Raw genomic sequence first — 57,671 nt, 5'->3', positions numbered from 1 at the left:
TTAAGTAAAATTAAGGACAAAACAAAATTACTTTCAGTTAAGTATTCTGTACCGGAAGATATTATAAAATTATGGCTTGACAGTTATGGTGAAAAGGTAACTACCCATATGCTAAATTCAGTAGATGGCAGACCTCCACTATATGCAAGGGTAAATACACTTCTGACTGATGAAGATACTTTAATTGAAAATTTAAGAGAAGAAAATATTATTGCAGAAAAGTCTATTTTAGAAAATGTAATTACTCTGAAAAATACAGGTTCTGTAGAAAATATAAAAGCCTTTCAGTATGGAGAATTTTACATACAAGACCTTTCTTCGAATATTGCTTTAACAACATTGTCACCTAAAGAAAATAATGTTGTGTATGATGTTTGTTCAGCACCTGGAGGTAAGTCCTTTACCGGTGCAATTCTTATGAACAATAAAGGTAAGATAAATTCTTATGACCTTTATAAACATAAAATCAAGCTGATTTATTCCACTTCTAAAAGATTAGAAATAAGTATTATAAATACTAAAATTAATGATGCAACTTCATTTGATGAAGATAATGTTGCCGATATAGTTATTTGTGATGTTCCATGTTCAGGACTTGGATTACTTCGCAGAAAACCGGAAATCAGATATAAAGATAATATAGTTAATAATGACTTAACAGAAATACAGTACAAGATTTTATGTTCATCTGCTAATCTAGTAAGAAACGGTGGAAAATTAATGTATTCCACCTGTACTCTAAACCCTAGAGAAAATAATCTTTTAGTTGATAAATTCCTAAGTGAACATAAAGATTTTGTAGGTGAGAAGTTAATTCTTCCAAAGAATATTAAAAGAACCATTAAGGAAAATGAATATGAATGTTCATTGTTCCCACAAACCAATAACTCAGATGGTTTCTACTTTGCAATACTGAGAAAGGGTGATTAAATGACTGATTTAAAATCAATGAATTTACAAGAAATTGAAGAGCTTATTTCATCATTAAATTGCCCAAAGTTTAGAGCAAAACAAATTTTCCAATGGATAAACAAAGGTGTAACTTCCTTTGATGAAATGAAGAATGTACCCAAGGACTTAAGAGAAAAGTTAAGTGAATATTGTTACATTTCTGTTGCATATATTGAAAAAAAGCAAATTTCACGGTATGATGGTACAGTTAAGTATTTGTTTAAATTTAATGACGAACAGTGTGTTGAGTCTGTTGTGATGAGTTATCACCACGGACACACAATCTGTATATCAACTCAAGTAGGTTGCAAGATGGGTTGCAAGTTCTGTGCAACAGGTAAGCAAGGCTTTACAAGAAACCTTACTGCCGGTGAAATGATTGCCCAGATAGAATCAGCCCAAAAGGACCTTAACATAAGAATTTCCAATATTGTTCTTATGGGTATGGGTGAACCACTTGATAACTATGACAATGTAATGAAGTTCCTTGATTTGGTTTCATCAGATGATGGACTGAATATAGGGAAAAGGCATATCACCTTGTCAACCTGTGGTATTGTTCCACGAATTTATGATTTGGCTGATAGAAAGTTACAGATTACACTTTCTGTTTCTCTTCATGCACCAACTGATAAAATGAGAAGTGCAACAATGCCGATTAACGATGCGTATAACATTGATGAGCTTATGAAAGCCATCAAGTATTATATAGATAAAACCAATCGTAGAGTAAGTTTTGAATATGCTATGATTGATGGTGTAAATGATAGTGACGAAGCAGCTAATATACTTGGAAATTTAATAAAAGGTATGCTGTGTCATGTTAACCTTATTCCTGTAAATGATGTTACAGGTAATGATTATCGTAAGAGTAACAAAGAAAGGTTAATATCATTTACCAATGTACTTGCTAAGTATGGTATTACTGCTACTGTAAGAAGAACTTTAGGCAGTGACATTGATGCAAGTTGTGGACAACTAAAAGGTAAACACAAGAAAGGAGGAAAGTAATCTTGAATATACATAGTAAAACAGATAAAGGTCTTGTCAGAAACGATAATCAGGATTATTGTCTTTCTGGAAAAATGTGTGACGGTGCAGTATGGGCTGTAGTTTGTGATGGTATGGGTGGTGCTAATGGTGGCCACACAGCCTCAACAACTGCTTGTGAATATATAGCCAGAGAAATGAAAAATCTATATACCAGTGATTTCACAAACGAAGAACTATATGCACTTCTTACGAACATAGTTTCCGGTGCAAACCTTGAAGTTTATAATTTAGCTCAAAAAAATATTGAACTTATCGGAATGGGCACTACTTGTGAGTGTGTATTCCTAAGGGACAATATTCTTCATATTGTACATATAGGTGACTCAAGAACATATCTTGTTCGTAATCATAAGGCTTATCAGCTAACTAAGGACCATTCTTTAGTTCAAGAAATGGTAAGTCGTGGTGAGATTACAGAAGATAAGGCCTTAGTTCACCCAAACAAAAACTTTATTACTAGAGCAATCGGTGTAAAGAATACTATCAAAGTGGATTATACTCAGTACGAATATAAACCGGGAGATATTGTTATTATTTGTACCGATGGTTTAACTAATTGTGTCAGCAAAGAGGAAATTGCAGAGGTTGTAAATAACAACCCTAAGAACCAAATTACCGACAAGTTAGTTGAAGAAGCTAAATTCGGTGGTGGCACAGACAACATTACCGTTATTACAATATATTAAGGAGGAAGAGTTATGATAGATAAGTACACAGGCAAAAAGCTTGACGGTAGATATGAAATCCAAGAACTTATCGGTGTTGGTGGTATGGCCAATGTTTATAGATGTTACGATACTGTTGACGATAGAGAAGTTGCAATCAAAATTCTAAAGGACGAATTCCTTGATAATGCAGACTTTATTAGAAGATTTAAAAACGAAAGTAAATCTATTGCTGTTCTTTCACATCCAAACATTGTAAGGGTTTATGATGTTTCTTTTGGTGATATGATTCAGTATATTGTTATGGAATATATTGACGGTATTACTCTTAAGGAGTATATCGCTCAGCAAGGTGTAATTCAGTGGAAAGAAGCATTGCACCTAACAACTCAGATTTTAAGAGCATTACAACACGCTCATGAAAAGGGTATTGTTCACCGTGACATTAAGCCACAGAACATTATGCTACTTCAAGACGGTACTATTAAAGTAACTGACTTTGGTATTGCCCGTAACTTTAATTCTGCTACAAGAACAATGACAGAACAAGCAATCGGTTCTGTTCACTACATAGCACCTGAACAAGCCAAGGGTGGCAACACTGACGGTAAAACAGATATTTATTCTGTTGGTGTTATGATGTATGAAATGCTAACAGGTAAGCTTCCTTTTGTAGCTGATAATGCAGTTTCTGTTGCTATTATGCAACTTCAGTCTACTCCAAAGCTACCAAGAGAGATTAATCCCGACATTCCACAAGGTCTAGAAGAAATCACTCTTCATGCTATGCAGAAAGACCCTAAGGATAGATATGAGTCAGCTCAAGCAATGCTTAATGATATTGACCGTTTCAGATTAAATCCAAGCATTGTATTTGGTTACAGTCTTCCAAAGCCAATAGAACCAAAACCTGCTGAAAAGAAAAGAGAAGCTAAGAAAAAGGATGAAACAAAGAGAATCTTTGAAGAAAAGAAAATTGATGATAACAAAGATTCCAAAAAGTTTGTTCCGGAAGATTTTGATAGTGAAGAACCTGAAAAGAAAGTCAGATCAAAGAAAAAGTCTGCAATTCTTGGTATTGTAGCATCATTTGTAGTTTGTCTAATCGGTTTTGGCATTTACTTTGTAACTTCTTCATTCTCAAACACTAACGCAGATACAGATGTTCCAAACTATGTTGGCAAAACAATCCTTGATGTTAAGCAAGGAGATAATAAAGAGAACTTTGTTTTCCAGCTGGACTTTGAATATGACTCAACTAAAAAGGAAGGTGTTATCCTTTCTCAGCAACCAGAAGCAGATTCAAAGAAAGTTAAGAAAGGTTCAACTATTCAGCTAACTGTAAACGGTAAAAATTCTGATGTAACAGTTCCTCATCTTCTAAATACAACAGAGGAAGATGCTATTAAAGAACTAGAGTCAAGAAACCTTGTACCTGAGATTGTTTATGTACAGAGTGATGATGTTAATGTTGACTATGTATCATCAGAATTCCCAAATCCGGGACAGAAAACAACTATCGGTTCATCAGTATATCTTTATGTTTCAAAAGGACCTGCTGAAAAGAAAGTTAAAATTCCTGATGTAACAGGTAAAGATATTTCTGAAGCTAAGGAAATTCTTGAAAATAAAGGTCTGTATGTAGAATACGAATATGACGAAAACAGTTATGAAGAAAAAGATACAGTTATTAGACAAAATCCTTTACAGGGTGGTACTGTAAAGAAAGGTTATACAGTAAAACTTGTTCTATCAGGCGGTAAAAAGGATGCTCAGTCTATTCAGATTGATGTTCAGTTGCCAAAGGATGAAACAAACAGTGTTTCACTACAGGTTGTATTTGATGGCAATGTATTTACAACAACAAATGTTATTCCATCAGAACTAAAGACATATAGCTTTACTTTAACAGGTACAGAAACCGACTCAAAGGTTAAGGTATATCTAAACGGTCAGCTATATCAGGAATATACAATTGACTTCCAAAATAAGAAGGCAACTCCAACATATCACGACTATGTAGTAGCAACAACTACAACTACTGCACCTCCTACTACTCAGGAAGATACAACTGTTGCACCTACTCAGGATATAACAACAGTTCCACAAGATACAACAAACTATTACACAGAGCCAACTCAAGAACCACAACCTACTACTGCTCCGGCATATTAAAGGTGTTTTTTAATGAATAGTGTAGAGGGTAGAATTATAAAAGCAATCAGTGGTTTCTATTATGTAGAAACCACTGACAATACATATGAATGTAAGGCAAGAGGTTCTTTTCGTAAGACAAGCAAAACTCCTGTAGTTGGAGATTTAGTTACAATCTCTATACCTGAAAGTGGTTATCCTACAGTTGAAGAAATACATAAGCGAAAGAACTCTATTGTACGACCACCAATGGCAAATATTGATACATTGGTTATAGTTTGCAGTACAGTTTCTCCTGCACCAAACTATACAGTTATTGACAAGATGACTGCAACTGCTGTATATAACAATATTGAACCGGTTATTGTAATCTCAAAGTCTGACATAAAAAGTGGTGAAGAAATATATAATATCTATAACAGTACAGGCATCAAGACTATACTTTATTCTTCCGTTACAGGGGAAGGTGTAGATGAAATATATTCACTTTTACCTAACAAAATCACTGCCTTTATTGGCAACAGTGGTGTTGGTAAGTCAACTTTACTTAATAAGCTTTTTCCTGATTTTCAGCTGAAGACCGGAGAAGTTAGTGATAAACTTGGCAGAGGTCGTCATACAACAAGAACTGTTGAATTACTGAAATTCAATGGTGGTTATGTTTGTGACACACCCGGGTTTTCAACTATGCAACTTGAAAAGTTTAATATTCAAGACAAAACCCAACTTCAATATATGTTTCCTGAATTTGAAGATTATATCGGTCAGTGTAAGTTTACTTCATGTAGCCATACTTGTGAAAAGGGTTGTGCTATTCTACAAATGGTAGAAGAAGGCAAAATTCAAAAGTCACGACACAATAGCTATGTTGATATGTATAATGAAATAAAAGACATTAAAGAATGGGAGAGAAGAAAATGAGATGTGTAATTATTTCCGGTTCACCGGATACAAATGTAGAAGAAATCAAAAGCCTATGTACAAACGATGACTTTATTGTTTGTGCTGACTCAGGTTATTCTTTTGCAAAGAAAGCAGGTCTGACTCCAAACCTAATTATCGGTGACTTTGATTCACTAAAGGAAGAACTACCACAGAACACAGAAGTTGTTAAGCTAAATACCCATAAGGATGATACTGATACAGAACATTGTGTTATGGAATGTATCCGTAGAGGCTATAAGGACTTCTTACTATTAGGTTCAATCGGTGGTAGAACTGACCATACATTTGCAAATATTGCAACTCTGGCATTTCTCTCAGAATATAACTATAACGGTATTGCAAGAAACAACGGTGAGGAAATTCGTATCCTAAAGGAAGGTTCATACGAAATGAACAACAAGAAAGGCCTTATTTTCTCAGTGTTCCCTTATGGTTGTGAAAGTGTAAATGTTACATATAAAGGTGCAGAATATATGTTAAACAACAAGACTTTAACATATAATGTATCTCGTGGCATTAGCAATGTTTTTGTTGATGATGAAGCTGAAATCACAATCAACAGAGGCAGAGCAATCCTATTAACTTATTATAAATAAGAGGTTTTTATGCTATATAATATGTGTGGTTTAAATGTTTATTATGAACCAAAATATAAACAGACAATTACTCGTTCTGAAAAATATTTAGCAAAAAATCAAAATTTAAAACCAGACATAACTCTTAATGTTACAGAAGAAAGGATAGATAACTATATCCTTTCTTTTCCTCATATATCAAGGTCACTTGCTGAGTATGTAATTTATGGAATGTTATTTTATGAAGCAATCTTAGATTATGACGGAATACTTCTTCATTCATCAGCAATATCTGTTGATAATGAAGCCTATCTTTTTACTGCAAATAGTGGTACAGGAAAGTCTACCCATTGTGCTTTGTGGATGAAATATTTTGGTGACAGAGCCGTTATGATAAATGACGACAAACCGGTTATCAGAATAATTGATAATAAGATATATGCTTGTGGTACACCTTTTTCAGGTAAACACGATATAAATAAAAATATTTTAGTGCCACTAAAGGGTATTTGTTGTATTAACCAAGGCAAAGAAAATGTTATCAATAAAATAACTACCAAGAAAGCTATAGGAAAGTTCCTGCCACAAACACTTTGCATTAATGATAAACAGAAAATGTCAAGTTTATTAACTGTTCTTGATAAAGTTCTCAGCAATGTAAATGTGTATGAGCTGTTTTGTGATATTTCTGAAGACGCAGTAAAAACATCTTATAATATGATGAGCAAAAATTAGTGGTGATATTATGGCAAAGAAACAAGAAAAAACTAATGTAATGAGAATTCTTGACCAAAAGAAAATTGAGTATTCTCACTATGCTTATGATAATACAAAACTTAACGCAGAAGAAGTAGCAAATGCTCTTAATCAAGAAGTAGGCAAGGTTTTTAAAACACTTGTAACTGTTGGTAAAAGTAAAGAACATTATGTATTTGTTGTACCGGCAAATAAAGAACTTGATTTAAAGAAAGCTGCCAAAGTTGCAAAAGAAAAGTCAATAGAGATGATTCACCAAAAAGAACTTTTACCACTAACAGGATATATCCATGGTGGTTGTTCACCAATCGGTATGAAAAAGCAGTTTAAAACTTTTATCCATAAAACTGCCAATGACTATGATACTATCTACTTTTCAGCAGGTAGGGTAGGTAACCAGGTTGAGTTGCCACTATCTTCATTACAAAAGGTAATTCCTGTTGAAGTAGCAGATATTATAAAAGATAATTCTTGATTTTTTCATTACCTTGTGATAGAATTATCTTATCGAATGGGGATGTAGCTCAGCTGGGAGAGTACCACAATGGCATTGTGGGAGTCGAGGGTTCGAGCCCCTTCATCTCCACCAAAGAAAAGCCCATAGGTAAGCCACTTTTAGCTAACCTATGGGTGTTTTTTTATTTCTTTAAAAGAAAACGGCGAAAAAACGGCGTAAAAAGTAAAATAAAATTATATACTATTGAAAATAATAATAAATAAGAGTATAATATTATTAAAGTAAAATTATGGGAGCTTGTGTTACAGGCTGAGAGGAAGATATAATCTTCGACCAATACCTGATTTGGATAATGCCAACGTAGGGATATATTGATTAATGTATTTTGAGAAGTTACCCAAACATAGGGTAGCTTCTTTTTTTACTTGTAGGAGGTGTAAAAGTGGTAACAATTAACGGTAAAGAAGTTGATATGTCAGGAAAAACTGTTTCACAGTATCTTGAAATTGCAAATTATAACCCAAAGACTATTGCAGTTGAATGTAATGAAGTGATTATCTCAAAGGCTGATTATGATGAAACTGTACTAAAAGACGGTGATGTAGTAGAAGTTGTTAGCTTTATGGGTGGAGGTTAATTTTTTTAAGAAAAATAAAACAAACTTGATATACATTGAAAGAAGGAAATTATAATGGAAAATGATAAACTTATCATTGGTGGTCATGAATTTAACTCAAGATTTATTTTAGGTTCAGGTAAGTATTCTATGAAACTTATTGACTCAGCTATTAAGGATGCCGGTGCTGAAATTATTACACTTGCAGTTCGTAGAGCAAATACTAAGGAACAAGAAAATATACTTGATTATATTCCAAAGGGTGTTACATTACTACCTAATACAAGTGGTGCAAGAAATGCTGATGAAGCAGTAAGAATTGCAAGACTAGCCAGAGAACTTGGTTGTGGTAACTTTGTAAAGATTGAAATTATGAGAGATAGTAAGTACCTACTTCCTGATAACCAAGAAACTATTAAGGCTACAGAAATTCTGGCAAAAGAGGGTTTTGTTGTAATGCCTTATATGTATCCTGACCTAAATGTTGCTCGTGATTTAGTTAATGCCGGTGCAGCATCAATTATGCCTTTAGCTTCACCAATCGGTTCAAATAAAGGCTTAGCTACTAAAGACTTTATTCAAATTCTAATTGATGAAATTGATTTACCTATTATTGTAGATGCCGGTATCGGTAAACCTTCTCAGGCTTGTGAAGCAATGGAAATGGGTGCATCTGCAATTATGGCAAATACAGCTTTAGCTACTGCCGGTGATTTACCATTAATGGCATCAGCATTTAAGAATGCTATTGAAGCCGGTAGAAAGGCATATCTATCAGGATTAGGCAGAGTTCTGACTCGTGGTGCATCTTCTTCAGACCCATTAACAGGTTTCTTGCGTAACTAAGAGGTGACTACTAATGGAAAATGAATTTTTAATTGACTCAGAGTTTTTGTCACCAAAAGCACTTGAGAAGAAACATAGACTGGAGAATGACCCATCATACCGTAAAAATCATATGGAATATATGCCGGGTATGGAAGTTATTGAGTCTGATGTTTGTAAGAATGTAATGGACCATATGAATTCATATGACTATTCAAAATATACTGCAAAAGATGTACGAAAAGCACTTGAACATGAAACTTGTTCTATAGAGGACTTTAAGGCACTTTTATCACCGGCAGCAGAACCATTCCTAGAACAAATGGCTCAAAGAGCAAGAGTAGAAACAAGTAAGCATTTTGGCAATACTGTATATATGTTTACACCGTTATACATAGCAAATTATTGCGAAAACTATTGTGTCTATTGTGGCTTTAACTGTTACAACCATATTAACCGTATGAAACTTTCAATGGAACAAATTGAAAAAGAAATGAAAGTTATTGCCGATAGTGGTATGGAAGAAATTTTAATTCTTACCGGTGAAAGCAGAGGTCAAAGCAATGTAGAGTATATTGGTGAGGCTTGTAAATTAGCACGAAAGTATTTCCGTATGGTAGGACTTGAGATTTACCCTGTAAATACTGATGAATATGAGTATCTTCACAAATGTGGTGCTGACTATGTAACAGTATTCCAAGAAACTTATGATACCGATAAATACGAAACACTTCACCTACTAGGTCATAAGAGAGTATGGCCATACCGTTTTGATGCTCAAGAAAGAGCATTAAGAGGTGGTATGAGAGGTGTTGCTTTTTCAGCACTTTTAGGCTTATCAGATTTTAGAAAAGATGCTTTAGCAAGTGCACTTCATGTGTATTATTTACAGAGAAAGTACCCTCATGCAGAAATGTCCTTGTCTTGTCCAAGACTAAGACCGATTATCAATAATGAAAAGATTAATCCACTTGATGTACACGAAACTCAACTTTGCCAAATTCTATGTGCATATCGTATTTTCTTACCATATGTAGGTATTACAGTTTCTTCAAGAGAAAGTGCAGAATTTAGAAACGGTATTGTAAAGATTGCAGCAACAAAAGTTTCTGCCGGTGTATCTACCGGTATCGGTGATCACGAAAGTAAGTATAGTGGTAAAGAAACAGAAGAAGAACAAGGTGATGAACAGTTTGAAATTAATGATAACCGTAGCCTAAAGAAAATGTATGATGAAATTACAGTTGAAGGCTTGCAACCTGTTCTAAATGATTACCTATATGTCTGATATTATTGTTATTACCAACAGTTCAATCTGTGAAGAAGATTACTTATTACGCATAGAAAAATTAGCAAAAGCAAAACCTAAGGCAATTGTACTTAGAGAAAAACATTTGCCGGAAAGTGACTATGAAGATTTAGCTAAAAAGGTAATTGAAATTTGCAATAAATATAATACTCAATGTATCTTGCATAATTTTCCTAAAGTTGCAGAAAAGCTAAATCATGATGCTTTGCATTTACCTTTGCATATTCTTGCAACACTTACTGATAAAGAAAAATCACAGTACAAAATTTTAGGTGCATCTTGTCATTCGGTAGAAGATGCAGTAAAAGCCCGGAAACTTGGTTGTACCTATATTACAGCAGGTCATATTTTTGATACTGATTGCAAGAAAGGTTTGCCGGGTAGAGGACTTGATTTTCTAAAAGAAGTTTGCAGAAGTGTTTCAATCCCTGTATATGCAATAGGTGGTATCTCACCGGAAAACTTTTCAAAGATTAGAAATGCCGGTGCAAGTGGTGGTTGTATAATGAGCAGTGCAATGAATTGTACTAATCCACAAGAATATCTAAATTCTTTTACAGAATAATAAATTATATAATAAATCCATTAGTAGGAAAGATACAACCTATTAGTGGATTTTATTTTTATTATTAAAAGTTCTATAAATAAGCTATATGTATATAATAATAAATAATACAAAATTTGACAGAGAAAAGAAAAAATCACCTATTAGTTAACAAAACTGTAACATCAAAAGGTAATAAATTTTCTTGAATATGTACCTTTACTATGATATAATGTTTTAAGCATTAAACTAAGATAATAGTGTAAAAATAACTAAAAGGAGTGAGAAGTATGGCACTATGTATGGGCTGTATGAAAGAAATAGGCGATGAACAAATCTGTCCTGATTGCGGCTTTAATAATACAGAAACTCAGCCAGAACCTTTCCTAGGTTTTCATACTGTTTTAAAAGATAGATATATTGTTGGTAGAGGTATCGACACAAATGGTGAAAGTACCCGTTACCTAGGTTATGATAAAGAAGAAAAGAAGAAAGTTATTATCAGAGAATTCCTACCAATCGGTATTTTTGACCGTTCAAAAGGTGAGAAAGACCTTGTTGTAGGATATAACGATGAAACTGTTTTCAAGAACTTGCGTTCTAACTTTATTTCATATTACAAGATTGTACAAGAACTTAATAATATGTCAGTAATGATTAAAATTCTTGATATATTTGAAGAGAACAATACTGCATATGAAATTGAAGAATATCTTGAACTGAACCACTTTGAAGATTATCTAAAGAGAAATAACGGACAACTTGAATGGGAAGTTGCAAGACCACTGTTTATGCCACTTATCTCTGCTTTAGAGTCACTTCATAAGAGAGGTATCGGTCACTACGCAGTTTCACCATCAAACCTATACATAACTAAAGACGGCAAACTTAAACTTTCAGGTTTCTGTACTGCTATGGAAAGAAAGAGAGGTACTCCACTAAAGAGTCAGCTTTATAGTGGTTGTGCTGCTCCTGAACAATACGAAAAGAACTTTACTCTTGATATTGTTACCGAAATTTATGGCTTTACAGCAACACTTTTCCATACATTAACAGGTCATGTTCCTGCTAATGCAAGAGAAAGACTAAAGGATAGTAGTCTGCTTATGAGTACTAATACTGTTAAGAGATTACCTCCTCATGTTGTTACTGCTTTAGCAAACGGTTTACAGGTTGACAGAAAAGAAAGAATTGCAGATTTTGATGAACTTAGAAGTCAGCTTTCTGTTGCTCCGACTGCTCAGGCAATTCAAGAAGAAATCAGCAAAACTGCAAGTCTATCCGACCCAAGTAAACAACAAAAAGAAGAAAAGAAAAATAACGAAAACAAGAAAGTTACTTTAATTGCAGCACTTATTTCTCTTGTAGTATTTGTTGGTATTGGTGCAGTACTTGTTGCTACTAACTGTTTTGGTTTAGTAAATGGCAACCATGGTGGTGTTCAAGATACAACTGCTACAAAGGCATGGAGTGGTCCGGTAGTAGATAACTTTGTTGGTAAGAAATATTCATCAGTAAAAAGTCAGCTAAAGGGTTCTGATAAATATATTATCAATATTAACTCAGAAGAAAAGTTTAGCGATAATATAGAAGAAGGTTATATTTGTGAACAAACACCGGCTGCCGGTACACCAATTACTTCCGAAGATGAAGCAGTAAATATCAGCCTAACAATCAGTAAAGGTGCTAAGATGAGAACTTTACCTGATATTGCCGGTAAGGATATTAAGACAGTTGCAACAATGCTTGCAGATACAGGTGTACTTGTAATGCAAGAAACCGAGTATAACTCAAAGTATCCTAACAATACTGTAATCGACTATAAGAACCTAAAGTCAGGTGACCAAATCGAATACGGTAAAACTGTTACAATTAAGGTTTCTTTAGGTGCTGAACCAACTTCAACTGAACCAAATACAGGTTCTGCCGATAACTAATTTAAACTAAAAAAGGTGGGATAAATTCCCACCTTTTATAATATTATTTTTTGATTATTCTTTCTGTGTTGTGAACAAGGTTAAATACAGAACTGGCTATATCATCATATTTTTTATTGATAATATCGTAGGAGAGATAAACTTTGTTTTCATTTCTTCTACTTTTGCTAAATTCATTTATTTTGTCTGTTAGCCTACCTTTTCTGTGCTGATAAGTAGCCTCGGAATAACAGTTGCAACTTTCTTTAGTAAGTGTAAAGAATTCCTCATTATTAAGATTGTTGTTTCTGTAAAGTAGTCTTATTACATTGTAAATACTACACATTAACATTTCTGTGGTGCATCTTGTAATATCTCTGTGGTTCATTTCCGAGAGAATTCTGTAGGTAAAATCAATACTGTCCATTATGATTTTTTCACTTGGATTTTCAGCAGTTATTGTTTTTTTAGTGCCATCACTAATAGCAATAACATCTCTTTCACTTGTTCTGCCAAGAAGATAATCACAACTAACATTATAGTAATCAGCCACTTTTACAACAAAGTCAAGACCACATTCTCTGATACCTTTTTCATAGTGGGAGAGAAGTGCTTGACTGATTCCTAAGTCACTTGAGGCTTGCTTTTGGCTGATTCCTTTTTCTTTTCTAAGATAACTGATAATACTACCAAATGTATTATTCATATAATCACATCCTTATACTATGAGTATAATACAAAATAAACTATTTGTAAAGATTGGAGTAATTATGAAATCATACTATATACACTTTATCTGTCACGGAAATATTGATGAAACTCATAAAGGTAAATATATAGGTACAACCAATGTTCCACTTTCCGATAAAGGCAAAATGGAGCTTAAGAAACTTGACCACAATATGAAGTACCCAGGTGCAACTGCACTGTTTACCAGTCCATTAAAAAGATGTAAAGAAACTTGTGAGATTCTTTATCCTAATATGAAACCTATTGTTATTGACCAACTTTCTGAATGTAACTTTGGTGAATGGGAAGGCAAAACTGCTGATGAGTTAAAGGATGATGAACTGTTTAAACAGTGGATTGGTGGCAGTAGCGAAGTGAAACCACCACATGGCGAAAGCTCAGCAGACTTTACAAGAAGAATTTGTCATATGTTTGAGGATATTGTTACAGGTCTTATGAAAACCGGTACAACTGATGCAATTATTGTAACTCATGGTGGTGTAATTATGACACTACTTGCTATTTACGGTTTGCCACAGGCTAAGCCATTTGATTGGGTAATGGATGGTGGTTACGGTTATTCTATCCGTATTACTCCAATGTTGTGGCAGAGAGATAAAGTATCGGAAGTGTTCCAAAAAATCCCTCTACCTAAGGAAGATGATGAGGAATAATATTTACATATGTATTTTTTTGTGATATTATATTAACAGAGTTTTTTAATAAAGAAGGAGATTAAAAATGAATAAGTACAATATTTGTCTATTAAAGGGCGATGGTATCGGTCCTGAAATTGTTAATGAAGCAGTTAAGGTACTTGATTGTGTTGCTGATAAATATGGTTTTCAGGTAAATTATGATGAGGCTCTACTAGGTGGCTCAGCAATTGATGCTAAGGGTACTCCACTACCTCAGGAAACTATTGATAAATGTAAAGCATCAGACTCTGTACTTCTTGGTGCAGTTGGTGGTCCTAAGTGGGATAAGCTACCAGGTAAAGAAAGACCTGAAGCAGGTCTGTTAGGTATTCGTGGTGCATTAGGTCTATTTGCTAACCTACGCCCTGCTGTTATCTTTGAACCACTAAAGAGTGCTTCACCTTTAAAGGATGAAATTATCGGTGATAAGCTTGATGTTATGGTTGTTCGTGAACTAACAGGTGGTATCTACTTTGGCGAAAGAGGTAGAAGAGAAGCTGACGGTGAAGTTGAAGCATACGATACAGAACAGTACAAAGTTTCCGAGATCAAGAGAATTGCTAAGGTAGCTTTTGAAATGGCTATGAAGAGGAACAAAAAGCTTACTTCTGTTGATAAGGCTAATGTTCTTGAAGCATCTCGTTTATGGAGAGAAACAGTAATCGAAATGTCAAAGGATTATCCTGAAGTTGAACTAAACCACCTATATGTTGACAACACAGCTATGCAGCTTGTTATTAACCCAGGTCAGTTTGATGTTATCCTAACAAACAATATCTTTGGTGATATTCTTTCTGATGAAGCATCAATGATTTCTGGTTCTATCGGTATGTTAGCATCAGCATCTTTATCAGATTCTAGCCTAGGTCTATATGAACCTATCCATGGTTCAGCACCTGACATTGCAGGTCAGAATATTGCTAACCCTCTAGCTACAATTCTTTCTGTTGCAATGATGCTAAAGTATTCTCTAAATGAACCAAAGGCTGCTGAAGCTATTGAAAATGCAGTTAATAAGGTTCTTGCAGAAAACAGAACTCCTGATATTTACGAAGAAGGTAAGAACAAGGTTACTTGCTCAGAAATGGGCGACCTAGTTTGTAAGGCTCTTGCATAAGAATTTTTGAGGTATTTTATGAATTTATATGATGTTCATTCACACATTTTGCCACAGATTGATGATGGTGCAGAGAATGTGGATGTTAGTGTCAATATTATAAATACTTTATATAACCAAGGAGTAAGGCATATTTGCCTTACTCCTCATTACTATACCCATCAAGAGAGTATGGAGTCCTTTCTATCTCGTAGGGAAAGTTCCTTTAATTTATTGAAACCAAGTTTACCAAGTGATATAGAATTTTGTCTTGGTGCTGAGGTTTATGTAACGGATATTATAATGAATAACAAGTCGCTAAAGCCTGTTTGTTACGGCAATAGTGATTATATTTTGTTGGAATTTCCTTATTCAACTACCTTTACGGGAAGTTCATATGAATTCTTGTTTAGAATTATAAATCAATATGGTGTAATGCCAATACTAGCTCATATTGAAAGATATGAAAGTTTAATTAAAAATCCTAAATTATTACAGAAACTTTCAAGTGAAGGTGTAATGTTCCAAACAAATGCAGTTTCTTATAAGAATAAAGCACTATTAAGAAAATTTAAAAAACTACTTAATAAGGATTTAATTCACTTTATAGGAAGTGATGCCCATAATATGATTAGAAATTCACCAACAACTTATGGTGAAACATTTGAATTAATAAATAAAAAAGTCGGAGATTTTGCAGTAGATAAAATAAATCAAAATGCAAAAAGACTTTTTGAAATAGCAAAGTAAAAGGCACAACCGTTTATCAGTTGTGCCTTAATTTTATAGTTTGAAATTTTAATATTATAGTCTAACAGAAATATTATTTTCTCTTAAATATTCCTTAAGTTTAGGAATAGGTATTTCACCAAAGTGAAATAGTGATGCTGCAAGAACTGCATCTGCTTTGCCTTTTTCAAAAGCATCAAGGAAGTGTTCATATGCACCTGCACCACCGGAAGCAATAACAGGAATATTTACCTTTTCAGAAATTGCTCTTGTAAGTCCTAGGTCATATCCTTGCTTTTGACCATCTTCATCCATACTGGTTACAAGTAATTCACCTGCACCTCTTTTTTCTGCCTCAATAGCCCATTCTACTGCATCAATACCTGTAGGTGTTCTGCCACCGGCAGTATAAACTTCCCATGAGTCACCTTTTCTCTTAGCATCAATAGCAACAACAACACATTGAGCACCGAATTTATAAGATGCCTCGTTAATAAGTTCAGGTCTGTATACAGCAGCAGAGTTAACAGAAACCTTATCAGCACCTGCTCTTAGCATTGTAGTAAAGTCATCAACTGTACGAATACCACCACCAACTGTAAAAGGAATGAAAATAGAATTTGCAACCTTTTCGACAATATCAACCATAGTATCTCTGCCGTCACTTGTAGCAGTAATATCTAGTAGTACAAGTTCATCAGCACCTTCTTTGTCGTACTGAATAGCAGCTTCAACAGGATTACCGGCATCAACAAGGTTTACAAAACTCATACCTTTAACTACTCTACCGTTTTTTACATCAAGACAAGGAATAATTCTCTTAGCATACATTACTTAACCATCTCCACAAAGTTCTTTAACATTTTTAGTCCAACTTCACCACTTTTTTCAGGGTGGAATTGTGTGGCAATAATATTGCCTTTTTGTACAGCAGCATCAATCTCAACACCATATTGTGTTGTAGCAGCAACAATGTCCTTGTCCTGTGCTTTTAAGTAGAATGAATGTACAAAATATACATAAGGTTCACCTTCAATATCCTTGAAGATACCGTCCTTTTGCTTAATAGAAATATTGTTCCAACCCATATGTGGAATTTTTAAAGTTCTGTTTTGATTAGGAATTCTTGTAATAGTACCCTTGAAAATATCAAGACCCTTTACACCGGGAGTTTCTTCACTTTCAGGGAAAAGAAGTTGAAGTCCAAGACAAATACCTAGGAATGGTTTGCCACTTTTTGTGTATTCAATGATAGTGTCTTTAATACCTCTCTTAGTCATTGTGTCCATTGCATCACCGAATGAACCAACACCGGGAAGAATAGCACCATCAGCATTTAAAATTTCATCTTTATTGTCGGTAACTTTACAGTCAGCACCAATAAATTTCAGTGCTTTGTAAACACTTTGAATGTTACCTGCACCATAGTCAATTATTGCAATCATTATAAATCTTCCTTTCATTAGGATGTGATTATTTTAACATACTAAAGTGTTTTTTGCAAGATTTTGCAATTTATAATTTATATTGTTTCAAAGGCTCATAAACCTACAAAATATTACCATTTATTTTGGTGTAATTTAGATTGAAAAAATTATTTCTTTGTGTTAAAATAAAATTAATTGTGTAAAGATATAAAGAGGTATATAGAATAATGGTTAAACATCTATTAACAAGAATAGAAATGAAAATGGATTCTTTCTCTAAAGGACAAAAAAGAATCGCAATGTATATAGAAGAAAGCTACGATAAAGCAGCTTATATGACTGCTTTAAAGCTAGGTGAAACAGTTGGTGTCTCAGAAAGTACAGTAGTTAGATTTGCTTCTGAACTTGGTTATGAGGGCTATCCTGAATTGCAGAAAGCTATGCAAGAAATGATTAAGGAGAAGTTAACTTCTGTACAGAGAATTGAAGTTACCGAAACAAGAATAGGCGACAATGATGTTCTTACTTCTGTTCTGAATTCCGATATTGACAAAATCAGAAGAACAATTGAAGAAATTTCTCATGATGACTTTAACAATGCAGTAAAAGCACTTTCTAAAGCAAAAGAAATTTATGTTTTTGCAGTTCGTTCAACTTCATCACTTGCAACATTCCTAGGTTATTACCTACAACTGATTTACGGTAATGTACATATTATCAATACAACATCCAAAAGTTCAACATATGAAAATCTATTTAGAATTTCAAAGGATGATGTAATGATTGGTATTAGTTTCCCTAGATATTCCACTACAGCTGTAGAGGCTATGGAATTTGCCAGAGAAAGAGAAGCTGAGGTTATTGCCATTACCGATAGTATGGCTTCACCTTTAGTAGAGTGTGCCAACAATGTACTTATTGCAAGAAGTGATATGGCATCAGTTGTTGACTCTTTGGTAGCACCACTTTCACTAATTAATGCACTGGTTGTTGCTTGTGTACTTGAACAGAAAGAAAAGGTTAAACACACATTCCAAGAGCTTGAAGAAGTTTGGACAAAGCAAGGTGTTTATACTAAACGAGAAAAAGAAAAGGACAATAAATAATATGCCTAATGTAGTTGTAATTGGTGGTGGTGCATCAGGCCTTATGGCTGCCGGTACTGCTGCATATTATGGTGCTAATGTTATATTACTTGAGAAGAATAGCCGTACCGGTAGAAAGATTTTAGTAACCGGTAAGGGAAGATGTAACATTACAAATAACTGTGACAAAGATACATTTATTGCAAATGTTCCTACTAATCCAAGATTTCTATACAGTGCAATTAATAATTTTGATTGCCAAGATACAATAGATTTCTTTAACGATTTAGGACTAGAAACTAAAACTGAAAGAGGAAACAGAGTTTTTCCTGTTTCAGATAAAGCAATGGATGTTGCAGATACACTTTATACTTTTGCAAAGCATAATGGTGTGAAAATCATTGAGTCAACTGCAAAGGTTATTTTAACTTCTGACGGTAAAGTCAGTGGTGTACTTGATACTAAAGGTAATAAGTATGATGCCGATTGTGTAATAATTGCTACCGGTGGTATGAGCTATCCGGGTACAGGCTCAACAGGTGATGGTTATAAATTAGCTAAAACTGTAGGTCATACTATTACAGAAATAAAGCCATCATTAGTGGGCTTAATATCAAGTGATGAATTTTGCAAAGAGCTTCAAGGTCTCTCACTAAAGAATGTTAATCTTACAGCCTATGAAAATGGCAAAGAAATTTTTAGTGAACAAGGTGAAATGCTTTTCACTCATCAGGGTGTATCAGGTCCACTTGTACTTTCAGCAAGTTCTCATATGAGAAATTTTGAAAAGAAAAGTTATAAAATTTCCATTGACCTTAAACCTGCTTTGTCAGAAGAAAAGTTAGATTTAAGACTTCAAAAAGATTTTTCTGAACATAAGAATAATCAAATTAATAATTCACTAGGCAAATTATTGCCTAAGAAGATTATTCCTGTTGTCTTAAAAATGTGGGGCATAGACCCAACTAAAAAATGTAATTCAATTACAAAAGAAGAACGACAGGAACTAAATAAAATTTTAAAGAATTTTACTGTAAAATTAAGTCCCTTGGCAGTATCAAAGAAGCAATTATAACTTCCGGTGGTGTTTCTACCAAAGAAATCAGCCCTAAAACAATGGAAAGCAAAATCCTTTCAGGTTTATTTTTCTGTGGTGAAGTTATTGATGTTGATGCTTATACAGGTGGATTTAACTTGCAAATTGCCTTTTCTACCGGTAGACTTGCAGGATATTACAGTGCTATAAAGGAAGGTTAAAATTATGTCTATTGCTATTGCTATTGATGGACCTGCAGGTGCAGGTAAGTCATCACTATCTAAGGAAGTTGCTAAGGAACTTTCTTTTATTTATGTTGATACAGGTGCTTTGTATAGAACAATCGGTCTTGCAGCATCTCGTAAAGGACTAAAGAAAGAAGATAAAGCAGAGATTATCTCAATGCTTAATGATATTGATGTTAAGCTAAGTTTTAATGATGAAGGTACACAGATTGTTCTACTTAACGGTGAAGATGTTTCAAGTTTTATCAGAACACCTGAAGCCAGTATGTTTGCCTCAGCAGTTTCTGCTATTCCTGAAGTAAGAGCATTTCTTCTTGATTTACAGAGAAATATGGCTAAAAGCGATAATGTTATTATGGATGGCAGAGATATTGGTACAGTTGTTTTACCGGATGCCAAGATTAAAATTTTCTTAACTGCTTCTCCTGAAAAAAGAGCTATGAGAAGACACAAAGAAAATATTGAAAAAGGTATTGATTCAACTTACGAAGAAGTACTAAAAGATGTTAATCAGAGAGATTATCAAGACAGTCATAGAGAAATTGCACCACTAAAACCTGCAGAGGACAGTGTTCTTGTTGATACAAGTGACTATGACTTTGAAGGTTCTAAGGAACTTCTCCTAAGAGTTATAAAGGAGAGAATGTAATGAGTGAACAGAAAAAAGAAACACAGAATGTAACAAACAATGAACCTATAAAAATTAAAGAGCATAAAGCCTTTTATTTTGCTTGTAGAGCTATAGTAATTTGTATTTTTAAGTTGCTATATAGATACACAGTAATCAGAGAATGTGAACTTCCAAAGAACGGTAGTTATATTATTGCATCTAACCATCTTTCAAATACAGACCCTGTATTTGTTGGTTTAACTCATAAACGAAGAGTTTATTTTATGGCAAAAGTAGAATTGTTCAAAAATAAATTTTTTGGTGGACTGATTAAGATACTCGGTGCATTTCCTGTTACAAGAGGTGCAAATGACGGTAAAGCTATTGCAACAGGTGAAGATTTAATCAATGACGGTAAAGTTATGACAATCTTCATTGAAGGTGGCAGAACAAAAACCGGTGAACTTATGAGACCAAGAAGTGGTTGTGCAGTAATTGCCCGTCAAACTAAAGCACCGGTTGTACCAATGTGTATCACAGTTGTCGGTAACAAGAAAAATATTTTTGCAAAGCGTGTTATCCATATTGGTAAACCACTTTCATATGAAGAACTTGGATTCTCAAATGATGAAGAACCATCACCAAGAGAATATAGAGAGGCTTCAAGAATTATTATGGAGCAAATCTCAAAATTTAGAGAAATGGATAGAAAAGATAAGTAATGAGTAAGATTATTGTTGCTGAGTCAGCAGGATTTTGTTTTGGTGTAAATAGAGCAATAAACATTCTCTATAAATTGATTGACGAAAAGAAACCGGCTTGTACTTTAGGTCCTATTATCCATAATATGCAAATGGTTAATGAACTTAGAGAAAAAGGTGTCAGAACAATAGATAAGATTAGTGAAGCTAAAGAGAATGAAACTATTGTAATTCGTTCCCATGGTGTGCCACAGTCTATTGTTGATGAAATTAATGAAAGACATCTTGACTATATTGATGCCACTTGTCCATTTGTTTCTAAAATACATAAAATTGTAAGTGAAACAGATGATGATAGTATAGTTATTATTGCCGGTGACAAGAATCATCCTGAGGTTCAAGGCATAATGGGACACTGTAAGTCAAAGTGTTACACCTTTAAAAATCAAGAGGAATTACAGGAATTATTTAGTATAATTCCTCAAAAGAATTATAAAACTATAAAAATTGTGGCTCAAACTACTTTTGACCTAAAAGAATGGGAAAAAAGTTTAAAAAGTTTGAAAAATGTCTATACAAATACAAAAATTTTTGATACAATATGTAATGCAACGTCTATACGTCAGAGAGAAGCAGCCAATATCTCAAAGTCGGTTGACTTAATGTTTGTTATTGGCGATAAGCACAGTTCCAACTCTTTCAAGCTGTATAGTATCTGTTCATCCAACTGTGAAAATACTTTTTTCATTGAAACAGCTGATGAACTCCCACTTGAAATGGTGAAGAAAGCAGATAGTATTGGCGTAACTGCAGGTGCATCTACACCGGCAAGGATTATTAAGGAGGTACTGGATAAGATGAGTGAAGTAAATACATCCAGCGTAAATGAAAATGAACTAAGCTTTGAGGAGATGCTAGAAGAATCTCTAAAGAGTATGAATACAAATGAGAGGGTTATGGGTACTGTTATGAGCATCGCTCCTAATGGCGATGTATCAGTTGATGTTGGTAGAAAACAGGCTGGTTTTATTCCAAAAGACGAAATTTCATATGACCCAACTGTAACTGCTCAGGATGTTCTAAAGGTTGGCGACGAAGTTGAACTTCTAATTATGAAGACTAACGACCAGGAAGGCACAATTATGCTTTCTAAGAAGAGAGTTGACGCTCAGAAGAATTGGGAAGAACTAGAAGCACTTAACGGTAGCGACGAAATCTTCACAGGTAAGGTTATCGAAGCTGTTAACGGTGGTATCATCGTTATGCTAAAGGGCAACAGAATCTTTATCCCAGCTTCACAGGCTACACTTTCAAGAGATGAAGACCCATCAGCACTAGTTGGTAAGGAAGTACAGTACAGACTTCTAGAAGTTTCAAGAAAGGGCAGAAGAAAGAGAGCTATCGGTTCTATTAAGTCTGTTCTAAAGGAAAAGAGAGCTGAAGAAAAGGCTAAGCTACTAGAAACACTAGCAGTTGGCAACCACTACAAGGGTGTTGTTAAGTCTCTAACAAGCTACGGTGCATTCGTTGACATCGGTGGCGTATATGGTATGATTCACATTAGCGAACTAAGCTGGTCAAGAATTAAGCATCCATCAGAAGTAGTTAATGTTGGTGACGAAGTTGAAGTTTATATTAAGGACATTAACGAAGAAACAAAGAAGATTTCTCTAGGCTATAAGAAGGAAGAAGACAACCCATGGTTCATTCTTAAGAATGAATACCCAGTTGATTCTGTAGTTAAGTGTAAGATTGTTGGTCTAACAACATTCGGTGCATTTGCTAACATTATTCCTGGTATTGACGGTCTAATTCACATTAGCCAGATTGCTAACAAGAGAATCGACAAGCCTCAGGATGTTCTTTCTGTAGGTCAGGAAGTTGAAGCAAAGATTATTGCTATTGACTTTGATAAGAAGAGAGTTTCTCTTTCAATGCGTGCACTTCTACCTGAAGAAGCTGACAAAGCTGAAGATACAGCAGAAGTTGCTGAATAATTGATTTTTGAGAGGCATCTTTATTGATGCCTCTTTTTTGCGAAAAAAGGCACCGTTATGGTGCCTTAATTTGCATTTTATATTTTTATTTTGTGATATATTTTACTTGAGGTGAGTATTATGAAAACAGATGTAAAGTCACAAACAAAAGAAGTATTTGATGAAGTAATTGAAAAGGCAAAGCTAAAGTCCGGTGATATTCTTGTAATCGGTTGTTCAACATCAGAAATTCACGGTAATCCTATGGGTACTGATAGCAACCTTAACCTAGCTAAAGAAGTTTATAGCGTTTTTTATCCAAAGCTAAAGTCAATGGGTGTTTATATGGCAGTACAGTGTTGTGAGCACCTTAACAGAGCTTTAGTAGTAGAAAAGGAACTTGCTGATAAATTATCTTTACCACAGGTAAATGTAATTCCTCAGCCAAAGGCAGGTGGTTCATCAGCAACAACTGCTTATGAACTGTTTGATAACCCTGTAATGGTTGAACATATTAAGGCTGATGCCGGTATTGATATTGGTGGTGTATTAATCGGTATGCACCTAAAAGAAACTGCAGTACCTCTAAAGCTAAAGAATAAATTTATCGGTGAAGCAAGAATTATTGCTGCTCGTACTCGACCAAAGTTTATTGGTGGCGTAAGAGCTGTATATGATGAGAATTTACTTTAGGAGATGAATATGAACACATTTGATATCCAAACTAATAAAGAAGAATTTATCAGAATATATAAAGAAAATATCCACAGAGAAGGTAGTGAAGAACTGCTAAAGTGGATTGAAAAGACAGATTTCTTCACAGCACCTGCAAGTACCCGTTATCACAATGCTTGTGAAGGTGGTCTTTGTGCACATTCACTTTCTGTATATCACACTTTAATGGATAAACATTTTGATGAAGAAACCGATGATATTGAAAGTTTCACTATTTCATCTTTACTTCACGATTTGTGCAAAGCTGAATTTTATACAGTAAGTATGCGTAATTCTAAAAATGAAGAAACAGGTAAATGGGAGAAAGTTCCTTACTTTACCATTGATGATAAATTTCCATATGGTCATGGTGAAAAGTCAGTATTTTTAATTGAAAGAAAAATGCGTCTAAGACTAGATGAAGCTATGGCAATTCGTTGGCATATGGGTGGTTTTGATGAAGGTGGTGGCTTTTCTATTAGCCAGGCATACGATAAATACCCATTAGCAGTAAAACTTCATCTTGCAGACTTAGAGTCAACATATTTAAGAGAAAAGGGCACTTCTGAAGTGAATAAAAGATAATTATGGATATTAATAATGCGAAAAGTAGGGTAGAAGAATTAACCAAACTTCTGAACTACCACAACAATTTATATTATAATCAGGATAACCCTGAAATCGGTGACTATGAATATGATAAACTTTTAAGAGAACTTGAGGATCTTGAAAAGCAGTTTCCGACACTTTTAAAGAAGGACTCACCAACTCAAAAGGTTGGTGGTAGTGCCGGTGAAAAGTTTAGTGAGGTTACTCATACAGTACAAATGATGAGCCTTCACGATTCATTTAGTCACGGTGAATTACTTGACTTTGACCGTAAAGTCAGAGAAGTAGTACAAAATCCACTTTATGTTGTTGAACCTAAGTTTGATGGACTTTCTGTTTCTTGTGAATATGAGAACGGTGTGTTTGTCAGAGGTTCTACAAGAGGTGATGGTTTTGTTGGCGAAGATATTACAGATAACTTAATCACAATTAAGTCTTTACCTAAAAGACTAAAGAATGCACCTGAGTATCTTGAAGTTCGTGGTGAAGTTTATATGTCCGATGATAACTTCCTAAAACTTCTGAAAATTCAAGAGGATAACGAAGAAAAGCCTTTCAAAAATCCTCGTAATGCTGCTGCCGGTTCTTTGCGACAGAAAAATTCTAAAATTACTGCTCAAAGAAACCTGGATATTTTTGTCTTTAATATTCAGCAAATCAGAGGTGTAACTTTAACAAGCCATAAGCAAAGCCTTGATTACTTAACAGAACTGGGTTTTCCAACTGCTCCATTCTATAATAGATATGACAATATGGAAGATGTTATTGAAGAAATTGAAAGAATCAATAATATTCGTGGTACATTTGGTTTCCCTATTGACGGTGCAGTAGTTAAAGTGGATGATTTTTCTCAGAGAGAATTATTAGGTGCAACTGCTAAATTTCCAAAATGGGCAGAGGCATATAAATACCCACCGGAAGAAAAAGAAACCAAATTGCTTGATATTGAAATTAATGTTGGCAGAACAGGTGCATTAACACCTGTAGGTATCTTTGAACCGGTATTTATTTCAGGTACTACTGTTAGCCGAGCAGTTCTTCATAATGAAGATTTTATTAAAGAAAAGGATATTCGTATTGGTGATACTGTAATTATCCGTAAAGCCGGTGAGATTATTCCTGAAGTTGTTTCCTTAAAATCTCATGGAGAAAATACAGTACCTTATGTATTTCCAACAGTATGTCCATCTTGTGGTAGCAAAGTTACAAGAGATGGTGAAGAAGCTGCTATCCGTTGTACAAATACCGAATGTCCGGCACAGTTACTAAGACACTTAATCCACTTTGTAAGCAGAGATGCAATGGATATTGAGGGCTTAGGTCCGGCAGTACTTGAACAACTTGTAAATTCTTCTTTGGTTAAGTCACCGGTAGATTTGTATAAACTTACTCCTATGGATGTTTTAGGCCTTGAAAGAAAGGCTGAAAAGTCAGCTTTAAACTTAATTGACTCTATAGAAAAGTCAAAGGAACAAGAGCTTTACAGACTTATTTTTGCTTTAGGTATCCGTCATATAGGTCAAAAGGCTGCAAAATTACTTTGTGATAACCTTTTAACCATTGAAAATATAATGAATAGCAAAGTAGAAGATTACACCAACATTGATGGTTTTGGTACTGTAATGGCTGAAAGTATTGTAGAATATTTTAGCCATGAAGAAAGTATCAACCTAATAAAAGAACTAAAAGAATGTGGTGTAAAGATGCCACCTGTAGAGAAAAAGTCAGAAGAAGGCAAATTCACCGGTCTTACATTTGTTCTAACAGGTACACTTCCAACTTTAAAAAGAAGTGAGGCTTCTAAAATGATTGAGAATGCCGGTGGTAAAACTTCATCATCTGTAAGTAAAAAAACCAGCTATGTAGTAGCCGGTGAAGAAGCCGGTAGTAAGCTAACTAAAGCCCAAAACTTAGGTGTTACCATTATTACAGAAGAACAACTTCTAAATATGCTAGAAAGCTAATTTAATAATTTTATTTTATGACTACTAATTGTTTATCTTTTAGTAGTCATATTTTTTTGCCCATAAACATATGATTTACAGAAAGGAATGAAATTTATGGACAAAACTTATGATGTGTTAAAGGATATTTTCAAGATTTTACCGGAAAGAATTGTACTTTCAATCAGTAAACTTCCTAGTGAAATCAAGGAGAATATTCAGGAAATTCGTTTACGAACCAACAGACCGGTTGCCTTAACTTGTGAAAGTGTAACTTATTATTTAACGGACAAGTCCTTTACTGCTGATTTGTTCAACAACCTAAACTACATTAAAGTATCTAAGATTGAAATTACAGAAACCTTTACAAAAGCTTGTACATACTCTGTGTATAACCGTCAGCAAGAAATTTCAAATGGTTTCATCACTATTAATGGTGGTCATAGAATGGGTATCTCAGGTACAGGTGTCTATTCTAAAGGTGGCTTAGTTAATGTAAAGGATATTACTTCCTTAAATATTAGAATTGCAAGAGAGTATATAGGTTGCAGTAGAAATTTACTTGAACAACTGAATAATAATTTTGGCAGTATCTTAATTTGTGGCAAACCTTGTTCAGGTAAAACAACATTAATTAGGGATTTAGCAAGAGAACTTTCTCTAAATTATGGGAAGAAAGTTTGTGTTATTGATAGCCGTAATGAAATTTCTTCTACCTATAGAGGTGAGTTAACCAAAGATTTAGGCAACTGTGATGTGTATTCTATGTACAAAAAGACAGATGCTATTGAACATTCTGTAAGAAATATGGCACCTGACTATGTGGTTTGTGATGAAATAGTTACCGAAGAAGAAGTAAAAGCAATTTCTTATGGACTTAATTCCGGTGTTAATTTCATAGCTACCATTCATTCATCATCACCCTTTGAACTAAAGAACAAAGTGATTTTTAAGGAACTGCAAGAACTTAACAGTTTTTCTTCAGTTGTAATGCTGAAAAATATAGGTACACCTTGTACAGTTGACTCAATAATCAGTATGAAAGAATTTGGTAAATAAATTGATTTTAAAATATATAGGTTTGTTTTTTGCATTTACTTTCTTTACTTCAATAGGCTTTTATATGTCCTATAAATTGCAAAGAAGAAGAAAATACCTTTCCACAATACTTCTGTTCCTAAATAGATTACAAGCAACAATAACCTTTAGAAAAGATGATATAGAAGAAATTGTTTTTAACATAGCTGATGATGAACTTGCACCACTTAAAAATGCAGAAAATAACCACTATGAAAAAATTATTGAAAATCTAAATTTTAATAATAAAGACAAAGAACTTTTATTATCATTTTTCAAAGATTTAGGAACAACAGATATTAATGGAGAATTATCCCATATAAAAATGTATCAAGAACTTTTTTCGGAACAATATAGACTCTCAAAAGAAGATATAAAAAATAAAGGAAAACTCTACAGAATGTTAGGTCTATTTTCAGGACTGGCATTTGTAGTGTTATTTATTTAAGGTGATTTTATGGAAGTAGATATGATATTCAAAATTGCAGCAATAGGTATTATTGTTGCAGTGCTAAATCAATTGCTAATTCGTAGTGGAAGAGAAGAACAAGCCTTGTTAACCACTATAATGGGTCTGATAGTAGCACTAATGATGATAATTTCACAAATAAGTACATTATTTGACACAATAAAATCGGTGTTTGGTTTATGAGTGAAATCTTATTAGTTTGTTCGGTAGCAGTTGTTGCATTTGTACTTTCTATTGCCTTAAAAAATACCCATCCATCAATATCATTAATCATAATAATAACAACTTCAATTATCGTTTTACTTTATATTCTTGACTATATTGTTGATGTAGTTGATTACATAAATCTTCTATTTAAAAGTGTAAATATAAATACTGAGTATGTAACAATTCTTCTAAAGTGTACAGGTATATGTTTCTTAACGGAATTTTGTTGTGATATGTGCAAGGAAAGTGGTTGTAATTCATTGTCCTCACAAATTTCATTTGCAGGTAAAGTAATTACCCTTGTAATGGCAATTCCTTTATTTAAAGAAGTGCTGAAAATCTCACTATCTTTAGCAGGTGTACAATGAAAAAGATAGTTGTAATTCTTATAATACTTTTAATACCACTTTCACTTACAACAAAATGTTATGCAAGTACATATTCTGATGCTTTGGAAGAAATCGGTGCTGGTACACTTACCGATAGCCTTGATGATAAAAGTAAAGAAATTCTAAAAAATTTTGGAGTAGATGAAAAGGACTACAACAGTATAATCAATATATCTTTTTCAAATGTATTTCACAAAATTTTTGATATTGTAAATGATGAGGGAGTAACACCATTTTCTTCATCAGCACTAATTCTTTCTTTACTTCTTATTTATTCAGTATTTGATAATTTTAGGGATGGTCTAAAGAATAGAGAACTTAAGTGTATTACAGATACAGTTTTTGTTTTAGTAGTTACCCTTTCAATTTCATCACCTGTAATTTCTGTTATTAATAGAGCAATAGAGTCTATTAACAATGCCGGTAGTTTTATGTTACTGTATATTCCCATTATGGCAGTAATTTTAATTACAAATGGACAAAGTATTACAGGTGCATCATATTATTCATTAGTTGTTATGGTTGGTGAAAGTGTTACCTATATTGCAAAGAATATTGTTTCACCTTTATTAAGTGTATTTTTGGGACTTTCTGTTACTTCTGCAATTTCTTCTGACCTTAATATGCAAGGTATAATAAATGAAATATCTAAAATTATAAAGTGGATAATCGGCTTTGCAATGACAGTTTTCTCAGGTTTATTAACCTTTAAAACTTTAATTACCACATCAGCAGATTCAATTTCCACCAGGGCAGTTAGGTTTACTTTATCATCATTTATTCCAATAGTAGGTTCAGCTTTATCTGAGGCTTATAAAACTATTCAAGGTAGTATGTGTTTACTGAAAACCGGACTGGGTGTCTTTGTAATTATAAGTGTAATGATTGTATTTTTACCTATTATAATTCATTGTTTATTGTGGATAATCTCGCTAAATATAACTAGTGGTATAGGTAATATGCTAGGTATAAAAGGACCAATATCAATTATAAAATCTTGCAGTACTGTACTTACTACTTTACTTGTAATTATCCTATGTGTAATGGCTATTTATGTAATCAGTACTGCAATAATTTTAACAATGGGGAATGGTACATGAACTTAATCAGTAATACAGCAGTAATGTTATGCATATGTACAGTGGCTTGTATTTTAGTAAAGTTTTTAGTACCTGAGGGTGTTACCAGAAAGACTCTTAATTTAATAATATCTACTGTACTTGTAATTACTATGATAATGCCAATAAAGTCCCTATTTACGGAAAATAATAAAATAAATATCAATATTCCTAATGAAACGAAAATATCGGAAGAATATAATAGCAAAGTACTTTCTACAACAAAAAACAATCTAGAAAAATCTGTAAAGTCAATCCTAGAACAGAATAACATCAATATAAATAATGCAGTAGTAACTCTAAAAACAGACCAAAATAATGGCATAATTATTGAGTCAATCAGCATATATATTACTAATGATAATCAGTTAACAAGTAGCAAAATAACTAACCTTATTAAAGAAAATTTCAGTGTTACACCACAGATAATTTTGGAGCAGTAAATGAAAGAAAAGTTACAAAAGCTTAAGCAAGATAAAAATTTAATAAGAGTGATTTATATTATTGGAATAATAGGAATTGCATTAATATTTTGTTCTGCATTTTTTTCAGGTAAAAGTAGTGATGATACTATAAACCCAAGTTCCATAAGTGATTATCAATCTACCCAAGAAACAAGAATAAAAGATATGGTTGAGTCAATAGAAGGAGTAGGAACAGCAAAGGTGATGATAACAATGGAAAACTCAGCAGAACAAATATATACAGATGATACCAAAGTAAAAGAGATTGAACCTGCAGTTAGAGGTGTACTTGTTATTTGTACAGGTGCAAATAATCCTGAAATAAAAGAAACTGTACTGGAATCAGTTACAAAAACTTTAAATATTTCATCAGATAAAGTTTGTATAACTAAGCTAAAGGAGAAATAGTTATGAAAATGAAAAAAAGAAATTTAATAGTAGCTGCCTTAGTAATAGCTCTAGGTGCAGCAGTATATTTAAATTGGCAGTTTGGTGGAGATAATACTCTGCTGACTTCTTCAACAAAAGAACTTGGTGCTGCCGAATATGTAAATAATGACACAACAGTAACTTCACCGTCAAAGACAAAATTATCTTCAAAACAGTCAAATTACTTTGCAGATGCCAGAACCAAGAGAGAACAGTCCCAAGATAAGGTTGTGGATATTGCAAAAGAAGTGCTGGAAAAATCCGACTCATCAACTGACTCAAAAGATAGTGCAAAGGCTCAAGCAGAAAAAATCGAAAAGTATATTACATACCAAACTAATATTGAAAACCTACTAAAAGCAAAAGGCTTTACTGATTGTTTATGTTGTATCACAGAAAAAGGTTGTTCTGTTGTAGTACCGAAAGAAGATATGAAAAAGTCAAGTCCTATGATTATCAAGGATGTTGTGTATGGTCAAACAGGCATAAATTTTGAAAATATCACAATAACTGAGATTTAGCTATATTTACATTACCTTAAAAATATGATATAATCACATTAATATTTTTGAGGAGATAGTAATTATGAGTGATAACAATATTACACGCCGTGAAGAAAGAGAACAGGCTTTTTTAATTTGTTTTGAAAAGCTATTTACAAATAGTTCAATAGAAGAAATTTCAGAATGTGCTGAAGAATCAAGAGATGATACTTATTCTGAATTTGCCCTAAAATGTGCTGATGGTGTAACTCAGCATGTAGAAGAAATTGATGAAATTATTTCTTCTCACCTTTCAGGTAAATGGAAGATTGAAAGAATTAATAAAGTTTCTCTTGGTATTATGCGTTTAGCAGTTTATGAACTAAAATACCTTGATGATATTCCGTCAAATGTAACTATCAATGAGGCAGTAGAACTAAGTAAGAAGTTCTCAGGTGAAGATGAATATAAATTTGTCAATGGCGTACTGGGTGCTATTGCAAGGGATTTATAATGCCTTTGTTTCTTGGAATAGATACAAGCAACTATACAACATCGGTTGCTTTGTATGATAGTGACAACCACAAGGACTATAGTGCAAGAAAGCTGTTACCTGTTAAAGTCGGTGAGAAAGGTATTCGCCAAAGTGATGCAGTTTTTCACCATACTCAGCAACTTCCTGACCTTGTAGAAAAAGTCAAGAAGTATATTGATAAGCCTATTACAGCAGTAGGTGTATCAGCAAAACCAAGACCGGTAGAAGGTAGTTATATGCCTTGTTTTACTGTGGGACTTGGTTTAGCAAGGTCACTTTCAACATTACTAAATGTACCTTTATATGAATTTACCCATCAACATGGTCATATTGTGTCAGCACTTTATTCAGCTAATAGACTTGACTTAATAGGCAAGGAGTTTATTTCTTTCCATGTTAGTGGTGGTACAACTGAGGCATTGCTAGTTGATGAAGATTTTAATATTGATTTAGTAGCCAATACACTTGACTTAAATGCAGGTCAAGCAGTTGACAGAATTGGCTTACTTCTTGGTTGTACTTTCCCTTGTGGTAAAGAACTTGAGAAACTTGCACTTAATTTTAAGGGTAAAGTAAAACCTAAACCAACACTAAAGGGTACAAATTGTTGTATCAGTGGTGTTGAAAATCAATGTAAAAAAATGATAGATAATAATGTACCTAAAGAAGAAGTTGCTTTTTATTGCTTAAAGTATATTGAAGAAACTATCTATAAAATGGCTATTGCTTTAAAAGATAAGTACGGAGATTTGCCACTTGTTTTTGCAGGTGGTGTAATGAGCAATAGCATTATTAGAGAAAGTATGGAAAAAAGATTAGATTGTGTTTTTGCAAAGCCTGAATATTCAACAGATAATGCAGTTGGTATTTCTTGCCTTGCATATAGAGGATGGAAAGATGCTACCGGTTGAACCTAAAATTTTAACTGTTTCACAACTGAATTTTTATGTTAAGTCTGTTTTAGACAGTGACCCAAGGCTTAATTATGTCTTTTTGTGTGGTGAGATTTCTAACTTAACCGACCACTATAGAAGTGGTCATATTTACCTTTCTCTAAAGGATAATAAGTCTGTTATTCGTGCAGTTATGTTTGCCGGAAATGCCCGTAACTTAAAGTTTAAACCTATGGAGGGTATGAAAGTAATTTGCAGAGGTAGAGTTACTTTGTATGAGGCTACAGGTCAGTATCAGTATTATATTGAAGATATGCAACCTGACGGTATAGGTGCTTTATATCAAGCTTATGAACAACTGAAAGAGAAGTTGCAGTCAAAAGGTCTGTTTGACCAAAGTCATAAGAAACCTATTCCGTATTGCCCAAAGACTATTGGTGTAATTACCAGCCCAACAGGTGCAGCAGTACAAGACATTAAGAATATTTTAACCAGAAGATTTCCTTCAGTTAATATAATTCTATGTCCTGTTCTTGTTCAAGGAGATAATGCTGTTCCTCAACTTATTGATGCAGTTAATAAGTTAAATGAATATGATTTGTGCGATACCATCATCATCGGTAGAGGTGGTGGTTCTATTGAAGATTTATGGGCGTTTAATGACGAAAATTTAGCCTATGCAATCTATAATAGCCACATTCCTGTAATTTCAGCAGTAGGTCACGAAACTGACTTTACAATTTGTGACTTTGTGTCTGATTTAAGAGCACCAACTCCATCAGCAGGTGCAGAACTTGCAGTACCTGATAGAAACGAAATTTTGCAAAATCTAGATGCCCAAAGACAATATTTATCATCATTAATGGATAAAAAGTTAATTGAAAATAATAATGTTGTTTCAGAAATGACAACAAAGTTATTGTCACTTTCACCTGATGATAAAATTGCAAAATTATATAATGATTTAGACTTTCTAAGTCAAAAGTATGAGAATAACAGTAACAGAATATTCCAAAATACTGCTAACAAAATTGAACTTCTGGCAACAAAACTAGAGTCACTTAATCCGGTATCAACTCTAAAAAGAGGTTATTCTGTTGTTACAAATAATGATAAAACCGTCACTTCAGTTAAGGATGTTAAAAATGGAGATACACTTGCTATTAATGTAACAGATGGCAAGATTATTTCCAAAGTTATAGGTGAGTAAAATGGCATTTGTTCATTTACATTTACATAGTGAATATAGTTTATTAGATGGAGCCTGTCGTATTGATAGGCTCGCTTCTGCGTGTAAAGAAAAAAATATGAATGCTTTGGCAATTACTGACCATGGTGTAATGTATGGTGTAATTGATTTTTATAGAGCATGCAAAAAGAATGGTATTAAGCCTATTATTGGTTGTGAAGTTTATGTTGCACCTAATTCAAGATTTCAACAAGACAGAGATTATTACCACTTAATTTTACTTTGTGAAAATAATAAAGGCTATCAAAACTTAATCAAATTAGTTTCAGCCGGTTTTACTGAGGGTTTTTATAAGAAACCTAGAATTGATAGAGAATTACTTGAAAAATATCACGAAGGTTTAATTTGTCTTTCTGCTTGTTTGGCAGGTGAAGTGCCACAGAGAATTTTGGCTAATGATTATAAGGGTGCGAAAGAAGTTGCAAAGTATTATCAAGATTTGTTTGGTAAAGATAATTATTTCCTTGAACTTCAAAACCATAATATAAAAGAAGAAATTTTAGTAGCAGATAAAATTAAGCAAATTTCAAGGGAACTTAATATTCCTATGGTAGTAACAAATGACTGTCATTATATTGAAAAGTCAGAAAGCAAAATGCATGAAGTGCTACTTTGTATTCAAACTAACCATACTATCTATGATGACGACAAAATGGAATTCCAAACTGAGGAATTCTATTTAAAAACAGAAGAAGAGATGAAAAGCCTTTTTCCTGACCTTACTTCTGCTTATGAAAATACACAGAAAATTGCTGATAGATGTAATGTAGAATTTGAGTTTGGTGTAAGGAAACTTCCTAATTTTGATGTTCCGAATAATGAGGACCATTACGAATATTTTAAGCGAAATTGTTATGAGGGTTTGTACAAGCATTATGGCAGTAATCCCGATAAATCTATTGTAGATAGGTTGGAATATGAGCTTGGTGTTATTAAGTCAATGGGTTTTGTTGACTACTATCTAATTGTCAATGACTTTGTACAGTTTGCAAAGAGAAGTGGTATTCCTGTAGGACCGGGTAGAGGTTCAGGTGCAGGTTCACTTTGTGCTTATTGTATCGGTATTACAGGTATTGACCCTATAAAGTACGATTTACTTTTTGAAAGATTTTTAAACCCTGAAAGAGTGTCAATGCCTGACTTTGATATTGATTTTTGCAATAAAAGACGACCTGAAGTTATTCAGTATGTAATTGATAAATACGGTAAGGATAAAGTAGCTCAAATTATTGCATTCGGTACAATGCAAGCAAGAGGTGTTGTTCGTGATGTAGGCAGAGCAACAGGTGTTTCATACGCAGTATGTGACCAAGTAGCTAAGTTAATACCATTTGAAATTGGTATGACACTTGATAAAGCACTTCAGCAAAACCCTGACCTAAAGAAAATGTATGATACAGATGCTCAAATCAAAGAACTGATTGATATGAGTAAACAGATTGAAGGTATGCCACGACATGCAACAATGCATGCAGCCGGTGTTGTAATTACCAAAGACCCTGTATCTGATTATGTACCACTTTCAAAGAATGACGATAATGTGGTAACTCAGTTTACTATGACAACTTTGGAAGAACTTGGACTTCTAAAAATGGACTTCTTAGGACTTCGTAACTTAACTGTAATAGATGATGCAGTTAAGATGATTCATAGAGAAAATAAAGATTTTTCAATAGAAAATATTCCTTTAGATGACAAAGGTGTTTTTGATATGATGTCAAAAGGTCAGTCAGAAGGTGTGTTCCAGTTTGAAAGTGCCGGTATGAAAAGAGTTTTAACTCAGCTAAAACCTAACAGCCTTGAAGATTTAATTGCAGTTATTTCTCTGTATCGTCCCGGACCAATGGATAGTATTCCAACATATATTGAAAATCGTCATAACCCAAGGAAAATTAAATATAAACACCCTTTACTTGAAGATATTTTAAGGGTTACATATGGTTGTATTGTTTATCAAGAACAAGTAATGCAGATTTTCCGTAAACTTGCCGGTTACTCACTAGGTAGAGCTGATATTGTAAGAAGAGCAATGAGTAAGAAAAAGCATGATGTTATGGAAAAGGAAAGAGAAATTTTCATTAACGGTCTTGTAAATGAAAATGGTGAAGTTGAAGTAGAGGGTTGTATTAGACGAGGTGTTGATAAAGCAACTGCAAATTCTATTTATAATGAAATGGAAAGTTTTGCTTCCTATGCTTTCAACAAATCTCATGCAGCATCTTATGCAACAGTTTCTTACCAAACTGCATACCTAAAATGTTATTACCCAAAGTACTATATGGCATCATTATTAACCAGTGTACTTGATAACCAAAACAAACTTGCAGTATATATTGAAGAATGTGAGCATATCGGTATTAAAGTTTTGCCACCAAGTGTAAATTATTCATACAGTGGCTTTACACCGGTTGATAACAATATCCGTTTTGGACTTTTAGCAATAAAGAATCTTGGCAGAAACTTTATTGATGAAATAATTGAAGAAAGAAAGAATGGAAAATTCACTTCATTTTATGATTTTTGCAAAAGACTATATGGCAAGAATATGAATAGCAGAGGTATCGAAAGTCTGATTAAGTCAGGTGCTTTAGATAACTTAGGAGCAAATAGAAAGCAAATGCTTTCTGTTTATAAAAATATTCTTGAAAATTTAGAATATGACCATAGAAAAAATGTAGAAGGTCAGCTTTCTTTCTTTGATATGGGTGACAGTAAGGAAGAAAATACAAAAACAGTTAATATGCCTGATGTTTCGGAATTTCCTTTTTCTGAACTTTTAGCAATGGAAAAAGAAATAGCAGGTATGTACCTTAGTGGTCATCCTTTATCACAATATGATAATTATGCAAAACTTATCCGAGCCGATAGGGTAGGTGATGTAATCAATAAAGATAATATGCGTTATAGAGACGGTCAGCAGATTAAACTATTTGTGATTATTGATAAGGTAAAGAACAAAATTACAAAGTCAAACCAAATGATGTCTTTCCTTAATGTAGAAGATAAATACGGTATGATGGAGGCAATTATCTTCCCAAAAACTTTAGCTGACTATGGTAACTATATTTTTGAAAGTAATATTGTTGAACTGATTGGTACTGTCAATAAAAGAGAAAATGAAGACCCTAAGGTCATTGTAAATCAAATCAGACCTGCACCACCAAAAGACAACATTCCAACAGAATTACCAAGTAGAAGAGAAAAAAAGTTATCTCCAATAACAAGAATCGACAACAAAAGAATAGTAAAACCTGATAAACTGTACTTAAGGATTACTAGTAGAAACAGTAAAAAATTTAAGAAAGTAAAAAATATTCTTGAAATTTTCTCCGGAAGTACAATGGTTATCTTTTATGTTACCGATGAAAACAAACAGTACAAAGCCCCTCGTGCCTTGTGGGCTGATGTAAATGATGTACTAATTGATGAATTATATTACATATTAGGTAAAGAAAATGTTGTAATTAAGTAAAAACAGAAAATTATACTTGATTATTACCGTACTTATGTATTATAATGGTAAAGTAAATGTAATTAATTAATATCCAGGGGGAATTAACAATGGCAAAAGATGCAATCGCAGTGCTAACTAGTGGTGGCGACGCACCGGGTATGAATGCTGCCGTAAGAGCAGTTGTTCGTTCAGGTATTAACAAAGGTTTTAATGTTCTTGGTATCAAGAGAGGTTACCGTGGACTTCTAAAGAAAGATTTTGTAGAAATGGATCTTCGTTCTGTTACAAATATTCTTAGCTTAGGTGGTACAATTCTTTATACTGCTAGAAGTAAAGAGTTCCAGACTCCTGAAGGTATCCAACATGCTGCTCAAAACTGTATGGATATGGGGGTTAAAGGTGTTGTTGTTATCGGTGGTGACGGTTCATTTATGGGTGCCAGAGCTCTTTCAGAGGCTGGTGTTCCTTGTATTGGTATCCCAGGTACTATAGATAATGATATTGCTTGTTCTGACTATACAGTAGGTTTCGATACTGCTATGAACACAGCAATGGAAATGGTTGATAAAATCCGTGATACTTCACAGTCACATGATAGATGTTCTGTTGTTGAAGTTATGGGTAGAAGATGTGGTGATATTGCACTTCAGACAGGTATTAGCTGTGGTGCTACTGCAATTCTTGTTCCTGAAGTTCCATACAACATTGAAAAGGATGTTATCTCAAGAATTCTTGAAACAAGAAAGAACGGCAAACAGCACTTTATCGTTGTTGTTGCTGAAGGTGTTGGTGGTTCTGTTGACCTAGCTAAGTATATCGAAAGAAGAACAGGCATTGAATCTCGTGCTACAATTCTTGGTCATGTTCAGCGTGGTGGTTCTCCAACACTTCGTGACAGAGTTGTTGCTTCAGAAATGGGTTACAAAGCAGTTGAACTTCTTGCAGAAGGTAAGTCAAAGAGAGTTGTTGCTCTTAAGGACGGCAAGATTGTTGACTACGATATTACAGAAGCACTTAATATGGAAAGAGTATTTGATACTCACCTATATGAAATTGCGAAGACAATTTCAATGTAATCCGATTATTACTAAATGAAGGCACAGTTATAAACTGTGCCTTTACTTTAAGGAGCAAAGTTTATGTCCACATTTTATGAAGAAAATTTGATAATTTACGGAATGTCTTTTAATTCTTTCATTCCTTATAGTGTTAAGGATGATATTCTTTCTAAGATTAGAAAGAACTTTTTTGAGCATAACAAGAGACAATCCGACAAAATTGTTCAGAATTTCAATGATTTTACAATTAAATATACATACAATCTTGAAAAGAATAAACCTATGAAGTGGGTTGTTCAGAAGAACAAAAAGACTATTGAAGAATCTGTTATTGTTTCTATCAATTCTTATGAAATAAGAACTTATAACGATGAAGGTAAGCAGGTTTGTTCTATTGAATTTTCTAATGACCATACTATCAAGACAGTTACTTTTGCTCTAGATGATGAAACAGTTGTTGTTTCTTGTGGTACAAATGGTGATGAACCTGTGCTTTATTATAGAGGTCAGTCCCTTAATGCAGACTTGCATCTTCTTGAAATTAATGAAGATGATGAAGTACTTGAAATTTTAGCAGAACGCAATCCTTATATTACAGTTACAGCCCTAACAAATAGAGGTGTTGTGTATTTTGGTACTGATGAAGAAATCCGTTGTGTTAAAAGAGAAGTAGAAAGAGCAAAAACTATTATAGCTGATAGAAATGCTCCAAAGGTTTACAACACTCCTGAGGATAGAGAAACAGGCTTTAACTTTAAAGACAATGACTTTAATCTAAAGAAAAATATGAACCAAACCTTTGATATTTCTAAGTCAGAGTATTTTGATTTTAATGAAGAGGACAACCCATCTGTATTTGATGATGTTGAAGGTTCTTCATCATTAGATTTAGAAAATATTGCTTTAGATAATGAAGATACAGTTGAATTAGAATCTATTTCAGCTGAAATTGATGATACTACAGAAAATACAGTTGAGCCGGAAGAAACTACAACTATCGAAGAAAATATTGAAGATAACATTGAAATTAATGAGACAGTAGTTGATGAAGAAAAAGAAGAAGTTGAAACTTCTGAAAATACTGATGAACAAAGTAATATTGAAGAAAATTCTGCCGATACTAATGATGAAAAGACAGAGGATATTATCGGTGAAACTGATTCAGTAGAAGAAACCGAAAATACTACTGTCGAAGAAAATCAAGTAGAAGAAAAGCCTACTGAACAACAAGATACAGTGGAAGAAAATTCTATTGATGATGATACTAAGGTTGCACCTAACTTTACTAATGAAGAAATATTGCGTGAAGTTCTAAATGCAATGATGAATAACAGTAAAGAAAATGAACCACCAAAGATAGTTACAAGTGTTAACGAAACACCTCAAGCTGAAAGATTTGATAAAAATGCTGACCTAATCATCAATAGTGGCAATGAAAAATATTGTTACTACGGTGATATTAATGATGACTGTATGCGTGATGGTTATGGTCGAACAGAAATGTCAAATGGCAAAACTGCTTATGAAGGTAACTACAAAAACAATAAGCGAAACGGTTTTGGTTCATTCTATTATAAGAATGGTGGTCTTTGTTATACAGGTGAATGGAAAGACAATAAGCGTAATGGCTTTGGTGTAGGTGTTCGTTCATCTGATGGTTCATTCCATGCCGGTACTTGGAGCAACAACAAGCCTGAGGGTGTAGGTGCAAGATTTGATAAATATGGTAAATTATCATATATTGCAAACTTCAAAAACGGCAAAGAATCAGGACTTTGTGTTGAATATAGAGAAGACGGTGGCATTACTATCTTTAAATGGGTAAATGATGCTAAGAAAATTATTGAAACTATTTATCCATAAAACTAATAATTTAAAAATTTTGTTGCACACTATTACCGTACCTTGTGGTACGGTAATTTTTTATGAGGTGATAAAATGAAAAAAATTATTATACCTGTGTTTATGGCAATTATTTTGGCATTTTCTCTTGTAGGTTGTGGCAATAAAGATAAGGGCAAAGTTGACTCAACTACTACATCCACAAGCGAATCTACAACAGAAACTTCCACTTCCACAACAGAAATGACTTCAAGTACAGAAAACTCAACCAATAATAAAAATGATAACAATGATAATGACGGAGTAATCGGTGAGGCAGGTAATGTTGTTCAAGATGCCGGAGATGCAGTAAAAGATGCAGCTGATGATGTTGAAGACGGTATCGAAGATGTTTCTTCACAGATGGACAGATAAATAATAGAAAACACGGTATGTATTTCTAGTTAGTTAATTAAGAGAAATACCAATACCGTGTTTCTTTTTTATACCACTTTTTTCAAATCATTTCTAAGTCTTTTAATTATTTTCTTCTCTAGCCTTGAAATGTATGATTGTGATATTCCCAACTCATCAGCAACTTGCTTTTGAGTAAATTCTTTCTTACTGTTTAAACCAAACCTCATTTCCATAATTAGCTTTTCTCTTGAATTTAGTTTGTCAACTGCTTGTAACAGTAACTTTTTTTCAAGTTCCTGTTCAATGTCTTTGTTTACAATGTCAGCTTCACTACCAAGAATATCACATAGTAAAAGTTCATTACCGTCCCAATCGGTGTTGAGAGGTTCTTCAATAGAAACTTCATTTTTCATATTAGAAGTTTTTCTAAGATACATAAGTATTTCATTTTCAATACATCTACTTGCATATGTAGCTAGTTTGATACTTCTTTCAGGAGAAAATGTGTTTACTGCTTTAATAAGTCCGATTGTACCGATAGAAATTAAGTCATCAATAGGTACACCTGAATTTTCAAACTTTTTTGCTATATAAACAACTAGTCTAAGGTTGTGAACAATAAGTTTATTTTTACTACTTTCTTTTCCTTGAGAAATTTCATCATACAGATTTTGTTCTTCTTCTTTAGTCAAAGGTGGTGGTAAGGACTCACTACTGTTAATGTAAAACACATCATTTTTGCAAAGTATTAATTTTACTTTATTTACTAATTGTCTAATCATAAAATCACTCACATATATTTTTATAGTTAAATATAGACTTCACTTCATTTTTAAATATATTGTTTGTAATGCCAATATAAACTTGTTTTTCAATTCTAATATTGTCTATGTAAAGTTCGTCAGGCAAAAATCCTTCTATCAACCCTTCACCTCCAAGTGAATTAAAAGGAATAATTCTAATTTTACCTTCAGGAACAATTATTGTATTTATCAGTTCTCTTTCAACCAAGATTGCTTCATTCCCACTAAAAGGTTCTTTTATGTTGCAACAAGTATCATATTTTGAGAGAAAACTATATTTATTCTCATTGAAAATAAAAGTTATTTTGTGTATTAAATCTTTTCTGTCAATTCTAATTTTCTCAATTATACTAAGTATAAAGTATGATATAGTAGTAAAAATAATTAACAATATAGGGGAGATATTGAAGTAAACTATATTGTTTTTTATCATAATAAAATCACTTTTAATAATTGATAACATAAAAAGTATTAACCCACTAAATAAACTTGTAATTAAGAAAAGTACAAAAGTTCTTTTACCAAATGTCATTTTATCTTTATAACCAAATGAAATAAGAATTGTTATTGAAATTATTGTTAGCTTTACGACAAAATTGAATAGGAAATTTCCCCAAGGTAATAATATAGTTAAAGAAGAAATCCCACCAAATAGTGAACCAAGAATTATTCTGTATAATTTGTAATTAATTTTCAAAATTTTTGTAGTAATACTTAGCAAGAGGTAATCAATAATAGTGTTAGAAAAAATTAATGTGTCAATATAAATAGTCATTATCTCACCCTAAAGTATTATCTCATAATCCTTAATATAAAATTGTCAAAGGGTAGGTGAACAATAATATGCTTTTAGGTTTTATTATAGGATTATTTGTAGGTGCGTTAATAGGAATATTTTTGATGTGCCTATTGCAGTCTTCAAATCATAACAAAAGATAAAAAATCCGTACTCATTTGAGTACGGATTTCTTTCTGTGTAAATTTTATTAAAATTAAGATAAGTTTCTTTCACCTTGGAATGTAAGTGCAAACATACCTTGACCAACATGAGAACCGATGATTGGTCCGACTTTAACAATTTTAACTTCCTTAACTAGTGGAGCAACCATTTCTTTTAGCTTTTCAGCTTTTTCAGGACATTCGGCATGTGCAACAAAAACTGTTTGTTCCTTTAGGTTTACACCATCTCTGTTAGCTCTGTCAATTAGAGTTGAATATGTTTTCATATTACCTCTGATTTTTGCAACTGCAATTAGTTTACCGTCATTATCAACAGAGATAAGAGGTTTAATCTGTAATGCCTTACCGAAAGCTGCTGATAAAGCACCGATTCTGCCACCTTTTTTTAGTTGGTCTAAATCGTCAACAACAAACCAGTGACAAATTTTCATCTTTGTATTTTCAATATAGTCACATAGTTCTTCAAATGTAGCACCCTCATTCATCTTAACACCGGCAAGATAAGCGAGATAACCTTCACCAACAGAAGCTGAAAGTGAGTCAATTACACAAATCTTTCTTTCAGGATACTTTTCTTTCAATTCCTCAACTGCAATTTTGCAAGTGTTATATGTGCCACTCATACCGGAAGTAAAGCAAATATAAATAATATCCTTACCTTCCTTTAAGAACGGTTCAAAGCTATTTGCAAATGTATCGTATTGAACTTGAGCAGTTGTTACATTAGCGCCGTTTTTAAGTGCAGCATAAAAGTCGCTTAATGTCATTTCTCTTTCATCAAGATAATGAGAGTAGTTTTTGTTATCAACAGAAAATTGCATAGGGATAATTTCAATATTTTGTTCCTTAGCAATTTCATCAGTTAAATCACAAGTTGAATCACAAAATAATTTATAATCCATATTAACCTCCGGGTTATATTAATAAATTTATATACATATTAATAATAACAAAGGTAAATTAAAAAGTCAACGGAGGTTACTATGAATTGTAGTTTTTATGAACTTCGTCATAAGGAGGTGATTAATCGTTCAAATGGTTGTAGAATCGGTTATGTTGATGACCTAGAGATAGATACCTGTAATGCTACACTTTGTTCACTTATAATATATGGTGGTTTTAGGTGTTTTGGATTGCTAGGCAGAAAGCAAGATTTTATCATTCCTTGGTCTAAAATCGGTCTAATAGGAGAGGATACTATCTTGGTGGATTGGAACATCCCCACACCACCACCTAAGAAAATGTTTGGAGGTTTTAAACGCAGAAGACAAAAATAGCCATTCATTTGGTAATGTTGCACACTAATTAACACAATATCTTGTGCAAAAATCCGTTGAAATACATATTCTAAAGTAATATAATAAATAGTGAAGGTTTTTCTTCAAATTAAAAACTAAAGAGGAATTTTAATGAGTAAATCAATGAAAGTAAGATTATTGATTGTCTTTCTTGTTGTTGCTATAACTTTAACTCCACTTGCTATACTTTATCCAAGGGTTACTGCACTAACCGAAATTGCTTATGAGGACGAAAAAGGTTCTTTAAACAGCGAAAGCAGTGACGAGTATGTTGGTATGGGTTATGGTAATGCCTTTGATATGTTTGGTGAAGCTGAAATTTCTTCAACAACTCAGCAGGTAACTGAGCCAACAACTCAGTCATCAACAAAGCAATACCAAGTAGCTGTTAAGAAAAATGACAGAACTCCAACAGAAAAAGGTTCTGAAGAACAGATTAAAACAACAACTACTACAAGAGAGTACGAAACCGAAACACTTGATTATTACCATGTAAAGAAAAATCAAGATGTTAAAGGTACTAAGTTGCGTACACTTTCCGAACCAAGTGAAAGCTCCAAGAAAAGACAACTTTCAGCCGGTTACTTAATTGCTATTAAAAATCCTGACCCTAATTATAAGTATGATGGTGTAAAAATCAAGATGACCGATAAAGACCTTGATATTGCAGGTAGACTTGTAATGGGTGAAGCCGGTTCAATGGGTTTTTATGGTTGTTGCCTTGTAGCTCAGGCTATCAGAGATACATATGTAATGGGTAACTTTAAATCTATTGATTCAGTAAGAACAGGTTATGGTTATGACGGTAGTATTAAGTACAAGCCAAACAGTGCAGCAAGAAAAGCAGTTAAGTACATTTTAGAAGAAGGTCATTCAGCTATTCAGCATAGAATTTTATATTTCTACAATCCTAGATTATGCGAAAGCAAATGGCATGAATCTCAAGATTATTTGCTTACATATAAAGATGTAAGGTTCTTTGACAGATAATCAATACTTAAAATTACATAAAACTATAAAAAATCAAGTGTTTTTCTTACAAAATGTATGTGCTAAAATGATATGACCCAATAAAAAAGAGGAGTAACTTCAAAATATGGTATAATGGAATCGCTCAAAAACATTAACCTAAGAAAGAAGTACTCCTCATGAATATAATAACACAAGAAGCAAAGAAAAAGCAAGCCATAGTAAAATACGCACTAAGAAAAGGAAAAAGCGAAGCAAGTAGAGTGTACGGTGTAAGTCTTTCAAGCGTAAAGAGATGGTGTAAACAATATGACGGTACCTGGCAATCGCTATTGCCTAAATCACGCAGACCACATAGTCATCCCAACAGACACACAAAAAGAGAAGAAAGACAAATTAGAAATTCTTTTAAAAAGTGCTATGAAAGATATGGATGGGATGGAGTATACAGTGATTTAAAGAGAAAAGGATATACAAGAAGCTATTCAGGAATGATATATGCTGCAAAAAGAATGGGCTTAGTAAAATATAAAAAGACCAAGAAAAAGAGCCGTAATCATAGAAGATATCCGGAGCTGTTAATACCTGGAGAAAAGGTGCAGATAGATGTAAAAGAAGTGCCATACAATTGCTTAAGAGGCAAGGCTTTAAGGGACGGAAAGCATTTTTATCAATGGACTGCAATAGATGAATGTACAAGAATGAGATTTGTATATGGGTTTGAAGAACATACACCGGAAAACTCAACTAAATTCTTGAAAATGTTATTAAAAGAATTTCCGTTTAAAATAAAACGGTTCAAACAGATAACGGAAGAGAGTTCACATATAAATATCAAAGCAGTGAAGTGAAAAGTCCTTTGAAATAGAATTGAACAAATTAGGTATAAATCATAAATTAATACCACCACGAACACCTTGGCACAATGGGAAGGTAGAAAGAAGTCATAGAAACGACCAAAGATATTTCTATGATTGGGAAACATTCAAAAATATTGAAGAATTAAATACAAAGTTAAAAGGACATTTAGAATGGAGTAATAACAAGACAATGAGAACACTTGAATACAAAAGTCCAATGCAGTTATTGAGTGAAAAGTTAGAATTGAAATCCATTAACTGATAATTCATAATCAAAAAGTCAGTAAAACAAGCGAAATATTAAATCATATTTTATTTTTACCCTAAAACGGGTCATATCTATTTACAACACAGAAAAAATCAAGTGTTTTTCTTACAAAAGCACTTGATTTTTCGTTTTATTTATGATAAAATATCTATCGCATTACGCACGTGGGTGCTAATTGTCATGGTGGTAACTTAACTTCGGCAATTAAAATCAATAACACTCACGGAGGATTTAACCTAAGGAGGAAATTAAAAATGGCAGTAGTTTCAATGAAACAGCTATTAGAAGCTGGTGTACACTTTGGTCACCAGACAAGAAGATGGAACCCTAAAATGGCAGAATACATCTTCACAGAAAGAAACGGTATCTATATTATTGATTTACAGAAGACCGTTAAGAAACTTGACGAAGCTTATAACTTCGTAAAGGAAATCTCAACAGAAGGTAAGAGCGTTCTTTTCGTTGGTACAAAGAAACAGGCTCAGGAATCTGTTAAGGAAGAAGCTCTTCGTGCCGGTGCTTTCTATGTAAACGCTAGATGGCTTGGTGGTATGATGACTAACTTCACAACAATCAGAAGAAGAGTTGCTCGTCTAAAGCAGCTTCGTGCTATGGAAGAAGACGGTACATTTGATCTTCTACCAAAGAAGGAAGTTATCAAGCTAAACCTTGAAATTGAAAAGCTTGAAAAGTTCCTAGGTGGTATTAAGGACATGGATGAACTTCCAGGTGCTCTATTTATCATCGACCCAAGAAAAGAAAGAATCGCAGTTGCAGAAGCAAAGAAGCTAAATATTCCTATCGTTGCTATTGTTGATACAAACTGTGACCCAGACGAAATCGACTATGTTATCCCTGGTAACGATGACGCTATCCGTGCAGTTAAGCTAATTGCCGGTGCAATGGCTGATGCTGTTATCGAAGGCAGAGAAGGTCAGATGGGTGCTGCTGAAGTTGTTGAAGAAGAAGCAGCTGAAGAAGAATAATTAATATTCTATTTTAAATTATATAATTACCACGAAAGGATGATATAAATGGCATCATTTACAGCAAAAGATGTTAAGGCTTTAAGAGAACAGACTGGCTGCGGTATGATGGACTGTAAAAAGGCATTAGTTGAAGCAGACGGCGATATGGAAAAGGCTGTTGACTTTTTAAGAGAACAGGGTCTTGCAAAGCAGGCTAAGAAGGCAAGCAGAGTTGCTGCTGAAGGTATGGCTTTTGCTATGACTACAGAAGATCACAAGAAGGGCGTTGTAATCGAAGTTAATGCTGAAACTGACTTCGTTGCAAAGAATGCTGATTTCCAGGCATTTGTAAATACTTGTGCTCAGACAGTTATTGATAATAATCCTGCTGATGTTGAAGCTCTACTAGCTTGTAACGCATCAGGCACAGACAAGACAGTTGCTGAACTACTTCAGGAAAAGGTTCTTGTTATCGGCGAAAACATTCAGATTCGTCGTTTCAAGCTAATGGAAGGTGCTTGTGTAGCTTATGTTCACGCCGGTGGCGTTATCGGTGTTCTTGTTAACTTCAAGACTGACCTAGCTGACAAGCCTGAATTCGTAACATATGGTAAGGATGTTGCAATGCAGATTGCTGCTCTTAACACACCATATCTAAAGGAATCAGATGTTCCAGCAGAAGTTCTAGAACATGAAAAAGAAATTATGAAGGCTGAAGTTGTTAATTCAGGTAAGCCTGAAGCAATTGCTGATAAGATTGTTATGGGTAAGATTGGCAAGTTCTATAAGGAAAACTGCCTACTAGACCAGGCTTTCGTTAAGGAAAACAAGATTTCTGTTCAGCAGTACACAAACAACACTGCTAAAGAACTTGGTGGTTCTATCGAAATTACTGAATTCGTTCGTTTTGAAAAGGGCGAAGGCATTGAAAAACGTGAAGACGACTTCGCAGCAGAAGTTGCAGCAATGACTAAGTAATTAAATTTTGCTTATATTTAAGGCTATCTCATACGAGGTAGCCTTTTTTGTTTATATTTTTTGTTAAAAATCATTAATAATTAACTTTACAATTTCTTTGGTTTAGTGTACAATTATAGTGTCTAAAAATATATATTATGGATAGGAGTGTAATTTCCATGGAAAAGAAATATAATCGAGTTCTTCTTAAATTATCCGGTGAATCTCTAGCCGGTGATGAAAAGAAAGGTATTAACTTTGACATAGTTGAAACTTTTTGTAAGTCAATCAAGAAGTGTGTTGATGCAGGTGTACAGGTTGCTATTGTTGTTGGTGGTGGTAACTTCTGGCGTGGCAGAAGTTCAGGTAAAATGGACAGAACAAGAGCAGACCATATGGGTATGCTAGCTACAACTATCAATGCTTTAGGTGTTGGCGATACACTTGAACAAGAAGGTGTTGATGTTAGAGTTATGACAGCTATTTCAATGCCACAGGTTGCTGAACCATACATTCGTAACCGTGCAGTTCGTCACCTTGAAAAGGGTAGAGTTGTAATCTTTGGTTGTGGTACAGGTAACCCATTCTTTAGTACAGATACTGCTGCTGCTCTTCGTGCAGTAGAAATTGATGCTGACATTATTATGAAAGCTACAATGGTTGATGGTGTTTATGATAGCGACCCTAAGAAGAATCCTAATGCTAAGAAATATGATAAGGTTACATATGATGAAGTTCTTGCTAATAATCTAGCTGTTATGGATAGCACAGCTGCTTCACTATGCAAGGATAACGATATGCCTATCTTAGTATTTAGTGTTAACGAACCTGACAATATTTTTAGAGCAGTATGTGGTGAAAATATTGGTACAATTTGTGAAAAGTAATTTGGAGGATATATAAATGCAAACAGTTATTAATGGTACAAAGGATAAAATGCAGAGAAGAGTTAACCACCTGGAAGAAGAATACAGTGGTATACGTGCTGGTAGAGCAAACCCTGCAGTTCTTGATAAGGTAACAGTTGATTACTATGGCACACCAACACCTGTAAATCAGGTTGCTGCAGTTTCAATTGCCGAAGCCAGAACACTAGTTGTTCAGCCTTGGGATACTTCTCTACTAAAGGACCTAGAAAGAGCAATTCAGATGTCTGATGTTGGTATTAACCCTCAGAATGACGGTAAGGTTCTAAGACTTAACTTCCCACCTCTAACAGAGGACAGAAGAAAAGAAATTGTTAAGGAAATTAAGGAAATGGCTGAGGAATCTAAGGTACAGGTTCGTAATGCCAGAAGAGAAGCTATTGATAAGATTAAGGCTCTTAAGAAGTCCGGTGATATTACAGAAGATGACCAGAAGAACGGTGAAAAGAAAGTTCAGGATATTACTGATAAATTCACTAAAGAAATAGATGCTATTTCTGAGAAAAAGCAAAAGGAAATTATGGCAATCTAATATGGCTTTATTTAGAAAAAAACAAGAATATTCAATAGACAACATTATTCTACCTGAACATGTTGGAATTATTATGGATGGTAACGGCAGATGGGCTAAGAAGAGAGGTTTACCTCGTAGTGCCGGACATTCTGCCGGTGCAAAGAACTTTAGAAAGATAATTCGTTATTGTAGTGATATTGGCATTAAGTACCTTACTATGTATGCCTTTTCTACAGAGAATTGGAAAAGACCTCAGGATGAAGTTGATGCTTTGATGAAACTGTTTAAACAGTACCTTGAAGAAGCGTTGAGAGATTTCCAAGATGATGTTATTAAGCTAAAGTTTATCGGTGACATTCATGGCTTTTCTGAAGATTTACAAAAGCTAATGATTGATGCTGAAGAAGGTAGTAAAGACAGAGATGGTATGGTTCTTAACCTAGCTATGAACTACGGTGGTCGTGATGAACTGGTTATGGCTACAAAGTCTATAGCAGAAAAGGTTAAGAATGGTGAATTTTCTGTTGATGATATAACAGAAGATACTATTTCAAATAATATTTATACTGCCGGTCAGCCTGATCCTGATTTAATTATTAGACCATCCGGAGAATATAGAACTTCCAACTTCCTATTGTGGCAATCTGCATATTCCGAATATGTAATTATGGATAAGTTGTGGCCTGATTTTAACTTTGATGATATGAATTATGCCTTAATTGAATATGCCAAGAGAAACCGTCGATTTGGTGGGGTTTAGGAGGATAATATGAAAACTAGGCTTATTACTGCTGGTGTTGGTATTTCAATAGCAATTGTTGTATTGCTATTAAGTCAGTTTGTTTCACCACTATTTACTACAATTATTCTTTCACTTCTTACTGCACTTATGGTGTCAGAAGTGTTAACAGCCAAGAAACTATTAAAAGAATACAGAATCAGTTTGTTAAGTATTGCCTTTGGCTTTGCAATGCCTATGGTATCATTTACAAGATTTAATTTCTTGCCATTCTTTATTTACCTAATTGCAATGCTTTGTATGATGGTGTTCTTCCATCATGAAGTCAGGCTAGGGGATATTGCCTATGCATTCTTTACAACTGTACTTATTACAACAGGTATGGGCGCAACAACTTACTTAACAACATTGTTTGATATTTATACTGCTTTCTATGCAGTACTTATTATGGGTGTACCTTGGATTGCTGATGCCGGTGCTTATTTTGCCGGTGTTAAGTATGGTAAGCATAAACTTTGCCCGGAAATCAGTCCAAAAAAGACTATTGAAGGTGCAGCCGGTGGTGTTTTATCCGGTATTCTTAGTGCCGTTATTATCGGTCTAATCTTTAACTTTATTTTCGGTTATGATTACATTAATTATTGGGCATTAATTATTATCGGACTTGTTAATACACCACTATCTATGCTAGGTGATCTTTCATTCTCTATTATTAAGAGAACTCTTGGCATTAAGGACTATGGTAGTATTATGCCGGGACATGGTGGTATGCTAGATAGATTTGATAGTGTTATTGTTACTGCACCATTTGTTTATGTAGTAACACTATTTACTGTGATTATTATGTAAGAGGTTAAAATGGTTAAGAATATATCAATTTTGGGTTCAACAGGTTCAATCGGAACTCAGGCTCTTGATGTATCTCGCAAACTAAACTTAAATATATCAGCTATAACTGCATATAGTAATATTGATATTTTAGAACAACAGGTGAGAGAGTTTAAACCCTCTCTTGCTGTTGTTTTTTGCGAAGATAAGGCAAAAGAATTTAAAACAAAAATTGCCGATACTAATACAAAAGTCCTTTCAGGTATGGATGGACTTATTGAAGCAGCTACAATTTCTTCAGCAGATATGGTTCTGAATTCTGTTGTTGGTATGGTTGGTTTAACACCAACTTTAGCTGCTATTAATGCACATAAGGATATTGCTTTGGCAAATAAAGAAACTTTAGTTGCAGGTGGTAGCCTTGTAATGGATGCATTAAAGAAGAATAATGTAAATATGTACCCTGTAGATAGTGAACACTCAGCTATCTTCCAATGTTTACAAGGTATGAACCAAAAGAAAGAACTTAAGAAATTAATTCTTACTGCATCAGGTGGTCCGTTCTTTGGTAAGAAAATTGATGACCTAAAGGATGTTACAGTTAAAGATGCTCTTAATCATCCTAACTGGTCTATGGGTGCAAAGATTACAATTGACTCAGCATCAATGATGAACAAAGGTCTTGAAATTATTGAGGCAAGTTGGTTGTTTGATATGCCACAAGATAAGATTGATGTTGTGGTTCACAGAGAGTCAATTATTCATAGTATGATTGAATTTGTGGATAATTCTGTTATAGCACAGTTGGGATTACCTGATATGAGAATTCCTATTCAGTATGCTATTACATATCCAAACAGATATGAAAGTCCTGTTAAAGAACTTGATTTAACAGAAATTTCCAATTTGTCTTTCTATAAGCCTGATTATGATACATTTAAGTGTTTAAGAGCTTGTAAAAAGGCTATTGAAATTGGAGGAACTGCACTGGCTATTGCTAATGGTGCAAATGAGGTTGCCAACAAAATGTTTAGAGATGGCAAAATTAAATTCTTAGAAATTGGTGACCTTGTGTATGATGCATTAAATAATGTGGAAGTACAGGAGATAAAGAGAGTAGAAGATGTATTAAGTGCTGATAAATCTGCACGACAGTATGTATTAGATTCTGTCAAGTAATTGGAGGAGATTAAAATTACTTCTGTTTTAACAACTATTGCATTAATTCTTATTGGTGTATTGCTATTTGAATTAATTATTTTTATTCATGAATTTGGCCACTTTATTACTGCTAAGAAAAGTGGAATTAAGGTTAACGAATTTTCTCTTGGTATGGGTCCAAAGATTTTTTCTTTCGGAAAAGGTGAAACTAAGTATTCGCTTAGAGTTTTTCCTATCGGTGGTTTCTGTGCTATGGAAGGTGAAGATGAAGAGTCACCTGAACCTAGAGCATTCAATAATGCAAAGGTCTGGAAAAGAATGATAGTTATAATTGCCGGTGCAGTTATGAATATTATTCTTGGTTTTGTGTTGATGTTTGTTGTAGTAGTACAACAAGATGCTTATTCTTCAACTGAAGTACAGTCATTTCCGGCAACATCATTTTCTTCTTGTACAGGTTTGCAGTCAGGAGATGTGATTAAGGAAATTAACGGATATGGAATATCCACTAGTATGGATTTTAACTACCCAATTTCTACTGCTGAACTTAAAACTGTTGACGGTTCAACATTAGAGATTTATAAAGAGGACTGTGGCAATAATCTTTATAATATGGCAGTTAGCTTGGTTCAAGATAAAAATAATAAACTTAGTGATGAACAAGTAAGTAAAGTTAATGAACTACTTTCTAAGTCAACTAGTGAAATAGTAAAGGCAAAAAGTAAAGAAGATGCCTATTCTGTTTACGAAAATTATTACAAGGAAATAAATGATGCTTGTGGTATCAAAGATTATAAGGTCGAAAAAATTGTAGAGAAAGAAACCCGTAAGCGTTATACTGCTGATATTTTAGTTGAGAGAAACGGTGAAGAAAAACTACTAAAGAATGTACAGTTCTTTACTTATACAACTAAAGACAACAGTGACCCTCAGGTTTCAATTGACTTTTATGTAAAGCCTATTGAAAAGACATTTGGTTCAGTTCTTTCTCAAACATTTAAACAAACAATCTCAACTTGTAAGATGATATATGCAAGTTTAGGTGGTCTGTTAACCGGTAAGTTTGGACTAAAGGATATGTCAGGTCCTATCGGTATTGCCTCAGCAGTTACTACTGTTGCATCAGAAAGCCTATCATCAGGATTTATGAGTGCTGTAAATAGTATAATCTATGTTATGATGATTATTACAGTAAACTTAGGTTTATTTAATATGTTACCATTTCCTGCACTTGATGGTGGTAGATTTGTTTTCTTGATTATTGAAGCAATTAGAGGTAAGTCTGTACCAAGAAAGGTTGAAGCTATTGTCAACGGAATTGGTATGGGACTACTAATCTTATTAATGATTTTAATTACTGCTAATGATATTTTTAAATTAATTTGGTGATTTTATGGCAAGTAAAAGAAAAGTAAAAGCCGGTAATGTTGTTATTGGTGGTGGAGAGAAGATTGCAATTCAATCTATGCTAAATATACCGGCACATAATATTGAAGATAGTGTAAAACAAGCAAAAGCTCTTGAAGAAGCAGGTTGTGATATTGTCAGAGCTGCCGTACCTGATATGGAAGCAGTTAAACTTATTTCAGCACTAAAGGAGAATATTTCAATTCCTGTTGTAGCTGATATTCATTTTAACTACAAACTTGCTCTTGAGTCAGTTGCAGCCGGTGTTGACAAAATCCGAATTAATCCGGGTAATATCGGTGATGATAGCAATGTTAAGGCAGTTGCCGATGCTTGTGCAAATAACGGTATTCCTATTAGAATTGGTGTAAATTCAGGTTCACTTGAAAAGTCAATTCTTGCAAAGTATGGAAGTCCTACACCACAAGCACTTTGTGACTCAGCACTATATCATGCTTCACTTTTAGAAAAATTTGACTTTAACGATATTGTTCTTTCAATGAAAAGTTCTTCAGTTAAAAATATGGTTGAAGCATATGAACTTGCATCTCAGCAATGTGATTATCCACTTCACCTAGGTGTAACAGAAGCCGGAACTGAGAGAATGGGTATTATTAAGTCTGCTGCCGGTATTGGTGCTTTATTAGTACAAGGTATTGGTGACACAATTCGTGTCAGCCTTACTGCTGACCCTGTAAAGGAAATTTATGCAGCTAAAGATATTCTAAAGTCACTTGATATGTACGATGGTGGTATTCAGTTTGTATCTTGTCCTACTTGTGGCAGAACAAAGATTGACTTAATAGCTTTGGCAAATGAGGCACAAGAAAGACTTAAGGATTGCAAGAAGAATATTAAAGTTGCAATTATGGGTTGTATTGTTAACGGACCTGGAGAAGCAAGAGAAGCTGATATTGGTATTGCCGGTGGTGATAAGGTTGGTCTTATCTTCAAAAAAGGTGAAATTATTTGCAAAGTACCGGAAGACCAACTACTTGATAGATTAGTAGAAGAAATTGATAAATTGTAAGAAATAGAGAAGTATAAATGAGTTCAGTTAAAGAAATTTTTTCAGACTACATATGTGAGGATGTACTAGACGAAAGTCTGGTACATTCTCAAGTGGAAAATTTAAGAATAAATAAAGGTACAAGAACTTTGTCTTTCATAATACATTGTGATAGGCTTTTTAGTGATACAGAACTTTCTAGCCTAAACAGTGAATTGATGAATTCTAAACTTGCACTAAGCAAGGTAATTATTACACCAAAGTTTAATTCATCACTATTTTCTGCTGATTGTTTTGATGAGTTACTTAATGAGTTGAGAAACAGAATTCCAACTCTTAACGGTACATTCAAAGATTGTGAAGTAACTTTTGAAAACAATTTGCTTAACATTACCATTAAACATGGTGGTGGTGCATTACTAAAGGCAAAGAATTTTAACCATGAGTTGCAGAACCTTGTACAAGAGAGATTTGGTTTACTAATTAAAGTAAATGTTGATGGTGTCCTAGAAATGGATGCCGAAAATGAATCTTATATTGAAGAACAGAAAACTGTTGAACAAACAACAGTAAGACAAGAAGTTCAACAAGTGGTTCAAACTTATGCTATTGAAGAAAAACGCCTTGAAGAAAATGCTGAAGAAAGACTACAGAACAAAGAAGGCTTTGTAGAAGTCAGAGAGGGTAAGTTCCTTTATCCTCAAGTTAACCTACAAAAGTGCAGACCACTTTACGGTAGAACTATCAAGAAAGCACCTTCACCAATGAGTGATATTGCCTATGATACCGGCAAAATCACAGTATGGGGTGATGTGTTTAGTGTTGAAAAGAAGGTTACTCGTTCAGGAGATAAAAATATTTTCAATATTCTATGTACCGACTATTCAGGTTCTGTAAATGTAAAAGTTTTCGGTGATATAGCCTCTACAAAAGTCCTTGACCAAATTAAGAAAGGTCAAACAATTATTGCCGATGGTGATATTGAAAACGATAGATATGCAGGTGAACTTGTACTAAATGCTCGTTCTATCGGTTTTACTGAAAAAATTGATGTAAAAGACAACGCTGATGAAAAGCGTGTAGAACTACATATGCATACCAATATGTCCGATATGGATGGTATTTCTTCTGCAAGTGATATTGTTAATCGTGCATATAAATGGGGACACAAAGCAGTTGCTATTACCGACCATGGTGTAGCACAGGCTTTTCCGGAAGCTATGAATACAGCTGAAAAAATTAATAAAGACGAAAACAAAATCAAAGTTATTTATGGTTGTGAAGCCTACTTTGTTGATGACTTTGTTTCTGCAGTTAAAGGTACACAGGATGAAAGTCTTGACGGTACATTTGTTTGTTTCGATATAGAAACTACAGGACTTTCTGCACAGAAAGAAAAGATTACTGAAATCGGTGCAGTAAAAATCAAGAATGGTGTTGTAGTAGATACATTTGAAACTTTTGTTAATCCCGAAAAGCCAATTCCTGAAAAGATTGTTGAACTTACAGGTATCAATGATGGTATGGTTAAGGATGCACCACTTGATGAAGAAGCAGTAAAAGACTTCCTAGAGTTTGTAGACGGTGCAGTTGTAGTTGCTCATAATGCTCCATTTGATACATCATTTATTAGAGCAGTTTGCGATAGAATGGGTGTAGAATACAACCTAACTTCTATTGATACAGTTGCGATTTGTCGTTCAATTTTACCGGATATTAAGAATTGCAAACTGGATACAGTTGCTAAATATTTAAGACTAGGTAACTTTAACCACCATAGAGCGACTGATGATGCTGAAATTCTATCAAGAATTTTCATTAGTCTATGTGATAGATTGGTGGATGATTATGCAGTTAAGTCAACTATGGATATTAATACTCACCTTAACGGTGCAGATCAAAAGAAACTACCTGCTTATCATCAGATTATTCTTGTTAAAAACCAAGTTGGTTTAAAAAATTTATATAAACTTATTTCTTATGCTCATTTAAAGTATTTTTATAGAAAGCCTAGAATTCCAAAGTCTGAACTTATTAAGCATAGAGAAGGCTTAATTATCGGTTCTGCTTGTGAAGCCGGTCAGCTTTTCAGAGCAATTACTTCCGGTAAACCTTGGGCAGAACTTAAAGATATTGCATCATTCTATGATTACCTTGAAATTCAGCCTTTAGGCAACAATGAATTTATGATTAGAAACAGTAGTGCTACAAGAGAAGACTTAATCAAGTATAACAGAACTGTTGTAAGACTTGGTGAAGAACTTAATCTTCCTGTTGTTGCTACTTGTGATGTTCATTTCCTAGACCCTCACGATAAGGACTATCGTAAGATTTTACAAGCATCAAAAGGCTTTGCTGATGCTGACCAACAAGCACCACTTTACTTTAGAACAACTAAAGAAATGCTAAAGGAATTTGATTATCTGGGTGAAGAAAAGGCATATGAAATTGTAGTTAAAAATACAAATGCAATTGCCGATATGTGTGATTATGTACGACCAATTCCACCTGGTAACTTTCCTCCATTTATTGAAGGTGCTGAGGAACAGCTTAATTCCATTACTTGGAAAAGAGCAAAGGAAAAGTACGGTGATCCATTACCTGAAATAGTAAAAGCAAGACTTGATAAGGAACTTAATTCTATCAACACATACGGTTTCTCTGTTCTATATATGACTGCACAAAAACTTGTTGCAGATAGTGAAGCCCATGGTTACTTGGTAGGTTCAAGAGGTTCTGTTGGTAGTTCATTTGTTGCTACAATGTCAGGTATTTCAGAAGTTAATCCACTTGCTCCTCACTATGTATGTAGTAAATGTAAGCATAGTGAATTTATCACAGACGGTAGTTACGGTTCAGGTTTTGACTTGCCACCAAAGGATTGTCCTGAGTGTGGTACACCGATGGATAGAGACGGTCACGAAATTCCATTTGAAACATTCCTAGGATTTAAGGGGGACAAAGTTCCTGATATTGACCTTAACTTTAGTGGTGAATATCAAAGTAAGTCCCATAGATATACAGAAGAACTATTCGGTCACGATAATGTGTTTAAAGCCGGTACAATTGCAACGGTTGCCGATAAAACTGCTATTGGTTATGTAAAGAAATATGAAGAAGAAAAGGGTAGAGTCTATAGTAAAACCGAAGAACTAAGACTTGCAAGTGGTTGTACAGGTATTAGAAGAACCACAGGTCAGCATCCGGGTGGTATGGTTGTTGTTCCTAAGGGTAAAGAAATTTATGATTTCTGTCCGGTACAACATCCTGCAAATGATATGAAGTCCGATAATGTAACTACTCACTTCGACTTCCATTCTATCCATGATACAATTTGTAAACTTGATGAACTTGGTCATGATTCTCCTACAGTTTATCATTACTTAGAAGAATTTACAGGTATTCCTGTTATGGAAGTATCAATGTCAGACCCTGATGTTTATTCATTGTTTACTTCACCAAAAGCATTAGGTGTTACACCTGAAGATATTGATTGTCAAACAGGTACACTTAGCTTGCCTGAGTGTGGTACTAACTTTACAAGACAGATGATGATTGACGCAAAGCCAACTTGTTTT

61 protein-coding genes, 1 tRNA gene and 1 riboswitch (2 of these 63 running past the window's edge) are annotated in these 57,671 nt (G+C 33.8%); of the genes, 56 read left to right on the top strand and 6 right to left on the bottom strand.

Annotated features, from left to right (window positions below; genetic code table 11):
* The 14 genes from rsmB to E5Z56_RS11410 all read left to right on the top strand — a co-directional run.
* Positions 1 to 930, top strand: partial view of a 16S rRNA (cytosine(967)-C(5))-methyltransferase RsmB gene (gene rsmB, locus E5Z56_RS11475; protein WP_138157906.1) — the 3' portion only. The gene continues 399 nt to the left of window position 1, outside the view; only the last 930 of its 1,329 coding nucleotides appear in the window; its start codon lies beyond the left edge, outside the window; it ends in the stop codon at positions 928 to 930.
* Complete coding sequence (gene rlmN / locus E5Z56_RS11470) at positions 931 to 1,962, top strand: 23S rRNA (adenine(2503)-C(2))-methyltransferase RlmN (RefSeq protein ID WP_138157905.1); 1,032 nt, start codon at positions 931 to 933, stop codon at positions 1,960 to 1,962. It begins immediately after the preceding gene.
* A gap of 2 nt (positions 1,963 to 1,964) precedes the next feature.
* Entirely contained in the window at positions 1,965 to 2,690 is a 726-nt protein-coding gene (locus E5Z56_RS11465) for a Stp1/IreP family PP2C-type Ser/Thr phosphatase (RefSeq protein WP_175405492.1), read from the top strand.
* 12 nt (positions 2,691 to 2,702) lie between these two features.
* Complete coding sequence (pknB, locus tag E5Z56_RS11460) at positions 2,703 to 4,844, top strand: Stk1 family PASTA domain-containing Ser/Thr kinase (protein ID WP_138157903.1); 2,142 nt, start codon at positions 2,703 to 2,705, stop codon at positions 4,842 to 4,844.
* Positions 4,845 to 4,856: 12 nt separating this feature from the next.
* Positions 4,857 to 5,744 (top strand): ribosome small subunit-dependent GTPase A, encoded by an 888-nt coding sequence (gene rsgA / locus E5Z56_RS11455; RefSeq protein ID WP_138157902.1) that lies wholly within the window; start codon positions 4,857 to 4,859, stop codon positions 5,742 to 5,744.
* Positions 5,741 to 6,364, top strand: a complete 624-nt coding sequence (locus E5Z56_RS11450; RefSeq protein WP_175405491.1) for a thiamine diphosphokinase — start codon at positions 5,741 to 5,743, stop codon at positions 6,362 to 6,364. Before rsgA ends, E5Z56_RS11450 begins: the two co-directional genes overlap by 4 nt.
* 9 nt (positions 6,365 to 6,373) lie before the next feature.
* Positions 6,374 to 7,078, top strand: coding sequence for a hypothetical protein (locus E5Z56_RS11445; RefSeq protein WP_138157900.1), 705 nt, complete (start codon positions 6,374 to 6,376; stop codon positions 7,076 to 7,078).
* 10 nt (positions 7,079 to 7,088) lie between these two features.
* Entirely contained in the window at positions 7,089 to 7,574 is a 486-nt protein-coding gene (ybaK, locus tag E5Z56_RS11440; RefSeq protein WP_022506115.1) for a Cys-tRNA(Pro) deacylase, read from the top strand.
* Positions 7,575 to 7,612: 38 nt separating this feature from the next.
* Positions 7,613 to 7,688, top strand: a tRNA-Ala gene (locus tag E5Z56_RS11435).
* Between the two features lie 147 nt (positions 7,689 to 7,835).
* A riboswitch (TPP riboswitch) is annotated at positions 7,836 to 7,940 on the top strand.
* A 58-nt stretch (positions 7,941 to 7,998) separates the two neighbouring features.
* Positions 7,999 to 8,193: a sulfur carrier protein ThiS gene (thiS, locus tag E5Z56_RS11430; RefSeq protein ID WP_138157899.1), complete on the top strand. Its 195-nt coding sequence runs from the start codon at positions 7,999 to 8,001 to the stop codon at positions 8,191 to 8,193.
* Positions 8,194 to 8,247: 54 nt separating this feature from the next.
* Positions 8,248 to 9,018, top strand: a complete 771-nt coding sequence (locus tag E5Z56_RS11425) for a thiazole synthase (RefSeq protein ID WP_138157898.1) — start codon at positions 8,248 to 8,250, stop codon at positions 9,016 to 9,018.
* A 13-nt stretch (positions 9,019 to 9,031) separates the two neighbouring features.
* The gene (thiH, locus tag E5Z56_RS11420; RefSeq protein WP_138157897.1) at positions 9,032 to 10,285 is read left to right on the top strand and encodes a 2-iminoacetate synthase ThiH; all 1,254 of its coding nucleotides are present in this window, start codon (positions 9,032 to 9,034) and stop codon (positions 10,283 to 10,285) included.
* A complete protein-coding gene (locus E5Z56_RS11415; protein WP_138157896.1) occupies positions 10,278 to 10,871 on the top strand; it encodes a thiamine phosphate synthase in 594 nt (197 codons plus the stop codon). Before thiH ends, E5Z56_RS11415 begins: the two co-directional genes overlap by 8 nt.
* Before the next feature lie 269 nt (positions 10,872 to 11,140).
* Positions 11,141 to 12,787 carry a PASTA domain-containing protein gene (locus E5Z56_RS11410; protein WP_138157895.1) on the top strand — a complete coding sequence of 549 codons (1,647 nt, stop codon included), beginning with the start codon at positions 11,141 to 11,143 and terminating at the stop codon, positions 12,785 to 12,787.
* 43 nt (positions 12,788 to 12,830) lie between these two features.
* On the opposite strand, the gene E5Z56_RS11975 is transcribed toward E5Z56_RS11410, so the two are convergent.
* On the bottom strand, positions 12,831 to 13,472 hold the full coding sequence (locus E5Z56_RS11975; RefSeq protein ID WP_232842450.1) for a helix-turn-helix domain-containing protein: 642 nt from the start codon (positions 13,470 to 13,472) through the stop codon (positions 12,831 to 12,833).
* 64 nt (positions 13,473 to 13,536) lie between these two features.
* Here E5Z56_RS11975 and E5Z56_RS11400 point away from each other — a divergent pair, with 64 nt between their 5' ends.
* From E5Z56_RS11400 to E5Z56_RS11390, 3 genes are all read left to right on the top strand, one after another.
* The gene (locus E5Z56_RS11400) at positions 13,537 to 14,169 is read left to right on the top strand and encodes a histidine phosphatase family protein (RefSeq protein ID WP_138157894.1); all 633 of its coding nucleotides are present in this window, start codon (positions 13,537 to 13,539) and stop codon (positions 14,167 to 14,169) included.
* Positions 14,170 to 14,236: 67 nt separating this feature from the next.
* Positions 14,237 to 15,310 (top strand): 3-isopropylmalate dehydrogenase, encoded by a 1,074-nt coding sequence (leuB, locus tag E5Z56_RS11395; RefSeq protein WP_022506124.1) that lies wholly within the window; start codon positions 14,237 to 14,239, stop codon positions 15,308 to 15,310.
* Between the two features lie 18 nt (positions 15,311 to 15,328).
* The gene (locus E5Z56_RS11390) at positions 15,329 to 16,039 is read left to right on the top strand and encodes a CpsB/CapC family capsule biosynthesis tyrosine phosphatase (RefSeq protein WP_138157893.1); all 711 of its coding nucleotides are present in this window, start codon (positions 15,329 to 15,331) and stop codon (positions 16,037 to 16,039) included.
* 54 nt (positions 16,040 to 16,093) lie between these two features.
* Here the strand turns inward: E5Z56_RS11390 and hisF are convergent, their stop codons facing one another.
* Entirely contained in the window at positions 16,094 to 16,849 is a 756-nt protein-coding gene (gene hisF / locus E5Z56_RS11385) for an imidazole glycerol phosphate synthase subunit HisF (RefSeq protein WP_138157892.1), read from the bottom strand.
* Positions 16,849 to 17,463: an imidazole glycerol phosphate synthase subunit HisH gene (gene hisH / locus E5Z56_RS11380; protein ID WP_138157891.1), complete on the bottom strand. Its 615-nt coding sequence runs from the start codon at positions 17,461 to 17,463 to the stop codon at positions 16,849 to 16,851. Before hisH ends, hisF begins: the two co-directional genes overlap by 1 nt.
* Before the next feature lie 209 nt (positions 17,464 to 17,672).
* Here hisH and E5Z56_RS11375 point away from each other — a divergent pair, with 209 nt between their 5' ends.
* From E5Z56_RS11375 to E5Z56_RS11265, 24 genes are all read left to right on the top strand, one after another.
* Positions 17,673 to 18,551 carry a MurR/RpiR family transcriptional regulator gene (locus tag E5Z56_RS11375; RefSeq protein WP_138157890.1) on the top strand — a complete coding sequence of 293 codons (879 nt, stop codon included), beginning with the start codon at positions 17,673 to 17,675 and terminating at the stop codon, positions 18,549 to 18,551.
* Position 18,552: 1 nt separating this feature from the next.
* Positions 18,553 to 19,605 (top strand): BaiN/RdsA family NAD(P)/FAD-dependent oxidoreductase, encoded by a 1,053-nt coding sequence (locus E5Z56_RS11370; protein WP_332870309.1) that lies wholly within the window; start codon positions 18,553 to 18,555, stop codon positions 19,603 to 19,605.
* A 41-nt stretch (positions 19,606 to 19,646) separates the two neighbouring features.
* Positions 19,647 to 19,787, top strand: a complete 141-nt coding sequence (locus E5Z56_RS12270; RefSeq protein ID WP_408638797.1) for an NAD(P)/FAD-dependent oxidoreductase — start codon at positions 19,647 to 19,649, stop codon at positions 19,785 to 19,787.
* 4 nt (positions 19,788 to 19,791) lie between these two features.
* Positions 19,792 to 20,460, top strand: a complete 669-nt coding sequence (cmk, locus tag E5Z56_RS11365; protein WP_138157889.1) for a (d)CMP kinase — start codon at positions 19,792 to 19,794, stop codon at positions 20,458 to 20,460.
* Positions 20,460 to 21,143, top strand: a complete 684-nt coding sequence (locus tag E5Z56_RS11360) for a lysophospholipid acyltransferase family protein (protein ID WP_138157888.1) — start codon at positions 20,460 to 20,462, stop codon at positions 21,141 to 21,143. The genes cmk and E5Z56_RS11360 overlap by 1 nt, the downstream gene beginning before the upstream one ends.
* Positions 21,143 to 23,119: a bifunctional 4-hydroxy-3-methylbut-2-enyl diphosphate reductase/30S ribosomal protein S1 gene (locus E5Z56_RS11355; RefSeq protein WP_138157887.1), complete on the top strand. Its 1,977-nt coding sequence runs from the start codon at positions 21,143 to 21,145 to the stop codon at positions 23,117 to 23,119. Before E5Z56_RS11360 ends, E5Z56_RS11355 begins: the two co-directional genes overlap by 1 nt.
* Before the next feature lie 120 nt (positions 23,120 to 23,239).
* Entirely contained in the window at positions 23,240 to 23,791 is a 552-nt protein-coding gene (locus E5Z56_RS11350) for a TIGR01440 family protein (RefSeq protein WP_022506133.1), read from the top strand.
* 9 nt (positions 23,792 to 23,800) lie between these two features.
* A complete protein-coding gene (locus tag E5Z56_RS11345; protein ID WP_138157886.1) occupies positions 23,801 to 24,397 on the top strand; it encodes a hydrolase in 597 nt (198 codons plus the stop codon).
* Between the two features lie 2 nt (positions 24,398 to 24,399).
* Positions 24,400 to 26,385 (top strand): NAD-dependent DNA ligase LigA, encoded by a 1,986-nt coding sequence (gene ligA, locus E5Z56_RS11340; RefSeq protein WP_138157885.1) that lies wholly within the window; start codon positions 24,400 to 24,402, stop codon positions 26,383 to 26,385.
* Positions 26,386 to 26,481: 96 nt separating this feature from the next.
* The gene (locus E5Z56_RS11335; RefSeq protein WP_175405489.1) at positions 26,482 to 27,423 is read left to right on the top strand and encodes an ATPase, T2SS/T4P/T4SS family; all 942 of its coding nucleotides are present in this window, start codon (positions 26,482 to 26,484) and stop codon (positions 27,421 to 27,423) included.
* Complete coding sequence (locus E5Z56_RS11330; protein WP_138157883.1) at positions 27,413 to 27,889, top strand: stage III sporulation protein AB; 477 nt, start codon at positions 27,413 to 27,415, stop codon at positions 27,887 to 27,889. Before E5Z56_RS11335 ends, E5Z56_RS11330 begins: the two co-directional genes overlap by 11 nt.
* Positions 27,890 to 27,898: 9 nt before the next feature.
* Positions 27,899 to 28,093 carry a stage III sporulation protein AC gene (gene spoIIIAC, locus E5Z56_RS11325; RefSeq protein WP_022506138.1) on the top strand — a complete coding sequence of 65 codons (195 nt, stop codon included), beginning with the start codon at positions 27,899 to 27,901 and terminating at the stop codon, positions 28,091 to 28,093.
* On the top strand, positions 28,090 to 28,485 hold the full coding sequence (locus E5Z56_RS11320; RefSeq protein WP_138157882.1) for a SpoIIIAC/SpoIIIAD family protein: 396 nt from the start codon (positions 28,090 to 28,092) through the stop codon (positions 28,483 to 28,485). The genes spoIIIAC and E5Z56_RS11320 overlap by 4 nt, the downstream gene beginning before the upstream one ends.
* Positions 28,482 to 29,606: a stage III sporulation protein AE gene (locus E5Z56_RS11315; protein WP_138157881.1), complete on the top strand. Its 1,125-nt coding sequence runs from the start codon at positions 28,482 to 28,484 to the stop codon at positions 29,604 to 29,606. The genes E5Z56_RS11320 and E5Z56_RS11315 overlap by 4 nt, the downstream gene beginning before the upstream one ends.
* Positions 29,603 to 30,067, top strand: a complete 465-nt coding sequence (locus E5Z56_RS11310; protein WP_175405488.1) for a stage III sporulation protein AF — start codon at positions 29,603 to 29,605, stop codon at positions 30,065 to 30,067. The genes E5Z56_RS11315 and E5Z56_RS11310 overlap by 4 nt, the downstream gene beginning before the upstream one ends.
* Positions 30,068 to 30,496, top strand: a complete 429-nt coding sequence (locus tag E5Z56_RS11305; protein WP_138157879.1) for a hypothetical protein — start codon at positions 30,068 to 30,070, stop codon at positions 30,494 to 30,496.
* A 2-nt stretch (positions 30,497 to 30,498) separates the two neighbouring features.
* Positions 30,499 to 31,038: a SpoIIIAH-like family protein gene (locus tag E5Z56_RS11300; RefSeq protein WP_138157878.1), complete on the top strand. Its 540-nt coding sequence runs from the start codon at positions 30,499 to 30,501 to the stop codon at positions 31,036 to 31,038.
* 64 nt (positions 31,039 to 31,102) lie between these two features.
* Positions 31,103 to 31,513, top strand: coding sequence for a transcription antitermination factor NusB (nusB, locus tag E5Z56_RS11295; protein ID WP_232842449.1), 411 nt, complete (start codon positions 31,103 to 31,105; stop codon positions 31,511 to 31,513).
* Positions 31,513 to 32,445, top strand: coding sequence for a tRNA (adenosine(37)-N6)-threonylcarbamoyltransferase complex transferase subunit TsaD (locus E5Z56_RS11290; RefSeq protein ID WP_138157877.1), 933 nt, complete (start codon positions 31,513 to 31,515; stop codon positions 32,443 to 32,445). The genes nusB and E5Z56_RS11290 overlap by 1 nt, the downstream gene beginning before the upstream one ends.
* Complete coding sequence (gene xseA / locus E5Z56_RS11285; protein WP_138157876.1) at positions 32,432 to 33,637, top strand: exodeoxyribonuclease VII large subunit; 1,206 nt, start codon at positions 32,432 to 32,434, stop codon at positions 33,635 to 33,637. The genes E5Z56_RS11290 and xseA overlap by 14 nt, the downstream gene beginning before the upstream one ends.
* Before the next feature lies 1 nt (position 33,638).
* Positions 33,639 to 37,148 (top strand): DNA polymerase III subunit alpha, encoded by a 3,510-nt coding sequence (locus E5Z56_RS11280; RefSeq protein WP_138157875.1) that lies wholly within the window; start codon positions 33,639 to 33,641, stop codon positions 37,146 to 37,148.
* A gap of 89 nt (positions 37,149 to 37,237) precedes the next feature.
* Positions 37,238 to 38,206 (top strand): 6-phosphofructokinase, encoded by a 969-nt coding sequence (pfkA, locus tag E5Z56_RS11275; RefSeq protein WP_138157874.1) that lies wholly within the window; start codon positions 37,238 to 37,240, stop codon positions 38,204 to 38,206.
* A gap of 63 nt (positions 38,207 to 38,269) precedes the next feature.
* The gene (locus tag E5Z56_RS11270; RefSeq protein ID WP_138157873.1) at positions 38,270 to 40,051 is read left to right on the top strand and encodes an MORN repeat-containing protein; all 1,782 of its coding nucleotides are present in this window, start codon (positions 38,270 to 38,272) and stop codon (positions 40,049 to 40,051) included.
* Positions 40,052 to 40,126: 75 nt separating this feature from the next.
* Positions 40,127 to 40,444: a hypothetical protein gene (locus E5Z56_RS11265; RefSeq protein ID WP_138157872.1), complete on the top strand. Its 318-nt coding sequence runs from the start codon at positions 40,127 to 40,129 to the stop codon at positions 40,442 to 40,444.
* 68 nt (positions 40,445 to 40,512) lie between these two features.
* Here the strand turns inward: E5Z56_RS11265 and sigE are convergent, their stop codons facing one another.
* Together sigE and E5Z56_RS11255 are read right to left on the bottom strand one after the other, a co-directional pair.
* Complete coding sequence (gene sigE, locus E5Z56_RS11260) at positions 40,513 to 41,208, bottom strand: RNA polymerase sporulation sigma factor SigE (protein ID WP_138157871.1); 696 nt, start codon at positions 41,206 to 41,208, stop codon at positions 40,513 to 40,515.
* A gap of 4 nt (positions 41,209 to 41,212) precedes the next feature.
* Complete coding sequence (locus E5Z56_RS11255) at positions 41,213 to 42,004, bottom strand: sigma-E processing peptidase SpoIIGA (protein WP_138157870.1); 792 nt, start codon at positions 42,002 to 42,004, stop codon at positions 41,213 to 41,215.
* 68 nt (positions 42,005 to 42,072) lie between these two features.
* Between E5Z56_RS11255 and E5Z56_RS12265 the strand changes: the two genes are divergently transcribed.
* Positions 42,073 to 42,168, top strand: a complete 96-nt coding sequence (locus tag E5Z56_RS12265; protein WP_138157869.1) for a DUF3789 domain-containing protein — start codon at positions 42,073 to 42,075, stop codon at positions 42,166 to 42,168.
* 53 nt (positions 42,169 to 42,221) lie between these two features.
* Here the strand turns inward: E5Z56_RS12265 and E5Z56_RS11245 are convergent, their stop codons facing one another.
* Entirely contained in the window at positions 42,222 to 43,091 is an 870-nt protein-coding gene (locus tag E5Z56_RS11245; RefSeq protein WP_138157868.1) for a DegV family protein, read from the bottom strand.
* Positions 43,092 to 43,172: 81 nt separating this feature from the next.
* Here E5Z56_RS11245 and E5Z56_RS11240 point away from each other — a divergent pair, with 81 nt between their 5' ends.
* From E5Z56_RS11240 to E5Z56_RS11175, 14 genes are all read left to right on the top strand, one after another.
* A complete protein-coding gene (locus tag E5Z56_RS11240; RefSeq protein WP_022506330.1) occupies positions 43,173 to 43,466 on the top strand; it encodes a YlmC/YmxH family sporulation protein in 294 nt (97 codons plus the stop codon).
* Positions 43,467 to 43,598: 132 nt separating this feature from the next.
* A complete protein-coding gene (locus E5Z56_RS11235) occupies positions 43,599 to 44,477 on the top strand; it encodes a cell wall hydrolase (protein ID WP_138157867.1) in 879 nt (292 codons plus the stop codon).
* A gap of 158 nt (positions 44,478 to 44,635) precedes the next feature.
* Positions 44,636 to 45,307: a helix-turn-helix domain-containing protein gene (locus E5Z56_RS11230; RefSeq protein ID WP_138157866.1), complete on the top strand. Its 672-nt coding sequence runs from the start codon at positions 44,636 to 44,638 to the stop codon at positions 45,305 to 45,307.
* Between the two features lie 19 nt (positions 45,308 to 45,326).
* On the top strand, positions 45,327 to 45,578 hold the full coding sequence (locus tag E5Z56_RS11225) for an integrase core domain-containing protein (protein WP_175405487.1): 252 nt from the start codon (positions 45,327 to 45,329) through the stop codon (positions 45,576 to 45,578).
* A 260-nt stretch (positions 45,579 to 45,838) separates the two neighbouring features.
* Complete coding sequence (gene rpsB, locus E5Z56_RS11220) at positions 45,839 to 46,570, top strand: 30S ribosomal protein S2 (protein ID WP_022506328.1); 732 nt, start codon at positions 45,839 to 45,841, stop codon at positions 46,568 to 46,570.
* Positions 46,571 to 46,618: 48 nt separating this feature from the next.
* Positions 46,619 to 47,530 (top strand): translation elongation factor Ts, encoded by a 912-nt coding sequence (gene tsf, locus E5Z56_RS11215; protein ID WP_138157864.1) that lies wholly within the window; start codon positions 46,619 to 46,621, stop codon positions 47,528 to 47,530.
* Between the two features lie 158 nt (positions 47,531 to 47,688).
* Positions 47,689 to 48,396, top strand: a complete 708-nt coding sequence (gene pyrH / locus E5Z56_RS11210) for a UMP kinase (protein WP_022506326.1) — start codon at positions 47,689 to 47,691, stop codon at positions 48,394 to 48,396.
* 16 nt (positions 48,397 to 48,412) lie between these two features.
* Positions 48,413 to 48,967 carry a ribosome recycling factor gene (gene frr / locus E5Z56_RS11205; protein WP_138157863.1) on the top strand — a complete coding sequence of 185 codons (555 nt, stop codon included), beginning with the start codon at positions 48,413 to 48,415 and terminating at the stop codon, positions 48,965 to 48,967.
* A 1-nt stretch (position 48,968) separates the two neighbouring features.
* Entirely contained in the window at positions 48,969 to 49,709 is a 741-nt protein-coding gene (locus E5Z56_RS11200; protein WP_138157862.1) for an isoprenyl transferase, read from the top strand.
* Between the two features lie 9 nt (positions 49,710 to 49,718).
* Positions 49,719 to 50,537 carry a phosphatidate cytidylyltransferase gene (locus tag E5Z56_RS11195; protein ID WP_138157861.1) on the top strand — a complete coding sequence of 273 codons (819 nt, stop codon included), beginning with the start codon at positions 49,719 to 49,721 and terminating at the stop codon, positions 50,535 to 50,537.
* 9 nt (positions 50,538 to 50,546) lie between these two features.
* Positions 50,547 to 51,695 carry a 1-deoxy-D-xylulose-5-phosphate reductoisomerase gene (locus tag E5Z56_RS11190; RefSeq protein WP_138157860.1) on the top strand — a complete coding sequence of 383 codons (1,149 nt, stop codon included), beginning with the start codon at positions 50,547 to 50,549 and terminating at the stop codon, positions 51,693 to 51,695.
* Positions 51,696 to 53,066: an RIP metalloprotease RseP gene (gene rseP, locus E5Z56_RS11185; RefSeq protein WP_232842448.1), complete on the top strand. Its 1,371-nt coding sequence runs from the start codon at positions 51,696 to 51,698 to the stop codon at positions 53,064 to 53,066.
* 4 nt (positions 53,067 to 53,070) lie between these two features.
* Positions 53,071 to 54,114: a flavodoxin-dependent (E)-4-hydroxy-3-methylbut-2-enyl-diphosphate synthase gene (gene ispG, locus E5Z56_RS11180; RefSeq protein ID WP_138157859.1), complete on the top strand. Its 1,044-nt coding sequence runs from the start codon at positions 53,071 to 53,073 to the stop codon at positions 54,112 to 54,114.
* Positions 54,115 to 54,131: 17 nt separating this feature from the next.
* On the top strand, positions 54,132 to 57,671 hold the 5' portion of the coding sequence (locus E5Z56_RS11175) for a PolC-type DNA polymerase III (protein ID WP_138157858.1). 819 nt of this gene lie beyond the right edge of the window; only the first 3,540 of its 4,359 coding nucleotides appear in the window; the start codon lies at positions 54,132 to 54,134; its stop codon lies beyond the right edge, outside the window.

The sequence above is a fragment of the Ruminococcus bovis genome, from assembly GCF_005601135.1.
Classification (GTDB): Bacteria; Bacillota; Clostridia; order Oscillospirales; family Acutalibacteraceae; genus Ruminococcoides; species Ruminococcoides bovis.
Note: the sequence above shows the minus strand (reverse complement) of the source record. Positions and strands in the feature narration are given on the sequence as shown.

Excerpts from the sequence above, each read along its gene's own strand:
- E5Z56_RS11360 (WP_138157888.1), top strand. The coding sequence starts at position 20,460 with ATGAGTGAACAGAAAAAAGAAACACAGAATGTAACAAACAATGAACCT.
- rpsB (WP_022506328.1), top strand. The coding sequence starts at position 45,839 with ATGGCAGTAGTTTCAATGAAACAGCTATTAGAAGCTGGTGTACACTTT.
- E5Z56_RS11200 (WP_138157862.1), top strand. The coding sequence starts at position 48,969 with ATGGCTTTATTTAGAAAAAAACAAGAATATTCAATAGACAACATTATT.
- E5Z56_RS11350 (WP_022506133.1), top strand. The coding sequence starts at position 23,240 with ATGAAAACAGATGTAAAGTCACAAACAAAAGAAGTATTTGATGAAGTA.
- E5Z56_RS11370 (WP_332870309.1), top strand. The coding sequence starts at position 18,553 with ATGCCTAATGTAGTTGTAATTGGTGGTGGTGCATCAGGCCTTATGGCT.
- E5Z56_RS12265 (WP_138157869.1), top strand. The coding sequence starts at position 42,073 with ATGCTTTTAGGTTTTATTATAGGATTATTTGTAGGTGCGTTAATAGGA.
- E5Z56_RS11280 (WP_138157875.1), top strand. The coding sequence starts at position 33,639 with ATGGCATTTGTTCATTTACATTTACATAGTGAATATAGTTTATTAGAT.
- E5Z56_RS11425 (WP_138157898.1), top strand. The coding sequence starts at position 8,248 with ATGGAAAATGATAAACTTATCATTGGTGGTCATGAATTTAACTCAAGA.
- rlmN (WP_138157905.1), top strand. The coding sequence starts at position 931 with ATGACTGATTTAAAATCAATGAATTTACAAGAAATTGAAGAGCTTATT.
- E5Z56_RS11235 (WP_138157867.1), top strand. The coding sequence starts at position 43,599 with ATGAGTAAATCAATGAAAGTAAGATTATTGATTGTCTTTCTTGTTGTT.
- cmk (WP_138157889.1), top strand. The coding sequence starts at position 19,792 with ATGTCTATTGCTATTGCTATTGATGGACCTGCAGGTGCAGGTAAGTCA.
- E5Z56_RS11190 (WP_138157860.1), top strand. The coding sequence starts at position 50,547 with ATGGTTAAGAATATATCAATTTTGGGTTCAACAGGTTCAATCGGAACT.
- thiH (WP_138157897.1), top strand. The coding sequence starts at position 9,032 with ATGGAAAATGAATTTTTAATTGACTCAGAGTTTTTGTCACCAAAAGCA.
- xseA (WP_138157876.1), top strand. The coding sequence starts at position 32,432 with ATGCTACCGGTTGAACCTAAAATTTTAACTGTTTCACAACTGAATTTT.
- E5Z56_RS11345 (WP_138157886.1), top strand. The coding sequence starts at position 23,801 with ATGAACACATTTGATATCCAAACTAATAAAGAAGAATTTATCAGAATA.
- E5Z56_RS11320 (WP_138157882.1), top strand. The coding sequence starts at position 28,090 with ATGAGTGAAATCTTATTAGTTTGTTCGGTAGCAGTTGTTGCATTTGTA.
- E5Z56_RS11300 (WP_138157878.1), top strand. The coding sequence starts at position 30,499 with ATGAAAATGAAAAAAAGAAATTTAATAGTAGCTGCCTTAGTAATAGCT.
- E5Z56_RS11305 (WP_138157879.1), top strand. The coding sequence starts at position 30,068 with ATGAAAGAAAAGTTACAAAAGCTTAAGCAAGATAAAAATTTAATAAGA.
- E5Z56_RS11390 (WP_138157893.1), top strand. The coding sequence starts at position 15,329 with ATGAATTTATATGATGTTCATTCACACATTTTGCCACAGATTGATGAT.
- E5Z56_RS11315 (WP_138157881.1), top strand. The coding sequence starts at position 28,482 with ATGAAAAAGATAGTTGTAATTCTTATAATACTTTTAATACCACTTTCA.
- ispG (WP_138157859.1), top strand. The coding sequence starts at position 53,071 with ATGGCAAGTAAAAGAAAAGTAAAAGCCGGTAATGTTGTTATTGGTGGT.
- E5Z56_RS11265 (WP_138157872.1), top strand. The coding sequence starts at position 40,127 with ATGAAAAAAATTATTATACCTGTGTTTATGGCAATTATTTTGGCATTT.
- E5Z56_RS11245 (WP_138157868.1), bottom strand. The coding sequence starts at position 43,091 with ATGGATTATAAATTATTTTGTGATTCAACTTGTGATTTAACTGATGAA.
- sigE (WP_138157871.1), bottom strand. The coding sequence starts at position 41,208 with ATGATTAGACAATTAGTAAATAAAGTAAAATTAATACTTTGCAAAAAT.
- tsf (WP_138157864.1), top strand. The coding sequence starts at position 46,619 with ATGGCATCATTTACAGCAAAAGATGTTAAGGCTTTAAGAGAACAGACT.
- spoIIIAC (WP_022506138.1), top strand. The coding sequence starts at position 27,899 with ATGGAAGTAGATATGATATTCAAAATTGCAGCAATAGGTATTATTGTT.
- E5Z56_RS11270 (WP_138157873.1), top strand. The coding sequence starts at position 38,270 with ATGTCCACATTTTATGAAGAAAATTTGATAATTTACGGAATGTCTTTT.
- leuB (WP_022506124.1), top strand. The coding sequence starts at position 14,237 with ATGAATAAGTACAATATTTGTCTATTAAAGGGCGATGGTATCGGTCCT.
- E5Z56_RS11195 (WP_138157861.1), top strand. The coding sequence starts at position 49,719 with ATGAAAACTAGGCTTATTACTGCTGGTGTTGGTATTTCAATAGCAATT.
- E5Z56_RS11255 (WP_138157870.1), bottom strand. The coding sequence starts at position 42,004 with ATGACTATTTATATTGACACATTAATTTTTTCTAACACTATTATTGAT.
- E5Z56_RS11230 (WP_138157866.1), top strand. The coding sequence starts at position 44,636 with ATGAATATAATAACACAAGAAGCAAAGAAAAAGCAAGCCATAGTAAAA.
- E5Z56_RS11400 (WP_138157894.1), top strand. The coding sequence starts at position 13,537 with ATGAAATCATACTATATACACTTTATCTGTCACGGAAATATTGATGAA.
- hisF (WP_138157892.1), bottom strand. The coding sequence starts at position 16,849 with ATGTATGCTAAGAGAATTATTCCTTGTCTTGATGTAAAAAACGGTAGA.
- rsgA (WP_138157902.1), top strand. The coding sequence starts at position 4,857 with ATGAATAGTGTAGAGGGTAGAATTATAAAAGCAATCAGTGGTTTCTAT.
- E5Z56_RS11335 (WP_175405489.1), top strand. The coding sequence starts at position 26,482 with ATGGACAAAACTTATGATGTGTTAAAGGATATTTTCAAGATTTTACCG.
- E5Z56_RS11355 (WP_138157887.1), top strand. The coding sequence starts at position 21,143 with ATGAGTAAGATTATTGTTGCTGAGTCAGCAGGATTTTGTTTTGGTGTA.
- frr (WP_138157863.1), top strand. The coding sequence starts at position 48,413 with ATGCAAACAGTTATTAATGGTACAAAGGATAAAATGCAGAGAAGAGTT.
- nusB (WP_232842449.1), top strand. The coding sequence starts at position 31,103 with ATGAGTGATAACAATATTACACGCCGTGAAGAAAGAGAACAGGCTTTT.
- E5Z56_RS11975 (WP_232842450.1), bottom strand. The coding sequence starts at position 13,472 with ATGAATAATACATTTGGTAGTATTATCAGTTATCTTAGAAAAGAAAAA.
- E5Z56_RS11410 (WP_138157895.1), top strand. The coding sequence starts at position 11,141 with ATGGCACTATGTATGGGCTGTATGAAAGAAATAGGCGATGAACAAATC.
- hisH (WP_138157891.1), bottom strand. The coding sequence starts at position 17,463 with ATGATTGCAATAATTGACTATGGTGCAGGTAACATTCAAAGTGTTTAC.
- E5Z56_RS11240 (WP_022506330.1), top strand. The coding sequence starts at position 43,173 with ATGAATTGTAGTTTTTATGAACTTCGTCATAAGGAGGTGATTAATCGT.
- pyrH (WP_022506326.1), top strand. The coding sequence starts at position 47,689 with ATGGAAAAGAAATATAATCGAGTTCTTCTTAAATTATCCGGTGAATCT.
- E5Z56_RS11375 (WP_138157890.1), top strand. The coding sequence starts at position 17,673 with ATGGTTAAACATCTATTAACAAGAATAGAAATGAAAATGGATTCTTTC.
- ybaK (WP_022506115.1), top strand. The coding sequence starts at position 7,089 with ATGGCAAAGAAACAAGAAAAAACTAATGTAATGAGAATTCTTGACCAA.
- E5Z56_RS11290 (WP_138157877.1), top strand. The coding sequence starts at position 31,513 with ATGCCTTTGTTTCTTGGAATAGATACAAGCAACTATACAACATCGGTT.
- ligA (WP_138157885.1), top strand. The coding sequence starts at position 24,400 with ATGGATATTAATAATGCGAAAAGTAGGGTAGAAGAATTAACCAAACTT.
- E5Z56_RS11415 (WP_138157896.1), top strand. The coding sequence starts at position 10,278 with ATGTCTGATATTATTGTTATTACCAACAGTTCAATCTGTGAAGAAGAT.
- E5Z56_RS11310 (WP_175405488.1), top strand. The coding sequence starts at position 29,603 with ATGAACTTAATCAGTAATACAGCAGTAATGTTATGCATATGTACAGTG.
- pknB (WP_138157903.1), top strand. The coding sequence starts at position 2,703 with ATGATAGATAAGTACACAGGCAAAAAGCTTGACGGTAGATATGAAATC.
- E5Z56_RS12270 (WP_408638797.1), top strand. The coding sequence starts at position 19,647 with ATGGAAAGCAAAATCCTTTCAGGTTTATTTTTCTGTGGTGAAGTTATT.
- E5Z56_RS11450 (WP_175405491.1), top strand. The coding sequence starts at position 5,741 with ATGAGATGTGTAATTATTTCCGGTTCACCGGATACAAATGTAGAAGAA.
- pfkA (WP_138157874.1), top strand. The coding sequence starts at position 37,238 with ATGGCAAAAGATGCAATCGCAGTGCTAACTAGTGGTGGCGACGCACCG.
- E5Z56_RS11445 (WP_138157900.1), top strand. The coding sequence starts at position 6,374 with ATGCTATATAATATGTGTGGTTTAAATGTTTATTATGAACCAAAATAT.